Raw genomic sequence first — 57,671 nt, 5'->3', positions numbered from 1 at the left:
AGTCGAACAACCATTACGTGGGCATTATTTGACTGTCGGCTGTCCAATGAAGTTTTCATCGTTTACGCCTGAAATTAAAAGTGCGCCACTTTTGGGGGAACATAATAATGAAATACTTAAAGAGCTGGGTTATAGCGATCAACAAATAGCAAATATGAAAGATAAAAAAGTTATTTAATTATATTCGACATATTTCTAATTGCAGGTTTTTAGTTAAGGTAGGGAGCTGTATTCCGTTGTGCTCTCAGCCTACCTGCAACACGAATTATTATCGAGTATAAAGATTATTAAATAACCCAATCAGACACATCAATATCTTATCAATAATAATGATGAGCGGGTTTTGCTCATCCATTATTTGCCTATTTATATTAAGGGTTAATAATATGGACAATGTAATAATTAAAAAAAGCAGTAAAGTTGCCGCTGTTGATTTTGTCCCTGCTTGGGGAGATTTAGATGGCAATATTCGTCGCTTAGCTGAGGCGGCGGAAAAAGTTGCAGAGCAAGGGGTCGACTATGCGGTATTCCCTGAAACGGCAGTGAGCGGCTATTTATTTTCTGATTCTGCGGAATTGGCACCTTATCTCGACACCATACCCGGCAAAACAACGGCAGCGATCTTACCGATACTCGCACGTACGGGTATGTATATGAGCGTTGGTATTGCTGAACGCGATACGGATACTGGATTAGCCTATAACTCAGCGGTATTGATGGGTCCAGAAGGTATTATTGGTAAATATCGTAAAATAGGTTTGAACTCCCAAGACCAAAAAGTGTTTGCGCCGGGTAATACAGGAGTGAAAACGTTTAATACGCCAATTGGCCGTATTGCATTATTAATTTGTTACGATGATACCTATTGGCAATATGTACGTTTGGCAGCGTTAGAAGGCGCGCAAATCATTGGTTGGCACTCAGTTTCTGACCGTATGATGCCGAATGCGACGCCTGCTGAGATGCTAGGGGATCACTCCACGGTTGCTCATGTGCAGCATATGAGTGCATTTAATGGTGCATGGGTCGTTTGTGCAACACGCAGTGGTATTGAAACCAATCCAATTACTCATGGGCAACTGTACTATAACGGTGGTTCAAGTGTATGGGCGCCTTCGGGTCATAAAGTGGCACAATCGCCAGTTTTAAGCCCGCTTGAATTAGAGCCAGGCTTGAACGGTATTTTCTGTGCAACTATCTCTCTTGATGAGGCCGACAAACAGCGAGAAGCATTGCTGGCAAAACGTCGCCCTGAATTGTATTTCCCGACATTGGCTTTCCACCGCAGCCCAACGGATATCAATGCAACGACCACAAAAGTGCAAACAACATTGATTGCAGCCCAATGGGATAAATCAACATCTAGTCTTGATACTGCCACCGTGGGTGAAAATGAGCTGTTGGTACTGCCTGAATTATCTGCATTGCCATACACCAATGATCCAAACGTTTTACTGACACATGCAGAGAAACAAGGCGGAACGTTTGAACAAACTATTACCAAGATCGCCGCCGCTGGTAAGGGATATGTCGTGGGTAGCTACCCTGAGATCGACGTCGATAAGTTATATCATACCGTTGTATTGGCAGGGCCTGCGGGAGAAATTTTAGCAAGATATCGTGTAACACATCTTAATGAACGCGATAAAGGCTGGGCGAGTGCGGGTAATGCAGTTAGCGTGACATCAACACCAATTGGGCGCATTGCATTAGCTGCGGCCCATGAATTAGAAGTTCCAGAACTCGGTGGCTTATACAGCACGTTACGTGCCGATATCATTGCAGCTCCAGCAGGGCTACCGAGTGATTTACGTGTTGAAATCGAAAGCCATTTATTCTCTGTTGATAACCCACCGACTGGGCGTGCTGATTTTATACCCTATGCTATCGCGACGTTAAATCAGCTATGGGTGGTATGTGGCGGCCGACATGATCGTGATTTTACGTCAGCAGCAATTTATGGGCCAGAACCCGTAGTACTAACGCCAACCTTGACGGCTGAGCGTGATGCAGGGGATGTTAGGTTACAAGCACAAGTACCTGCCCCCTATACATGGATTAATCAAGAGCGCTTGATTAGTGGTCAGCAGGCGATTTGGTTTCCACCGTTAACAGCTTAATTTTAAAAATGATATTTGAAAAATACTCTCTGCCAATTCGCAGGGAGTATTTATTTTTTATATTCGTCATACTTCAAGTTGCAGGGGAGGTGACTACGCTACGCTCACTGACTACCTGTCACTTGAATTATTTAGAGATTTGCTTTTAGGTTAAATAATTATGACAACACCAACACCCAAAATCCCCTTTATGCAATTGCCAACAATTGCTTTTTTATTAGCCATTACATCAGGTATGTTAGATGGTTATGCTTTTTTCACCACTAAATCGTTTGCCACTTTCCAATCAGGCAACATCATTATGTTAGGCTATGAATTCGCCAAACATGGTTTAGCGGCAATTATTCCGTATATCATTACCATCTTTGCATTTGGTGCAGGGGCAATGCTATTGGCTTGGTTACGTTATAAATACAATACCAATGAAAAAACGTGGACATTCACGCTGTTATCATTAGAAATCATCCTAATTTTGTTGCTGATCGCTTATATTTATTTTTATAAAGTCGAGGCAAGCGGCTTCCATGCTGTGTGGGCCTTATCCTTTATTGCTGGTATGCAGGGTAATGCATTCCATAAAATTAACGGCATGCTATATGGTAATATTGCAGTGACTTTAAATGTGCAGTTAGGGTTTAGCTCATTAGCGGAATCTGTTGCTTTTAAAGGCCAAGAAAGAAGAGAAGCGCTGTATAAAAGCTATTGTTACTTTTTGACCCTATTTGGGTTTGCGGGTGGTGCTTTTATGATGGCTATGTTAGCAGATTACGCCAGAGAATATGCATTATTAGTAACGTTAATCCCATTATGCTTAATTTTTACCATGGGACGTCATTTCTCAAAAGAGAATAGCGGGTTATCTATCGATTCTAATTAAGTGAAATATAAAGAAGGTTATTAATTTATTTTTTATGATATTAACAGACTGGTGAGCCAGTCTGTTAATAAAATAAACAAGTGACTATATCGATGATAAGATTTACTTAACCATATCACTATTAATACTGTAGCTTGATGTATTTGCCATCAAATGACGCCTTGATATAGATTCATATTTCATTTGAATAAGTTGGTGTGGTATTGATTCATTATCTTTTATTGAGTCCGGGAATATATCTGAAATTTCAATCAATGAAACACCCGTAAGCTTAATCTCATAATATTTTTCAAGCTGCCCATGTCGGCTTGTGCGATAGAATATAAATATCGCCTCTAAAATCTCATTACTATCTAGTGAAACGGAAAGTAACGGAGAGGATTTATCGATTAATTTAGTAAACATGACAGGTTGATAAGCTGCATTTTGAACTCGAAATGAACCACTATTTAAGCTAATGACTTGAATTTCGTTTTCATGACCAATTTGATGACGGTTTCCGATTGAATCAATTGTTGAACATCCAGCAGATATCAAGCCTTGGTTTTTGCCCGTTAATGTTAAATAAATAGGTTCTGCCATAAAAATTCCTTTTCAATATAGAGTTATATACGGATTAATCATGAAATACTAATTGCATAAAGAGATTTCTTTTACATAAGTTGTCGGTGACATCCACGATATTTTATCACAGGTTTGGTATCCATCATTTTTAAGCACAACGTGGACAATCAAACCGATGGGCAGACCACTAACGATACCAGCAAATAATAAATACATTAAGTATTTAACTATTATTTTATTATATTTGGGGATCTTGTTGAATACCAGAGAAAATACACTACCACCGAGTACATAGAGTACGGATGGAAAACCTATCGCACACATAGCAATAGGCCCTGAAAATACAATAACATCTTTCATTTGAAATAATGATAAAGTATAACTGTATATCAATATGCTAATTAAAACACATATAATAAAAAGTAAACTACCCATTAATATCATCGCCCATTTAGGCATAATCACCCCTTAGGCCATATATGAAGCGCTTTATGTATATCAGCGGTAGGTTTAACTTCTCTCTTCCATTTTGTTTTTAATAGTTCAATCACTTTTTCACTAATTTGATATTTATTGTCTAAATATTCTAATCCAATAGCAACAGCAAACCCAACGACAAAAACAATTCCAGCAACTGCGATAATACTCCCTCCCAACAAAGCTGTACCAAGTAAGAAAGTACCTATCCCCCATGATGCTGCTGCTATTAAAGCCGTTTTTGCCATATCAACCGTGATATTGCCGAGAAAATCAGCAAAGGCATACTCATCTTTAAAAAACCATTCAAGTCCCCGATAAATAGCAGAAAAAACAAGACAAAAACGAATGCCATTAGCAATGCTCGCTTCTAATCCTTGTTGCCCGATCCCCATCGTTAGCATAGTTGGATGAGCTGCACCATATCGAGTCCCTGTTACTATTCGTCTTACACCTGCATAGCCTGATATGCGAATATATCGATTTCCATTAGGACCAACATACTCAGTTGCTGTAATTCCTAAGCGCCCAAATTCACGAATTAAAACATATAAATCAGGAGCGTCACGAAGGGTACCCGCATAAGGTGAAAAGGGATCAGTCACATTAAAGATTTTCATAAACGGGTTATTTCTTCGTTCTCGTTCTTTCAGTTTAGCTTCTCTATCATATGGATTTATAATTTCTGGGGGCTTAATATCATAGAGGATCCCAGTGGCTTCGTCTGTGGTAATCAAGGCATCATACTGGATATTACCATTTAAGGCTTCCGTAACACCAATTACATCAAAATACTCATGTTGTGGTTTTAATCGGTTAACACCAACATTACCTTTAAGGTAATCTCCCATGTACCCACTCCATGTTGGGTCGTATTTTTTCACCACAATTATTTTCCTTAAGCATAATTAAATTTAACTTAAGGTTAATTTAATTATGTTAATAGATCAAAAAGTTTCGTTAGAGCAGGATAATTAACTTAAAAAAAGAGTAGATGACGTTAATTTTTCTCAGAAAATGAATAATTAGAGCAGTATAGTTGAGATTTATGAAATAGATCTATATTGCATAATCTATGTTAGGGAGTGACTTCATTAGCGTTATCTTACTTTACTCTTTTCCATCAGTATAAAAACAGAAACGGTTCGTCACCAAGGCAACAAAGTAGCTACTCAGCCACTTTTGTTTTATCCTGAGTAGTAGATAACAGCAATTTTTGCTGATATACCCGAAACTCTTCAAGTTGCAGTGTTGTTGACTACGTTCAGCTAGCCGAGTCATAGAGTTTATCTATGCTCCCCCGTCTATCTTCACTTGTCACCTAACTGCAACTCGAATTATTTGGGGTATAAGCATAAAATACGCACAATAAATCCGAGGAAGTGGTTACCATGGCCTCGGACAAGTCGTTTAAAAAATTTAAAAGAGAGCAATGCGATGGGTATTCGTATCGTCCCTAAAGAAGATTTAGGACAAGAAAGATTAAAAGAAAAAGGGATTGGTTTTATCCCTCCTGTTCTATTCCCAAATTTAAAAAGTCTCTATCAACGACGCGCTGAACGATTAAAAGAACTGGCCGCGGGAGAGCATCCTTTTGCAGATTATCTTAAGTTTGCAGCGGAAGTGGCAATGGCACAACATAATGCGCAGCATGATCATCCCCTTGAGATTGATATGAGCGCAGTGTTAACACGTTCAATGGCAAGCAACAATCCACCATTAGATGCTAAAACCTTCCCTCGTACCAACCATTGGCATAGCATTTTACATGCCATCATTGCTGAATTATTGCCAGTCGTACCTGATTCAGCACGCCCTGCGTTAGAAAATCTCGACAAAGCGTCAGAGAGTGAACTGGAAGAAATGGCCACCGCGTTGTTAAGTGAGCAATTTGAAAAGGTGCCTTCCGATAAATCTATATTTGTTTGGGCGGCATTATCGGTTTATTGGGCGCAAATGGCAGCACAAATACCCGGTAAAGCACGTGCGGAACATGGCGATCATCGTCACTACTGCCCTGTTTGTAATAGCATGCCTGTATCGAGTGTTGTACAAATTGGTACATCACAAGGCTTGCGTTATTTGCACTGTAATTTATGTGAAACTGAGTGGCATATGGTGCGCGTAAAATGCAGCAACTGCGAACAAACTCGTGATCTTAATTATTGGTCGCTTGATGATGAAAATGCCGCAGTAAAAGCTGAAAGCTGTGGTGATTGCGGTAGTTATTTAAAAATTCTGTATCAAGAGAAAGAAGCGAAAGTCGAAGCCGTTGCTGATGATTTAGCCTCTATCATCCTAGATGCGCGCATGGAAGAAGAAGGTTTTGCTCGTAGTAGTATTAATCCATTTTTATTTCCTGGCGAAAAATAGTCACTAATAAGAGAGTAATCACGATGGCCGACGACTCTATTGCCGCCTTATATCGCCAGCTTCCCGCTATCGACAAACTACTTCAGCTTGATGAGGTACAAAACCTTGTTGTTGAGTCTGGGCACCACTGGGTGACTGAACAGTTACGTGATATGCAACAGCAAGCACGTGAATTTATCCAACAACATGAGCAATTACCTCAGTGGCATAATGATTGGGTGGCAGAATTAGTTAGGCGGCATGGGTTATTGCAAGAAAGCGCATTAAAACCAGTATTTAACTTAACAGGGACCGTGTTGCACACTAATCTCGGGCGTGCGGTAATGGCAGAGCCTGCGATTATGGCAGTGAATCAGGTGATGAGCTCTCCAATCACATTGGAGTATTCTCTTGATGGTGCAACGCGAGGGCATCGTGATCGCGCATTGGCAGATTTACTCTGTCAGCTCACCGGTGCGGAAGATGCTTGTATTGTGAATAACAATGCTGCTGCGGTGCTACTGTTATTAGCAACGGTAGCAAAAGGCCAGCAAGTCATTGTTTCTCGTGGTGAATTAGTGGAAATTGGCGGGGCATTCCGTGTTCCGGATGTGATGGCACAAGCAGGATGCCAATTAGTCGAAGTCGGCACAACTAATCGTACTCATCTACGTGACTATGCAAATGCTATCAATGATCAAACTGCATTATTGATGAAGGTGCATACCAGCAATTACAGTATTGAGGGCTTTACTGCTGAAGTGGAAGGTGAACAGCTGGCGGAGCTAGGTAGGCAACATCAGTTACCAACAGCCATTGATTTGGGTAGTGGTTCGATGGTGGATATGACTGCTTACGGTTTGCCCGCCGAACCTATGCCGCAAACTTATCTCGCACAAGGTGTCGATCTTGTTTCAATATCGGGAGATAAGTTACTGGGTGGCCCGCAAGCAGGGATCATACTCGGTAAGAAAAAGTGGATTGACGCAATTCAAAAACATCCTCTAAAACGTGCGTTACGTGCGGATAAAATGACGTTAGCAGCCTTAGAGGCTACATTAAAGCTCTATCTCACACCTGAAAAGTTGGTTACTGAACTGCCAACATTGCGTTGGTTGACACGCAGTGCCGATGAAATCAAGGTACGAGCAGAACGACTGATTGTTTCATTGCAAGCTTTTTATGGCGATAAATTTGTGGTTGAAATGGAACCCTGTCTCTCTCAAATAGGCAGTGGCTCATTGCCTGTAGATAGACTACCTAGCTATGCTGTGACTTTCACGCCATTTGATGGACGTGGAAACTCATTAGCCTTACTCGCTACACGTTGGCGTCAGTCTTCAAAACCAGTGATTGGGCGAATTAAAGACGGCAAATTATGGCTTGATCTACGGTGTTTAGACGATGAGCATGGATTGTTACAGGTGTTATTGTCATGATTTTTGCCACCGCAGGCCATGTCGATCATGGTAAAACTACATTAATTAAAGCTATTACAGGGGTGAATACTGCTCACTTACCTGAAGAAAAAAAACGTGGCATGACCATTGATTTAGGCTATGCCTATTGGCCTCAGCCCGATGGTAGCTCTATTGGTTTTATTGATGTTCCCGGCCACGAAAAATTTTTAGGTAATATGTTAGCTGGCGTGGGGGGGATTAATCATGCATTGCTTGTCGTTGCCTGTGATGATGGCGTTATGGCGCAAACGCGAGAGCATTTAGCGATTTTGCGTTTAGCGGGTTGCCAATGTGTGACGGCTGTTTTAACCAAAGCGGATCGCGTTGATGAACAGCGAGTAACAGAGGTCGCGCTTGATGTAGAAGCTGAACTACATCGCCAAGGCTGGTTCGATACCCCTTTATTTATTACTGCTGCAAATGAAGGCCGTAGCATCCCTGAATTACAGACGTATTTACAACAACTGCATCAGAAAACTGCCGATCATCAAAATCAACAGCAACGTTTTCGTCTCGCTATTGACCGTGTCTTTCATGTGAAAGGTGTGGGGATCGTGGTGACGGGCACCGCTTTAGCGGGCAAAGTTGCATTGAATGAACCGTTATGGCTAACGGGAGCCGATTCTGTAGTGCGTGTGAGAGGAATTCACCGGCAAAATCAACAATCTGAGTTCGCGCAAGCAGGCGATCGTGTTGCATTAAATCTTGCAGGGGATATTGATAAAACAAATATCACCCGAGGTGATTGGTTGTTGTCTGAGAAGCCTTTTGCTGCGGCGACAAGGGTGATTGTTGAATTAACGTGTGACTCGGTGATTAAACATTGGCAACCCGTGCACCTTTATCATGGCGCGAGTCATATTACAGGACGCGTTTCGTTGCTAACGGAGCAAGGAAAGGCGCCATTATTAGCCGAGCTGATCCTTGATACACCTTTGTGGCTGGTAGATGACGATAGGCTGATTCTTCGTGATATTAGCGCTCGTGAAACCCTTGCTTCGGCGCGAGTGATCCGCTTAGTTTCCCCTCGTCGAGGTAAAAGACAACCTGAATTTATTGAATGGTTACGCAGTCTGTGTGCAGCGAAAGATGAGCTGAGCCATTTAAAATTGCAGTTGCCCAATGGTGAATTAGATCTCAATGGTTATGGATGGTCTCGTCAATTAACGTCCTATGCTCTCGAAAATTTACTATCACAGGTTGAATTAGTTCGTGTAGGAAATTTGGCATTATCAGCATTTAAAGCGCAGGTTGCGAAAGAACGATTAGTGCAGATACTGGAAGACTTTCATGAAGTACACAGCGATCAAATTGGCGTCAGTAAAGCGCGTTTAAAAAGAATGGCGCTACCAACAATGAGTGAATCATTAGTATTTAAATTGATTAATGAACTGCTTATTGATGAACGTATTAAGCAAACTCGTGGCTGGTTACATATGCCACAGCATGGGTTAGTGTTTGACCGTGAGCAACAGCAAATTTGGCAGCAAGTTTCAGGGTTGTTTCCTCGGGCGGATTCATGGTGGGTACGTGATTTGGCCGCAGAAACTAAGCATGATGAGGGAGTCCTGCGTAGTGTAATGAAAAAAGCAGCGCAAATGGGACTGGTGACTGCGATTGTACGTGATCGCTATTATAGCCGTGAACAAATCGAGCAATTTGCTGAGCTGATTTTACATTATTGTATTGAGAAAGGTGCGATCACTGCTGCTGATTTTCGTAATGAACTGGGTGTTGGCCGTAAGCTTGCGATTCAAATACTGGAGTTTTTTGATAAGAGTGGTTTTACGCGGCGTAAAGGGGATGAGCACTTTTTGCGTGATAAAGATATTTTTATCGAATAGATTCAGTGCATAAATTAGTTTTGTAAAGGCATCTTTGCCGAATATATTTACCACATAAATTAGTTACAATGGTCGTTTGTGCGACCTTATTGGTTAAGGCCGTTGTGACTTATCTATCTTGTGGTAAACCCGATGAAGAAAAGAATTTTTTCCGCTGTTTATCTGATGCTGATTTTTATTGCTTCACTTTTTTTGGTATTCGAGAAAAGCGGCGTAATCTACCCAGCGCTAGTTTCAATAAGTGTCTACGCGGTAATATTTGGTGTACTTTACCTTATTACAGCGAGATGGTTATTCTCTGCTATCGTCACCAGTACATTATTCATCATTGTTAAATTTCTTAACCAACTCAAAGTTCATTATTATAAAGAGCAACTTTTCTACTCGGATATCAATATTATGACGGATACCTCCAATATGGGTACGTTAAGTCATTATTGGTTAGCGGGAGTTGCATTAATAGGCTTGTTAATTTTATTGGTGATTAATGGGATCTTGAGCTGGCGCTTAGTACGTCCTGCTAAATCTTTTTCTTGGCGTTTACTTGGAATACTTCTCGGTATTGGCGGTTATTTTGGCGCAAGTTTGGCTGCATCACATTATTATAATGAGTGGACAGAAACATTACCGAAAGGTCGCGGTACTGTCACTAATTTAGTGATGTCAGCGAAAAATTCAGTGTATCAATCCCCACAAATTAAAGGCTCATCAGATTATTTCCTGCAACAGGCCGCCTCAGTCACCCTACCTAACAGTGATATTACAGAAAAGCCTGATATCTTATTATTGCTTCAAGAATCAACCGTAAATCCTAATATCTATAAATTACCTGAAGGAACAGAACTACCCGATTTATTTATGTTCCAACAAGATAATCAATTGACTGCTCATAGTGCGATGCGAGTGCAAACTTTTGGTGGTGGGACGTGGTTATCTGAATTTGCTGCATTGACAGGGCTGAATAGCGATGACTTTGGCTCTCAGAAGAGTGGGGTATTCTATTTTATTGTCGATCACCTTAATAATAGCCTATTTAAAGAGATGAAAGCCAATGGCTATTACACGGTGGTTTTAACTCCTTTTAACCGTGGTGCTTATCATTCAGGACATGCCTATCAAATGCTAGGCGTCGACCGTATTATTCAACCACAAGAATTAGGCCATCCAGGCAAATTACAAGATAATCTATGGACTATCAGCACTGATGATATGCTGAAGTATGCCAAAGAAATCTTAGCCAAAGAAACCGATAAACCGGTATTTATTTTCTCATTAACCATGTATGAACATGGGCCCTATAAAGAAAGCCATAGTGATGATTATGGCTTAAAAGGCAAAGTGAAACATGCTGATTCAGCTGGTGAGTTTAGCCATTATATGGAAAAAATCGTTGCTTCAGATAAGGCGATGCGTGATTTCGTTGATTTTATGGCAAAGCGTGAACGTCCATTGATGTTCCTGTATTTTGGAGACCATCAGCCGGGGATCAGTTTGAATCAATACCAATCTGAGTTTGTTAATCCGGCATTTATAACCCAATTTACGCTGCGAGATAATTTAAAATCAGGTAATAGTATTAAAACAGGTTCACTCACTGACATCACTTTCCTTGGCGGTATGTTATTAGAGCGGGCTAATCTCAAAGTATCACCATTCTATGAAGCTAACATTAAAATGCGTCATTTGTGTAATGGTAAATTGGATGACTGTGAAGATAAACGCTTGTTAGAGAGCTATCGTCATTATATTTATCAAACATTGAAAGTAGCAGATAAGAAAATTGACTAAATAAAATGATAAAAAATAGCGGGAATATCCCGCTATTTTTTTATTTAAATTTATTTGGGGTCATTATTAATTGAGCATTATCGGGGAAAAAATATCCCGCGGAGCTTGTAGACCACCGGTTAGGTAGGTTTCAAGGTGGTTTTGTAAAGTTAAATAAAAATCGAGGTTCTGCTATACATTCAGAGAAAACAGCTAAAAATGATTTGGTTATGGTAAAACTGAGGGCTATTCGATTATTTTTAAGTTGATTACTGGGTTAAGGTGCGGGGCCTAGAGCCTCTCTAGAACATGGGTTGTATAGTATTGTTTTTTAAAGTAAAAAAGATAGTCTAAAAATGATATTTAACTTAAGATGTACAAACATTAGTTTTCTTAGTAAATTAAATAAAAAGACTAATAACATATAGCTCCCTTTCAAATCTAAATGGGGGATTAACTCACAAATACTAACTAAGATTGGTTGATGAATTTAGGGATAATGTTATATGAGACATGAGCATGCTTTAACGCTTGATGCTATACGTATTATGGATTTCATTGAAAAGCATGGTAGTTTTGCTGCCGCTGCAAATGAGTTGGGAAAAGTACCCTCATCCCTTAGTTACTCAATGCAAAAATTGGAAGATGACCTTAACGTGATTTTATTTGATCGTTCAGGGCACAGAGTAAAATTTACGAAGGCTGGTCGATTATTATTAGAAAAAGGTCGATTATTATTAAACGAAGCAGAAAAAATACGACTAGATGTTAAGGCATTAGCTAATGGGTGGGAGTCTCATCTTACTATAGTCTGTGAAATATCTATTCCCTCTAAAATACTATTTCCTTTAATTAATAAGTTAGATGCTATATCAGGAACTCAAGTTTCAATATTGACAGGTGTGTTATCCGGTTCATGGGAATTATTAGATACAGGGAAAGCAGATATAGTGATATCTTCAGATAGAGGATTTAAAAAATCATCAGAGTTTAATTGCAAACGGTTAAGTAAGATGCGACATATATATGTTGCTGCACCTGAGCATTCTATCCATAAAGATGAAAAACCCAATCCTATTAATTATAGTGGTATTGTGATTGCGGATACTACATCTACAAATACTGCATTATCTGTACATATATTAGATAAGCAAAAACGTTTAACTGTTTCTAATCTTGAAGATAAGAGAATGGCGCTATTAGATGGATTAGGTGTAGCGACGATGCCATATTGGAAAGTTAAAGATGATATTGAAAATGGTAAGCTTAAAATAGTTAATAATGGTTTTAATCACTACTCTAACATTGTAGTTGGTTGGCATAGAGGTACTATGGGGAAAGCAAAGACATGGTGTATTAAAGAAGTGTCTAAACTATTTAATAGCGTTGAATGCTAATATTAAATTTATATTAGTTACACGCATACGTCTTTTTTCTTTAATATAAAAATATTGAATTATGAATGCTGTTAATAACCGCCAATTAATTGTAATGAAATACTGTATATAGAGTGTATCCCCTATATACAGTATTTATTATTATATTATGCTACACCCTGTAGAGGATTAGTGTTGAATGTATATAAAATAATTTTCCATTCACCATTTTCTTTATGCAAGATAAATACCTCACGATTTAAATCAAGAATTGTTTTCTGTTCTTTAGTATCTGTTACTACCGAACCATTATGATGATGAGTTCTTACAAAAGCGGTATTTCCATCAACCCATATAGTATCAATAGCAAAGTCAGTGTTGAATTTCTCTTTACTAAACAAGTTATTGTATTGATCTTCTTTCTTTTCTTTTGAATCAGCGGTGAGTAAGTTATTCCATTGAGAATAACTTTCATTGGCATATAATGAAATAATTTCTTTGGTATTACCTGCATTTAATGCTTTTTGATATTTCATAATCACATCTAAAACTTCTTTTTGTGCGTTTGATTTTTCAACATTTTTATAGACTGTGTATGATGGTGGTGTGCTAGAAAAAGATGTTATAGGTGTTATTAGCATTGAAGATAGTATTCCAATAGGTAGAATTATATTCTTAATGATTTTCATAGTAATATCCTTATGGTTAAAAATTAGTTTTTTCTATTTGAAATACATATATTAAATAAACTGGGGTAAAACTATTTATTTTCTATTTTCAGTTAACTTAGCAGTAACATAAGAATAATTACCCATTCTTGATGTTGTTATTTCATAGCTAGAGTTCTTCTCCTTGGCTATATTCGCTATTTTAGCTTCTGCTTCTGATACAGTGCCTCCCCATGCGGAAATAGTTTCTGCCATACTCATAGAAGATATAATAGAGAATACAAAAAAGCTTATTAATTTAATTTTTTTCATTAATTAAATCCTTAAAATGAAGTTGTTATTTACGAATGTGCTGAGCATATCAAATATATTAAAGATATATAGTGATTTTAATTTAGCGTCATCGTCAATAATTTTGGTTATGTTTATATGCAATGTTCTAATAAAATTGTAGCAACTTATAGTTTGTTATTAAGTAAATCTTATCGATATGAATATGGTTATGAAAATTAAAATTTATTTTTATTCCAAAGAAAAATGAGAATATACAAAACTTATGGTTGGAAAGGAGGGGATACCTAAATTGAAACAATATCAGGAGTGGTTCATTCATTGTCGTGTGATGGAAATGTTTAATACCCGTGAAACAGTACTGAGTGATACTCCAGCTTCAGTTGCGATATCTTTTAGCGTCGCCATCTTATCCCTATTTATTCATCACCATGTTTTAAAATAGTATCATATTACTTAATGTTGGCGCGCGATACGATGGTGACAAAACCACACGCCAACGAGAGCGCGTAGTTTGGTGAGATAGAATGGATTATTTACGTGTGGCTAGGATCACACTTGAGGCTTTAACCAGTGCGGTAATATCAACACCTTTAGTTAACGCCATGTCTTGGAAGCTTTCATTGGTGATAATGGCTGTCAGTTCAATGCCTTTGTCAGTAACAAGGTGAACGGTACTGTTGACCGCGCCTTCGACAATATTGCTAATCTTACCATTGAATTGATTACGTGCCGAAAATTGCAAGCCACAATCGGGTTTTGCCAGTACCACCCAAGGGGCTTTAATAATCGCAATGGCTTCTTTACCGACCACTAAGCCTAATGTTTTGCAGCTTTCGCGTGTAATTACGGTGGTGAGTTCTTCTCCATTACCTAAAGATAACACCACTTCATTATTTACCGCACCTTCTTTGATCGCGCTAACAGTACCTGTTAATTGGTTACGAGCGGAAATTTGCATAATTGACCTCATTTCTGAAAGTAATAAAACTGTCCACTCATAGAATAAAACGTTATAGGTTACTAATCCAAAATAGGGGCTTGGTTCGTGGATAAGATCACATTACGCTTAAGGTGAATTAAATTCTAATTCATAGATATCACCACGACAGATGATTTCGCTATATTCGATAATTACCCCAGATTTACTGGTACTCGTTTGCCGTACAAATAATAGTGGTGCACCCACAGTTGAATTTAACCAGTTGGCTTGTTCTTCATTGCAGCTGATTGCTTTAACCTTATGTTGTACTTGGCTAAAGGTGATACCCTGACTCTCCCATAAGGCATACAGTGAATCAGTCAATTTTGCAGGTTCAGGCAAATACTGAGATGGAATATAGTTATTTTCAAAAGAGACGGGTTGGCCATTAGCGATACGGATACGCCTTAATTGTGCAATTTGCGCCCCCACAGCTAAGCCGAGTTTTGCTGCAATGTCTGCGGGTGCTTCTGTCAGTGTGCGTAATAGCCACTGAGTAGTGACGGTTCCGCCAGCTTTGATCACTTGCGATGTAAAACCGCTTTCATGTGATAATGAATAACCTAAATATTTAGCGATTTGTGTTCCGACGCCTTGTTGGCGGATCACAACTCCTTTCTTTTCTAGTGCCTGCATGGCTTTACTAATAGTCACACGCGACAAATTGAGTTGCTGTGCAAGATGGCGCTCCGCAGGTAAAAAGTCCCCTGCATCCACTATTTGATGCTCAATAGCAGATTCAATCGCTTGTTGTAACTGGCGATAAAGGGGCATCGTGGAATTGAGATCTAACTGCGATTTTATCCATTTAAGAAAGCGTGCTTGCATTGTATTTTTCCATAAATCTTTCAACAAATTAAGTTTATAACAGAGTTGATAATATACATAATAACATCGAATGGACTTACATTGGCATTGTTTTTTGATTTATTGGACTGGTATTGGACTTAATTGCTGCTAATATAATTAATGTTGTTAAGGAAAGTAGTAGTGGGAGTAAAAATGGGGCTGAAACCCGACATTAAAAACGCGATACTTGGATGCTTATATGGTCAGGCAACAGGGGATGCCATGGGTATGCCCTCTGAACTGTGGCGTCAAGACCAGGTTCAACAGTTTTTCGGCTGGATAGATAACTTTTTGCCAGGGCCAGACGAAAATATCGCAGCCATCGGGTTTCGTGCCGGTGAAGTGACAGATGACACTCATCAAGCAATAGCATTAATGGATGCGATTATCTCGTGTAACGGTAGGGTAGAGCCGAAGGTGATTGCACAAAATATTTTGGCATGGGCAAACTGCATTAACGCCTTTGAGAAAAATATTTTTGGGCCAACTTCAAAACAGTCTCTATTAGCTATCCAAGCTGGAGAACCCATTAGTGAAATTGTGTCGAATGGAGTGACTAATGGTGCAGCAATGCGGATCGCGCCTGTGGGCTGTGTTGCTTCAACTGCGGATCGCAATCAATTTATAAAAACCGTTGAAGCGGCTTGTATTCCGACACATAAGTCGGATATTGCGATTGCAGGCGCCACTGTTATTGCTTGGGCAATTAGCCGAGCTATCGAGCAAACATCGTGGTCCCAAATTAAAAAAGAACTCCCTATACTCGCTGATGAGGTGCAATTGTTGTACGCCTCAACATTTAGCCCTTCTTTAGGTCAAAGAATTACCTTGGCTTTTCAGAAGGTAAGTGAGTTGAAATCATACTCTCCTAAGGCAACGCTCAAAGAGCTGTACGATTTTATCGGTGCTGGTATGGATACGATAGAGTCGATTCCCTGCGCTCTAGCCATAGTTGACCTTACAAATGGTGATCCTGTCATGTGTGCGAAGTATTGTGCCAACCTGGGGGGGGACACGGACACCATTGGGGCTATGGCTGGAGCGATTTCGGGAGCTTTGTCAGGTATTCAATCTTTTCCTAAAGAATGGATTGCATTGATTAATAATTCTAATAATATAGATTTCCATCCTTACGCAGAGATACTCGCCACCTTACGTCAATAAGGAGAGTTGAATGAGTGCACTACCTGACAATGCACAAACCAATGAAGCTTGGAAAATCGAAAATACGGGTATAGATATTGTCCCTGAACATGAACGTACCGCAACACCGCTTGAGCTATTTTGGATTTGGTCCGCAGCCAATATAGGTATACTTGGTATTGTTTATGGCGCAATTATTGTTTCCTTTCGTCTCTCCTTTTTTCAATCATTACTCGCCACAATAATTGGTATTGCTAGCTTTGCATTAGTTGGCTATATCAGCCTATCAGGGCAAAAAGGTCGTACCTCGACGCTGACGCTTTCGCGTACCATTTTTGGTAAAACAGGAAATATTGCTCCCACGTTTTTTAGTTGGATCACACTGATGGGCTGGGAAGCCATCAATATGATCACGGGAACATTAACCCTTAAAGCCCTATTTCAAGTACTTGGCTTTAGTGATTCGATTGCCTTAACCGTTGTCTGTATGGTGCTATTCGGTGGATTGGCCATCACGATTAGCTTGTTAGGCCAAGCAACAGTGGTGGTAATGCAAAGTTGGATCACCCGTATTTTTGGTACCATGACCTTAATTGCTGCACTGTATATTATTTGGCAAACCGATTGGAGTGCTGTTTTATCAATGCCTTCGGGGGATTGGTTAACGAGCTTCTTACCTGCGGTGTCGATTATCGCAGCAGGAACAGGGATTGGCTGGGGAATTGCAGGAGCTGATTATAGCCGTTATCAAAGCGACCGTTCATCAAAATCGGCCATTTTTAATGCCGTAACATTCGGTGCGACATTACCATTATTTATTTTACTCTTTACAGGTATTCTGTTGTCAGCGCGTTTGCCTGAACTAGCCTCCGCAGAAAATCCAATCGCATTAATTGGTACCGAGTTACCAAGTTGGATGTCAGTTCCTTATCTGCTAACTGCAACGGCGGGGATCATCACAATTGCAGTACTGAGCCTCTATTCTGCTAGCCTTAATTTACTGACTATTGGCGTGAAAATTCGCCAAGTCTATGCTGTTGCATTGGATGCCGTGTTAGTCATGGGTGTTGCTATCTATATATTGTTTATCTCAGGGGAGTTTATTAATTCCTTTATCGCCTTCCTGCTGTTTTGTGGCGTGTTTTTAGCTGCATGGGAAGCCGTGTTTATGTTGGATTATGCGGTGTTGCGTAGTCATAAAGGTTATGAGTTTGAACAATTATTTGGACAGTCGAATGCCGGTATTCGTTGGGTGCCGCTATTATGTTGGTTACTGGGTGCACTAGCAGGACTGTTAGTTAGTGATAATGAATTTATTAAAGGGCCTTGGGCGACAGGTATTTTTGAAGGCTCCAGTTTGTCTATTTTATTATCGTTTGTATTAAGTTTTGTATTGTACGGCTTATATCTGATGTTTAGTCGTCCGGTGGAGAAGCATTAATGCGTACTGCGGTAGTGATAGGTGCGGCGGCGGGCGATCGTGTTCTGAGTGTTGCAAAAATGCCCCGCAGTGGCGAGGACATTATCGCCCGTGATCATGGCTGGCAAATTGGTGGCTGTGCCTTTAACGTACTACGTGCTTTAGCTCGCCTACAGATCCCTGTCATTAATGGTATCCGAGTGGGGAATGGTCAATGGGGGCAACGTGTCTGCCAAGCACTCACCGAGCTTGGCATTCCTCCTAGGTTAACCAGCGAAACACAAGATAATGGCTGGTGTTTTGCATTAGCCGAAGCGAGTGGTGAAAGAACATTTATTTCAATACCCGGTTGTGAAGAGCAGTGGGATCGCACTGAATTACAATCATTTGCTCTTCCCCCTAATAGCATTATCTATGCGAGTGGTTATGAGTTAGGGTGCCAGCAAGGGGAGGCTATCCAACAGTGGTTACTCAATGATTGTTTAACACAAACATTGGTTTTAGATCTTGGGCCTCGCTTGGCCACTCTCCCACATAATTTTTTGCGTCAGTTGCCAACCGATAGAACGATTTTAACCGTTAATCGTGATGAGGCACGCTTTCTTTGTGGTGAAGGGGAACTGGTGCAACTCTCTGCGGATTATGCAAGTAGCACGGGTATTACTTTAATTTTACGCCTAGATAGCCAAGGTGCTTGGTTGTGTCAGCCCGATAGCTCACCTATTTTTGTTCCTGCCTATCAAGTTTCTGTTGTCGATACGATTGGTGCTGGAGATGCACATACTGCGGGACTGATTGCAGGATTATCTCAAGGTTTGCCATTGAAGGATTGTGTCGACCTTGGTAATCATGTGGCCGCGATCGTTGTTAGCAAGCAAGGCGCTGCTGGTGCCCCAACATTAAAAGAAATTAATCAATCGATGTTAACGCCAGTTACCCCACTGATATGTTAACTTTCCGACAATCACATTTTTTATTTCTCTGTGAGTAAAACCATTGCTACATTTATAGGTCTGAGACTCTATATGTACTCTAAATAATTTGAGGTGCAGCTTGTTGTGAGCTTGCACCAATCGCTCAACGCTAGAAGACAATTAACATGAAATACTTAGTTACTGGCAGTGCAGGGTTTATTGGTTTTAGGCTATGTCAGCGTTTATTGGAGAGTGGGCATGAAGTTGTTGGGATCGACAACATGAATGCTTATTACGATCAGGGGCTTAAACAATCTCGTTTACATCTCCTTGAGCAATACCCGCATTTTCGCTTTATTCCTCTCGATATTACTGAGCGTGAAAAAGTGGTGGTACTGTGTACTCAAGAAGGGTTTGATAGAGTGATCCATCTTGCTGCTCAGGCAGGCGTTCGTTACTCACTGCAAAACCCGTTTGCCTATGCAGACAGTAATCTTAATGGCCATCTTGCTATCTTAGAAGGCTGCCGACAAGCGAAAATCAAGCACTTAGTTTATGCGTCTTCCAGCTCAGTCTATGGGATCACTGACCAAACGCCATTTAGTACGGATATGCCTACTGACCATCCCGTTTCATTGTATGCGGCAACGAAGAAAGCCAATGAATTGATGGCGCATTCCTATTCACATTTGTATCAGCTCCCGACGACCGGTTTGCGCTTCTTCACGGTGTATGGCCCGTGGGGTCGTCCAGATATGGCACTATTCAAATTTACCAAAGCTATTTTAGCCGGTGAGCCAATCGATGTTTATAATAACGGCAATCTCAGCCGTGATTTCACTTTTATTGATGATATCGTGGAAGGGATCATCCGTATTTCCGATATAATCCCACAAACAGACCCAGAAAACTGTTCGCTTTCACCTGCACAAAGCAGTGCGCCATACCGTTTATATAATATTGGGAATGGGCAGCCCGTCAAATTGACGGACTTTATTGCTGCACTTGAAAAATCATTAGGGAAAAAAGCGATTAAAAACTTTTTACCGATGCAGGCTGGGGATGTGTATACCACTTGGGCGGACACTGAAGACCTATTTAAGGTCACCGGTTATCGCCCACAAGTTTCTATTGAGCAGGGCGTACAGGCATTTGTCGATTGGTATCAATCCTACTACCGCCTGTAAAATATCATCAATTTCCCTGTAATGTCCTAAGATGGATTTGAGAGGTCAGTTTTGAAAATAGCAATTGCCGGTACAGGCTATGTGGGTCTGTCTAACGCCATGTTACTGTCACAAAACCACGAAGTGGTGGCCGTCGACATCGTGCCTGAAAAAGTGGCGATGCTGAACAATAAGCAATCGCCGATTATCGATACCGAAATTGAACAGTTTTTGCGTGAAAAAACACTCAATTTCCGTGCCACCCAAGATATTGTTGAAGCCTATACGGGCGCACAGTATGTAATTGTTGCCACACCGACTGACTATGACCCGAAAAGCAACTACTTCAATACCAAGTCAGTTGAATCAGTCATTCATGATGTGCAGAAAATTAACCCAGCAGCCACCATTATTGTTAAATCCACCATCCCTGTTGGCTTTACTGAGCGCCTGCGTGAAGAGTTTGGCTACACCAATGTGATTTTCTCCCCTGAATTTTTACGTGAAGGCCGCGCGCTGTGGGATAACTTGTACCCATCACGCATTGTGGTGGGTGAACGCTCTGAGCGAGCGGAAATCTTTGCGGATTTGCTGCTTGAAGGCGCTATCAAAAAAGATGTCCCCGTGCTGTTTACCGATGGCACTGAAGCGGAAGCGATTAAATTATTTGCCAATACTTACTTAGCGATGCGTGTGGCCTATTTCAATGAATTAGATACCTATGCAGAGAGCCGTGGCTTGAACGCACGTCAAATCATCGAAGGGGTGTCTTTAGACCCACGTATTGGCAGCCATTATAACAACCCTTCATTTGGTTACGGCGGTTATTGCTTGCCGAAAGACACCAAGCAGCTACTGGCTAACTATGACGATGTACCGAATAACCTCATTAATGCGATTGTGGAATCTAACCGTACCCGTAAAGACTTTATTTCGGATGCGATTATTGCCAAAGCGCCACGTAAAGTCGGGGTATATCGTTTAGTGATGAAAGCGGGGTCAGATAACTTCCGCGCCTCGGCGGTACAAGGTGTGATGAAACGCATCAAAGCGAAAGGCATTGAAGTGATTGTGTATGAGCCGGTGCTTAAAGAGGACGAATTCTTCCGCTCCAAAGTGTATCGTGATCTTGAAGCATTCAAAGCCGATAGCGATATTATTTTAGCCAACCGGATGGTGCCTGAACTCGAAGATGTCGCAGAGAAAGTGTATACACGTGATCTGTTTGGCAATGATTAACTGACGATAAACCAGTCAATACCGTCAATATATTGAGGCGATAAATGTCGCCTCAATCCTCTAAATTTTAAATAAGCTATCCTTTTCACATTATTTAACTTGGTAGTCATCAAATAAAACTGAGTTATTAATTAATTATAAAATTATTTAAATTCGGTAACTCAATGTGTATTTCACTACGCATGAATTACTACTGTTTATTGTCTGTAACTAGCATCGTAATCATATACTATGAATATAACTTATTGATATTTAATTTTTTATAGTTAGAGTTAATGTGTTTTTTAAAATTATCGCTAAATATCCCGAAGAGATTATTATTTGAAAAATAATGCTATTTTTATCAAAAATAGTGATTTGCAAGTAATAGCTAATAAAACATAGTAGATAGTTGTTAGTATTGCTTAGAATGACTTCAATAATGGGTTTCTTAAATAATGCAAAAAATTATAACAACAAAAAGAAATGGATATTTTGTATATCAAAAGCAAATTGATATCGATTTTGCACAGATTATTGATGATTATATTCAAGGTAAAATAACGGGACAAATCCTCAATAGCGGTAATGTTGAGCGCAGTGTGGCACGCATCACGGTGAATGATAAACACTATATTATCAAGTGCGAAAAGGAACGAGATAGACGGTTAGAAAAGCGTATTATGCGTGTAATTTCAGGCCCTTACTTTTCACGCTTATTTCATCGATTGGTACGCGCACAGGATCAAGGTTGCCAGATCACTAATGATATCTATTTCGTTGCAGAAAAAATACGCTTCCGTGAGGCACTAGAAACATGGATTATCGCTGAGTATGTTGAGGGAACGGTACTCTCTGAGATAAATGATATTAAACCTTATTATACGGAAATAGCAAAATTAATTAACAAGTTGCATTCATATGGCCTTGCATCAAATGATATTCATGCAGGTAATTTTGTACTGACAGAAAGCGGCCTTAAAATTATAGATTTGTCAGACTTTGGTAACTTCGCTATATGCAAAGCAAATGATTTAGTGGCTTTAAAACGTTTTTATGGGATCGAACCCGAGAAAAAAAGTGTTGTGTACCGATTTATCTCCCTACGTAACCAGATCCGTCACTGGTCACGAAAAATGCGTGGAAAGAAAACGCGTCTATAACTGCCGCCAATCATAAATTAGAGTAAGAAAGTGCATCAAGGAACTCAGGAATAAAACTCCCTGTTCCTCGGCAATTTTGTTTGGCCTGCTCACCTGCTCGCTTCATCAGCGCACATGCACTGGCAATATTGTATAATTGATCTCCTGATAACGCACAACTCGCTGTGACGACAGCAGATAGCCCACAGCCAGTTCCAACGACTCGCGTCATTATTGGATGGCCCCCAGTGACTGCAATAGTTTTATTGCCATCAGTGATATAATCAACTTCACCACTAATTACAACTATGGTTCGTGCGCTATTAGCGAGTGATTGTGCGGCGGGTAAAGCATCGTTGGTGGTATCTAATGAATCAACACCCCGCCCACCTGAGCTGAGGCCTGCTAACGCCATGATTTCTGATGCATTACCACGAATAGCAGTGGGTGATAAAGCCAATAATTCATGACAGAAACGAGTACGGAAAGACAATGCACCTGCGGCTACCGGATCTAAAACCCAAGGTTTTTGAGCTTTGATAGCACTGTGTACGGCTAAACGCATGGCAATCTGACGTTCAGCCGTTAAGGTACCAACATTAATCAGTAAACCATTAGCGATGGCAGCAAACTGTTCGGCTTCTTCGGGTTCAATAACCATTGCTGGCGAGCAGCCTATCGCTAATAAAATATTTGCGGTGAAAGATTGCACTACGTCGTTGGTCATGCAGTGGATCAGCGGAGAGTGTTCGATAAGCTTTTGTTTAAATGCTAAAATTTTTTCTACGGGGATTGTTTCAAATTGCATTTATTACTCCTACTTATACAAACAATTTAATTATACTTGTAATTCGTCAAATTGCAGGGTTGTTGACTCGTGTTAATCACTTAATTAAGTTTTGATTTTACTAGATTGCAGATATTGCTAATCCGCTAAGTAATTCTCTAAAACCATCCCCCCCGCGCCTTGTGCCACCACTTCATAGGAGTCGTTCGCGGCAAAAATATGCGTTTGGATATGCGGGAAGGCTGACATTTTTTCTTCTATCGCTTTTTTTGTCATCGCAAAAAAATGATTTTTGGGAGTCAGTGTTCCTCCACAAACAACAACGTCAGGCTGTAAGGTTAAAATGGCATTTGCGATGGCAATACCATAATAGTGAGCTGCCTCGGCTAATACGTCCAAACATAATTGATCTTCCTGTGCTAAGGCTTGGAATATGGTGTGGTAATTGATTTCTGACTCATTGTTAGTGAGTTGATTAATTAGAGAAGGCTTACCTAAACGCAGTTGTTGGATCACTCGAGATTTAATTGCGGATAGAGAACTGTATTGCTTTAAGCAGCCATAGGAGCCACATTCACATCGTTGTCCTTTAATATCAATCGTTGTGTGACCAAATGCTTGAGCTGTACTAATTGGTGCAGGCGCAAAGGTGTTATTGATGATCGTGCAGCTGCGTATATCGGTATCACAGGTCGTAAATAAAAAACGTTGGCTTTCTGAATTATATCTCAGCCGATATTCTGCAAGGGCGGCGAATGTAATACCACTGCCCAAAGTAACAAAACAAGGAACTTTACTATCAATATAGTTGAATAAACTGACTATTCTGGCGTTATATTGGCTAAAGGCGACTTTATCTCGCTCTAAAATATGATCGATGGCAATACCAATACCTAAGATTTTTGCTGTCGTTAATTGATGTTCGGTAAGAAGTTGATCAAGTTTTATTAACAGATTGTCGAGCATGCTTTCCGCGCTTTCTAAATGCTCATTTTTTATTTTTATCATTCCTAAAATATCTAATTTTAGGTTGAGCAACATGATCGTTGAGTAGAGGTCGCTCATTTCAATACCAACCACATAACCATCATCTGAGTTGATACTGTATAGTATTGGTTTACGCCCACCGGTTGATTCACCGAGTTCAGAGGTCGAAATCAATTGGCTCTTACTTAACTCATCAAGAAGTCTAGCGCAGGTTGCTGGTTTCATACTGGCAAGTGAGGCTAATGCTTCGGCTCGGATTGGTCCATGATTGAGGATCAGCCGATAAAGCATTTTTAATTTGCGGGTTTTTGAATTTTTCGAAGTACGAAATTCATTTAATAGTGTCAGTAACAAACCATCACCTTTCTTTTATCAACACATGCAGCGTCAAAGATTAGCATATTTATTCTCACCATACTTCAAGTTGCAATGCCTTGCGTTAAGGTACGGTGATGTCGCTCACTGTTGCTGAGCAACATTTCTAATTTTTAGAGTATAGGTAAAAAGAGCCGCTTCTAGGTAGCTATCATACCCAAATACTTTTTCTTAAAATGAGATTAAGATCGCTGTTCGATTTTTAAATTACTTTATTATCCCCTTATTACCTTTTTATATTTTAAATAATTCGAGTTGCAGGTTGGCGGCAAATGAAGGTAGGCAAAGTGCATAGATAAACGATGTGACTTGGTGAGCACGACATCGCCACCACACTTTGACGGCAAGCGCTGCAATTTGAAGTATGACGAATCTCTATATATTCAATCATTCGAGTAGTTTTGGGGACGATTATGCACAACACGAACGATATTTTAGAAAGCCTGCGTTTTATTGAAACGCGTACTGATATTAAACCAACTGTGGGTATTATTTTAGGCTCTGGCCTTGGCCCATTTGCAGATACTTTAGAAAATGCGGTTCATATTCCGTATAGCGAGATCCCTCATTTCGCTAAATCGGAAGCGGTTGGCCATGCTAATGAGCTGGTGATTGGTACTATCGCAGGTAAAAATGTTGTGGCAATGAAAGGGCGTTTCCACTACTACGAAGGGTTTTCTCTCGAACAAGTGACATTCCCTGTGCGCTTAATGAAGGCATTAGGCGTCGAAAAATTGATTATCACTAATGCCTGCGGTGCGGTTAATACCGATTTCAACCCTGGCGACTTGATGGTTATCACCGATCATATCAATTTAACGGCAAACAACCCATTAATGGGACCAAATAATCCCGAATTAGGCGTTCGTTTCTTAGATGTGAGTGAGGTTTATAACAAAGAACTTCGCCAAACTATTCTTGATGTCGCTAAAGAGCAGGGCGTTGCATTACGCCAAGGCGTGTATGCATGGTGGACGGGTCCTACATACGAAACACCAGCAGAAATTCGCATGATCAGAACACTAGGTGCTGATGCTGTTGGTATGTCAACAGTGCCTGAGGCATTAGTGGCTCATCACTCACAGATCAAAACAGTAGGTATTTCCTGCCTGACTAACATGGCATGTGGCATTTTAGAACAACCACTAAGCCATGATGAGGTTATTGAAACCGCTGAAAAAGTAAAAGCGACTTTCCTGAAATTAGTCACCGGTGTGATCGCACGCTTCTAACTTTTTCTCAAACTAATATAAAGAATGCCGTAGGCAGTATGTAGGTGGGTATTAAAATGAAATTAAAGGGGTTAATTTTAGTTTCGCTGGGCGCTTGCAGCTATGGCATTTTATCAACATTGGTGGTTTTGGCGTATCAAGCTGGGTTTTCTTTAAATGATGTTATCGGCAGCCAAACAGTTTTAGGGGCTGTTTTGTTATGGTTATTTGTTGTCGCTGGAGCCGTAGCTAGAAAGAAAAAACTGAGCTGGCCGACGCGTAAGCAATCAATGTTGATGTTACTAACAGGAACCACAACGGGGTTAACTGGCTTACTGTATTATGCATCACTACAGTATTTGTCACCCGCACTAGGAGTCGTGCTGTTTTTACAGTTCACTTGGATGGGGGTAGCGATTAATGCTGTTGTGACAAGGCAGTTTCCTGTATTAATGACGATTGTTTCTGTGTTATTGATTTTAATCGGAACTCTGTTTGCAACTGGGCTGCTGAATACATCAGGTATTCAATTTCATTGGTTGGGGATTGCTTTAGGGCTATGTGCTGCGTTATCGAATGCAGTACGCGTTTATGTGAGTGGAGCACTTGCTGTTAACACTGATCCTATGATGCGTTCAGCCATTATGGTCACTGGTGGTGCTATTTTAACCTCTATCGTTGTTCCTCCAACCTTCTTGTTAGATTTGACTACATTTAATGCACTGTTTTTCTCTTATGGTCTACCTCTTGCTTTTTTCGGATCCTTCTTTGGCATGTGGATGTTTGCTAAGGGGACTCCTCTGATAGGAACCAGCTTGGCGACCATTTTAAGTTCAATGCAGTTGCCCGTAACCATATTATTATCTGTAACCGTATTACATCTACCCCTTGAATTCATTCAGTTTATTGGTGTTGCCATTATTCTATTTGGCGTCGCTATTGCTGAAGTGAAAATAAAAACAAATAAAGTAAGAACTCTAAATAATTCGATCTGCAGTTAATTTATTACTCTAAATAATTCGAGTTGCAGATAGGCGACAAGTGAAGATAGACCGGGAGCATAGATGAACTATGTGACTCGGCTGGCTGGGGGCAGTCAACAACCCTGCATCTTGAAGTATGACGAGTATAGTGAGATTGCAACTTGAAGTATAAGGGCTATCACTCCCAATGGAGCTTCGTATGAATATTAAAACCCGCTTAAAAGTTATGTTATTTTTACAGTATTTTGTCTGGGGAAGCTGGTTAGTCACACTCGGCGCCTACATGATCAAAACACTAAATTTTTCTGGTGCTGAAGTTGGACTGGTTTACAGCTCTAAAGGCGTTGCCGCTATTCTGATGCCCGGTATTATCGGAATTATTGCAGATAAATACATTCCGGCAAATCGATTATATATGATTTGTCATGTTATCTGTGCGGGTTCGTTATTCTATGCGGCAACGGTGACGGATTCGACACTGATGTTTTGGATAATGCTGATAAATGCGATGGCATTTATGCCAACTATTGCATTATCCAACTCGATTAGCTACTCCTCACTCAGCCAATATCAATTAGATTCTGTTGCAAACTTTCCACCTATACGAGTATTTGGAACGGTTGGCTTTATCATTGCAATGTGGAGCATCAGTTTATTAAAATTTGAATTAAGTAGTATGCAACTCTATATTGCGGGAAGTTGCTCATTATTGTTAGCGTTGTATTCTTTGACACTGCCACACATTGCTGTGAATAAAAAAGCCATCTCAACGAGTTGGGTGAGTAAATTAGGCCTTGATGCGTTAGTCCTATTTAAAAAACCGATCATGGCGGTATTCTTTTTATTTGCCATGCTATTAGGCGCGGTTTTACAAATTACCAATACATTTGGTAGCCCATTCCTGCACGATTTTGCTCGTGATCCTCTCTATCAGGATAGCCTAATTGTTCAATATCCTTCGATTTTATTATCAGTTTCACAAATGGCTGAAGTTGGTTTTATTTTGGCGATCCCCTTCTTTTTAAAACGTTATGGCATCAAAACCGTCATGTTACTGAGTATGTTAGCTTGGACATTAAGGTTTGGGTTCTTTGCTTTTGGTGATCCATCTGCAATCGGCCTGATGTTTTTGATTATGTCGATGATTGTTTATGGTTGTGCTTTTGATTTCTTTAATATTTCTGGATCTATTTTTATTGAAAAAGAAGTCGATAACCGCATGAGGGCCAGCGCCCAAGGGCTGTTTATGACTATGGTTAATGGGGTAGGAGCTTACTTTGGTGCGATAGTCAGTGGATTAGTGGTTGATTACTTCAGTGTAGATGGCGTGAAAGATTGGCAGACTATTTGGTTAGTATTCGCTTCTTATACTGTGGTGCTGGCTGTTATTTTCTATTTCACCTTCCATTATCATCATAATAGAGAAGGTGAACTGACAGTAGCTAAAGCATAAAGTGAGTACTGGCTCTCATATACTCGCCATACTTCAAGTTGCAGGGCTTTTTGTTGAGATATAAGTGACTGCGCGACGCTCACCGAGTCACATAGTTTAATCTATGTGACTCGTCTATCAGCATCTAGAATTATTTAGAGTATATATGAGAGCCTGTGAATAATGGCTAATGTTTTGCTTGAGATCCCCAAATAGCATCAGCGACAGGAATTGTCGTAAATGTGGTAATAATTTGATTATAGGTATCTTCAGGCTTAAGAGTGGTAAATTGCTCTGGGTAAATAAATTTTGCTAGGTATTCGATGCCAACAATATTGTATGGGTGATTATAAAAATTATGATACACACCATATAATCGGCCATTTTTCACGGCGCTGATTTGGTTAAATCCGATCCTATTTTCTAATCTTTCAAAACCACTTTGATTTTCTTTCTCCGTTACGCCATAACCAAATGGTGCAGCAATACTGTTTTTATTAATCCAACGAGAGCCCGTCACAATATAAACATCTGGTTTGGAGGTTAACACTTGCTCTAAAGATACAGTGCCTGAAGCTCCTGGTAAAAATTGGCTACCAATATTCTTAGCGCCAGTTGCTTGGACCATTCCACCCCAGCCTGCATTGTTATGGGTAAAGCAGCAGCTATCACTGCCATTGGCACCCGCTTTGGCTTCAATAAACACTTGAGGCTGTTGTTTAATTTTTGCTGTTGTTTGTTGAACGGCAGTCAAATGGCTTTGGTAAAAATCAGTATAGGCTTTAGCTTCTGTTTCTTTATTTAGCGCTTGACCAAGAATATCGATACTTGCAGTGGTGTTTTTTACAGGCTGTAAAAAAGTATCAATATATAGGATAGGAATATTGGCTTCTTTTAGGCGGCTAACTACCCCCGAACCTTCTAAAGCGGGTTTGGCACGTAGCTGAGCAATAAGTACATCAGGCTTTTGAGCAATAACCAGTTCAGTATTGACTTCACCTTTATCGTTAAATCCCATATCAGGGATTTTTTGCATATCAGATTGCCATTTTTGGCCTAGTAACTCGACCGTTTTTGGATCTGTTTTTTTTAGGTTATTGTTCCAAGCGACAACACGATTAAATGGATTATCTCTGTCAAGTAATGCAAGAGTTAAAATATCCCTACCATCTTGTAGGACAACCCGTTTAGGTTCTTGCTGTAAGGTAATTTTCTGGCCATCAATATCAGTGAGTGTCACTGGGTATGTTGTTGCTAACCCAGAGAAGGAAACAAAAGTAATGATTATTGTGGAGAGCAGGTGATTTACGATTTTCATATTTAGACCCCTTTTGAACTTGACATAACGATAACAATTATCATTATCAAAAGTAAAGTGCGGAGGGCTAATCAATGGAAAAATTTAAGTATGTATAATGTATGAGTAGAGAAGCCAGTAATATTTACCGGCTCTACTAGACACAAAAAAGCAATTGCTTATTCAATATTTTGAATCTGCTCTCTCATTTGTTCAATCAACACTTTCAGCTCAACAGCCGAATTGGTAACTTCACTATTAATTGATTTTGAGGCTAGCGTATTAGATTCACGGTTGAACTCTTGCATCATAAAATCAAGGCGTCGGCCATTAGCATCTTTCTTTTTAAGGATATTACGCGTTTCTTTTACATGAGCTTCGAGCCTATCAAGTTCTTCAGCGACATCAACGCGTTGCGCTAATAGGATCAGTTCTTGCTCTAAACGGTTACTATCGACTTGAATATCAGCTTCTTCTAACTTAGTTTTCAAGCGCTCGCGTTGCCATTGCAAAATTTCAGGCATATGTTGACGAACTTTAGCGACTTCAACGAGAACACCATCAAGACGTTGCTCAATTAAAGTATGTAGTGCAGCACCTTCAGCTTCTCGGCTTTGTATAAAGGCATCAAGTGTTTCATCAAGCCCTAATAAAAGTTGTTCACTAATCGCATCTAAATCTTGTTCGCCAGCGGACATTACACCGGGCCAACGCAAAATTTCTAATGGGTTAATTTCACCTTCGTGACTATAATTTTTCACCCAATTAGCGGCACTAATAATTTGACGTGCAAGTTCTTCGTTAAGGATCAACTCACCACGATTTGCACCATCTAACTCAAAGCGCAGATTACATTCGACTTTACCTCGAGTGAGACGAGAGCGGATCCTTTCACGGATAACTGGCTCTAGGCTTCGGAATTGTTCAGGGAGACGAATGTAGGTTTCTAGGTAACGTTGATTAACGGAACGCAGCTCCCAGGCCGCACTCCCCCATTCCCCCTTGATATCACGGCGGGCAAAAGCGGTCATACTACGGATCATAATTCGTTCCTATAAAAATGGATATGACAAGATTATAGCGCTATGCATGATGTCATGATAGGCATTATCGTTTTAAGCACGTATAATGCGCGACAATTAAGTTGAAAATGGAGATAACACCATGCGTCCAGAAGGCAGAATGGCAGACCAAATGCGTCCAATTAAGATTTCACGCAACTATACTAAGCATGCGGAAGGCTCTGTTCTTATTGAGTTTGGCGACACGAAGGTGTTATGTAATGCAACAGTAGAAGAAGGTGTACCTCGCTTTTTAAAAGGCCAAGGTCAAGGTTGGGTCACCGCAGAATATGGTATGTTACCTCGTGCGACTAATTCACGTAACCAACGTGAAGCAGCCAAAGGAAAGCAAACAGGGCGTACCATGGAAATTCAACGTTTAATAGCTCGTTCTTTACGCGCAGCTGTTGATCTTAAAAAGTTAGGTGAATATACCATTACATTAGATTGTGATGTGATCCAAGCTGATGGTGGAACGCGTACCGCTGCAATTTCAGGCGCTTGTGTCGCTTTGGTTGATGCATTAAATAAAATGGTTGAACAAGGTAAATTGGTAAAAAGCCCATTGAAATCGATGGTTGCAGCTGTTTCTGTCGGGATCGTGAATAACGAAGCGTTGTGTGACCTTGAGTATGTCGAAGATTCTGCGGCTGAAACCGATATGAATGTTGTGATGATGGACGATGGTCGTATGATTGAAGTTCAAGGAACGGCTGAAGGAGAGCCGTTTAGTCATGAAGAGCTACTATCATTATTAGCGCTTGCTAAAACGGGACTAGATTCCATTTTCGAAGCTCAGCGAGAAGCGTTGAAGTAAAGTTATTTTTAATAGGCGGCTGAAATAGTCGCCTTTTTTATGTCTGATTGTTTGCGATTAGCAATCAGTGATGTGTGATTTATCGTTTTAAACATATTGACGTTAATTATTGAGGAATTGACCCATGAAAGCTTATCAGCGCGAATTTATAGAACTTGCCATGAAAAAAGAAGTACTTAAATTTGGTGAGTTTACGCTGAAATCAGGCCGCAAAAGTCCTTACTTTTTTAATGCAGGATTATTTAACACAGGGCGTGACCTAGCTCTCGTTGGTCGTTTTTATGCGCAGGCTCTCAAGGAAAGTGCGATTGAATGTGATGTCCTGTTTGGGCCGGCGTATAAAGGTATTCCTATTGCGACAACAACTGCGGTCGCATTAGCTGAACATCATGATATTGATATGCCATACTGCTTTAACCGTAAAGAAGCGAAAGATCATGGCGAAGGCGGTACGTTAGTCGGAAGCCCATTAAAAGGAAAAGTCGTGGTGGTTGATGATGTCATTACCGCGGGAACTGCAATTCGAGAGTCAATGGAAATTATTAAGCAGCAAAATGCAACACTTAATGGTGTGCTTTTGTGCCTTGACCGCCAAGAAAAAGGGAAGGGTGAAATCTCGGCGGTGCAAGAGGTCGAGCGTGATTATCACTGCAAAGTCTATTCAATTATTACAATGAGTGACTTAATCGTCTATCTCACGGAGCGCGCAGATATGCAGCAGCATTTAAGTGCGATGATGGTATATCGCGAACAATATGGTATTTAACTTGTTAAATTACAGCCCAGATCACTGGGGATCACAGCAAGATAGAAACTGAATTAGCGGTAAGAAAAAAGCCCTCGCCCAAATATGGGCGGGGTGAGTAGTCGTTCAAACCACTATTGTAGCTGAGCTAAAATTAAAGGCCAGCGAGCTTCAAATTCAGTTGTTGGGCGATAACGGAATTCTGAACGCACGAAACGAGATAGCATCCCTTCACAAAATGCCAGTAATTGGCTTGCGAGAAGTGATTCATCATGGGTAAAGCCGTGACCGTCGCGTATTTTCTTTTCTTTTAATACTTGGCGTAATTGTGACTCAATTCTTTCAAATAATTGGTTAATACGACCTTGAAGCCTATCTTGCTCAAACATCAGAGCATGACCTGTCATGATCCTGGTCAGGCCTGGATTTTTCTCTGAAAAGCCTAAGATAAGCACTAAAATAAGTTTAATTCTAAGGATCGTATCTTTTTCATCATTTAAGATGAGATTAATACGTGAAACGAGCGAATCCTCAATAAACTCAATTAAGCTATCGAACATTTTCGTTTTACTTGGAAAATGACGATATAACGCAGCTTCGGATACGCCAACATTTGCTGCAAGTTTTGCAGTGGTAATTCGCTGACTACCATCACTACTTTCGAGCATTAATGCAAGTGATTGTAATATCTCTTCACGCCTGTTGCGTTTTTTTGTTATCGCTTTTTCTGCCATGTCTTATGAGACCCCTGCTAAAACAGCACAACAAATTATCTAAAATTTTACCCTAAGTAAATATAATCGAGGGTAAGTATAAGATAAAGCAGGGTGATAGTTGTGAAAGGGGTGTAAATCGTATACATAAATCGTTTAGTACATTAAGCAGTAAAAATCGATGCATTTGGCAGAATGAGTAATAAAGATACTCGGTATTAATACTTGGTAAGCTCTACCTTGTAAATTCCAATTACTGCCAAACAACATTCAATTTTGACCATTAAACATACTGTTTCTATATATATACACTCATAATACTTCAAGTTGCAGCACATTTTGTTAAGTGATAATGACGACGTTTATTTGTACCAGTTACATGTTTTTTATGTTCCTAGTAGCTAATTGACTCGTCACTTAGCTGCATCAAGAGTCATTCTAGAGTATAGATTTACTCCTTCAAGAGGGATAAAACCCTAATACCACAACCACACCATCCACATTTTTAGTTAAATTTACTGGTAGATTTATTTTTATTTCAACATCAATAATGGTTGAATATTACCAGTAATATCAATTTGTTATTGGCGACCTGAGTGGCCAAATCCACCGGTACCACGTTCTGTTGCATCAAAGTCATCAACAATATTAAATTGTGCTTGTACAACAGGGACGAAAACCATTTGTGCTAAACGCTCTCCTGGCTCAATTGTAAATGTTTGATTTCCTCTATTCCAAACGGAAACCATTAACTGGCCTTGGTAGTCTGAATCAATGAGACCCACTAAGTTACCAAGTACCACGCCATGTTTATGACCTAAACCTGAACGAGGAAGAATAACTGCCGCAAGTTGTTCATCAGCAATATGAATAGCGAGTCCTGTAGGTATAAGCTCAGTTTGGCCTGGTGCTAAATCAATTGGAGCATCAAGGCAAGCACGTAGGTCTAATCCAGCAGAACCTGATGTTGCATATGTTGGTAAAGGAAACTCGTTACCGATACGGGGATCAAGGATTTTCAGATCAATTTTTTTCATAACGTTGAAGTATCTCGTCAAGTAAGTAATGGCTTAATGTCAGCTTGTTATTGTGGGGAAGCAGTACATCGCCAGAAGCGTCGAATATATGTAGCGCATTGTTATCACTATTAAAACCATTATCTGCAAGGGAAACATCATTCGCACATATTAGGTCTAATTTCTTTTGCAGGCGTTTTTGGCGTGCATATTCTTCCACATTTTGAGTTTCCGCAGCAAACCCAACAACATAGGGGCGGTGTTCGGTTAAATAGCCGACGCTGGCAACAATATCAGGGTTTTTAACGAGAGTAATGATGACCTCATCACCTTGTTTTTTAATTTTATTTTCAGCAATTGTTTTTGAACGATAATCAGCGACGGCAGCACAACCAATAAAAATATCTTGTTCAGTGATTGTTTTATGTACTTGCTCATACATATCAAGTGCACTAATAACATCAATACGAGTTACGCCTTTAGGTGTAGGTAAATTCACGGGGCCAGCGATTAAAGTCACTTGTGCACCACGTTGGCTTGCCGCTTCGGCAATGGCAAAGCCCATTTTTCCAGAACTATGATTACTAATAAAACGAACAGGATCTAAATCTTCACGAGTTGGCCCTGCTGTAATCATAATTTTTAAATTCGTTAGATCAGATTTAGCATTAAAATATTCACGGGTAAAACGCACAATGTCTAATGGGTCGATCATTCTTCCGGGGCCAATATCGCCACAGGCTTGGCTACCCTCATCAGGACCCCAGATCATATACTGGCGTTGTTTCAATCTGATTAAATTTTCTTGAGTGGCAGCAGCACAATACATTTGTTGGTTCATTGCTGGAACAACCGCGATAGGTGCAGAAGATGCTAGACAAATTGTCGTCAGCAAATCATTAGCCATTCCTGCTCCAACACGTGCGATTAAGTCCGCAGTTGCCGGTGCTAAAATAATAATATCAGCCCATTTCGCTAATTCAATGTGGCCCATGGCAGCTTCAGCGCCTGGATCAAGCAAGTCATCAGCGACAGGGTGGCCGGACACTGCTTGTAGGGTTAAAGGTGTAATAAATGCTTTTGCTCCTTCAGTCATCACTACACGAACAATAGCCCCTTCATCACGTAGGCGGCGGGTTAGCTCAGGAATTTTATAAGCAGCAATACCGCCACTCATACCAAGAACTATTTTTTTACCTAATAGCTGCGTCATTGTTCTGTCCATCCGATCATCGTGAAGAGCATATTATCATATCAGAAATATTGTTGAGAGCACTGTATATATCATCACCCTTTTATTTTTGCGAAGCGCTACGCAAATCAGTAAAGGATACATTGTTGTGATTATTTTCTACATATAAAAGTGTGTGAAAATAACTCAGCAAGGGTTTGCTTATGGAATATGAAGAACACTTAAAGCCAAGGGAAAAGCTACTAGCCTATGGGGCACCAGTATTGACGGATGTGGAATTATTAGCAATTTTTCTTCGTACAGGCAGCTTCGGAGAGCCTGTTTTACAACTCGCCGAACGTTTATTGCATGAGTTTGGTTCATTACATTTACTCCTGCAAGCGGATTATTCGAGGATTACGCAATGCAAGGGGGTAGGGATTTGCAAATATTCGCAATTTCAGGCAATCAGTGAGCTAGCTCGCCGTTGTTTTTCTAAGCAGTTTTTATATGAAGATGTGATATCCGAGCCAAACTTTCTAAAAAAAAGGCTGCTGGAACTATTTGCAGGTCAGGAACGAGAGGTTTTTGTGGTACTGCTATTGAATAATCAACACCAGATAATTTGTCATGACGAATTATTCAAAGGAACGATTAATCGTGTTGAAGTACACCCTCGTGAAATTATTCGTTATGCAATGAAAATGAATGCAAGTGCAGTGATATTGGCACATAATCATCCTTCAGGGAATGCGGAACCCAGTGAAGCTGATAGGCAAGTCACTTTCCGTATTAAAGATGCTTGTGCTTTAATGGGGCTGACTCTGTTAGACCATTTTGTCGTTGGTCATAAACATTGTGTTTCGTTTCTTGAACGAGGGTGGCTGTAAAATCATTTTTTTGACTAAAAAATGACAACTTTTGCCGCATTGGGCTTGAGTGAAAATGAATGAAAGCGTATACTACGCCACCTTTGAGGATCTTGGGTTTGGCGAGAAGAGCCTATCTCAGTAAATTTTTTACTAAGATGATAACAATCTTTTCAGTCATAAAGTTTGCTGAGATGGGCTCCTAAGCCTGACGAGGCGGCCATACCCAGAACAAAAAAAGCTCGAGCTGATTAGATTTTTGGAGAATAGACATGTCACGAGTCTGCCAAGTTACTGGCAAGCGTCCAATGAGCGGTAACAACCGTTCACACGCATTAAACGCGACCAAGCGTCGTTTTTTGCCAAACCTGCACTCTCACCGTTTCTGGGTTGAGTCTGAGAAACGTTTCGTAACACTGCGTGTATCTGCTAAAGGTATGCGTGTTATCGATAAAAAGGGTATTGATGCTGTTCTTGCTGAACTGCGTACCCGTGGTGAGAAGTACTAAGGAGCTAAAAAATGGCTAAAGGTATTCGCGAGAAAATCAAGCTAGTCTCTTCTGAAGGTACAGGTCATTTCTATACCACTACGAAGAACAAGCGCACAATGCCAGAAAAACTGGAAATGAAAAAATTCGATCCAGTTGTTCGTAAGCATGTGATCTACAAAGAAGCAAAAATTAAATAATTGCTGCTTTCTTGTGAAAAACCCAGCCTCGGCTGGGTTTTTTTATGTAAGAAATCAGTAAGATATATAGATAGGCATTCAACGCTATATCGATTCTTCCTAAAGTAGTAACATATTCACTATGAATTGAATTAATAGTGTTAGTTTTTGTCAAAGAACTATGTCATTTTGCGTATAGATATAATTAAGAGTGTCTGGTGAAAAAACAGTTTAAAAAAATTCTTGTTATCAAGATGCGGTTTCATGGGGATATGTTACTGACGACGCCGGTTATCAGCACATTAAAACAAAACTATCCTGATGCCGAGATTGACGTGTTACTTTATCAAGATACGATCCCTATTTTATCAGAAAATAGGGAAATCCATGCTTTGTATGGCATGAAAGGCAAAAAAACGAATGGGTTGAGTAAAGCCTGTAATTTTTTAAGTTTACTGAGAAAATTGCGCCGAAATAAGTACGACCTTATCGTGAATTTAGCCGATCAATGGATGGTATCGGTACTTGTTCGAGCGATCCCCGCACCAGTTAAAATCTCACATGACTTCGCTCATCGCGACTCAAAATTTTGGCGAAATAGTTTTACTCACTTAGTCGTTCCTCATGGCGAACATGTTGTTCTTAATAATCTCTCTGTTCTTGAGCCGTTAGAGATAACTCAATCAAAAACACATCTAACAATGTCATATTCAGAGCAGGATTGGAAAAATATTGATCAACGGTTATTAGATTTAGGGGTGCATAGCAGTTATGTTGTTATTCAACCGACAGCTCGGCAAATTTTTAAATGTTGGGATGACGAAAAATTTTCTGAGGTGATTGATGCATTGCAAGCTCGTGGTTATCAAGTTGTCTTGACATCGGGCCCAGCAAAAGAAGACCTTGATTGTATAGAAAATATCGCTTCTCATTGCCAATCTAAGCCTATCATTGAATTAGCTGGAAAAACCACTTTCCCTGAGCTCGGTGCATTGATTGCTCATGCAGCGTTATTTATTGGTGTTGATTCTGCGCCTATGCATATTGCTGCTGCGGTGAATACACCAATAGTGTGTTTATTCGGTGCAACAAATAATGTGTTTTGGCGACCATGGAGCGATAATGTTGTGCAATTTTGGGCTGGGGACTATGAGCCTATGCCGCCAAGAGAGCAACTTGATAGAAATAAAAAATACCTTTCTATCATCCCTGCTTCTGATGTTATTAAAGCGACAGAGGATATGTTGCCAATGAATATTCGTTCAATGATGGCAAGGTTTTAATATGATTTTGGCCTTTTGTCTGTATAAATATTTTCCTTTTGGTGGCTTACAGCGTGATTTCTTGCGTATCGCTTTAGCGTGTCAAAACCGAGGCCATGATATTCGAGTTTACACGCAATCTTGGAGTGGTGATGCTCCCGCAGGGTTTGAAATTATCATTGTTCCAGTGACATCAAAAACGAATCATGGACGCAACGCACAGTATTGTCAGTGGGTGCAAGAGCATCTTAAATCGCATCCTGTAGATCGTATTATTGGCTTTAATAAAATGCCTGGCCTAGACGTTTATTATGCTGCTGATGTGTGTTATGCGGAGAAAGTTGCTAATGAAAAAGGTTTTTTTTACAAATTAACGCCGCGTTATAAACATTACGCATTATTTGAGAAAGCCGTGTTTCAAGTTGGGAAATCGACCAAACTTTTAATGTTGACACCGCACCAAATTGAACATTTTAAAAAACACTATGCAACAGAAACATCGCGTTTTTATATGTTGCCTCCAGGTATTGCGCAAGATAGGAAATATGATCAGCAAATTTCAAATGCTAAGCATATTTACCGAGAAAAAAATCAAATATCACAATCAGCTTATTTTTTGTTGCAAGTAGGCTCTGATTTTAAGCGAAAGGGTGTTGATCGCACAATAAAAGCAATGGCAGCATTACCTGATACCGTTAAGAAAAATACGGTACTCATGGTTGTTGGTCAGGATAAACCCACGAAATATCGACAACTAGCAGAGCAATTAGGTATAGGTGACCAAGTATCATTTTTTAGTGGACGTGATGATGTTGCTGAATTAATGGCTGCTGCCGATATATTGATGCATCCTGCATATCAAGAAGCGGCGGGCATTGTGCTACTTGAAGCGATTACGGCTGGTTTACCCATCATTGTGACACAAGTGTGTGGCTACGCACCTTTCATTACTAAAGCGCGGTGTGGTGTTGTTATCAATGAGCCCTTCGAGCAGAAAAAATTAAATTCGGCTCTATCGGAAAGTCTGCAAAATACGTCCCAGCTAAACAACTGGGCGGAAAACGCTCGTTATTTTGCTGATACGGAAGACCTATATAGCCTGCCTGAAAAAGCAGCGGATATTATTTTAGGAGCTCTAGATGATTGAGCTTAAAACGCCTTTTAGTGAGTTATGGAAAAACAAAGATCCATTTATTGAAACAGAGCACTTACAGGGTGAAGTTTTTCGTCAACTAGAAAGCCGTAAAACATTGCGTTTTGAGCTAGAAGGGCAGAGTTACTTTATTAAAATCCATTATGGTACGGCGCTAAAAGAAGTAATAAAAAACCTATTTTCACTGCGTTTGCCTGTACTTGGAGCTGACAGAGAATGGAATGCAATCCATCGTTTAGCGAATGCAGGTGTAGATACCATGGATGGCCGTGCCTATGGGCAAAAAGGTTGCAATCCATTACGGCGCCACTCATTTATTATTACTCGAGACTTAACGCCAACAATTAGTTTGGAAGATTACTGTGCTAATTGGTTAAATACTCCCCCTGATTTTAAGACGAAACAAATGATTATCCACCGCGTTGCTGATATGGTGAAAAAGATGCATGCGATTGGCATTAATCATAGGGATTGCTATATTTGTCATTTCTTACTTCATTTACCTTTTACGGGAAGTGAATCAGATTTGAAAATTTCAGTTATCGATTTGCACCGTGCACAGTTAAGAAATAAGGTACCAATTCGTTGGCGAGATAAAGATCTGATTGGTTTATATTTTTCTTCTTTGAATATAGGATTAACTTCGCGTGATCTCTTCCGTTTTATGAAAACCTATTTTGGTTTATCATTAAGAGAGATTATTCGTACAGAGCAAGCATTGATGGCGAAAGCATCAGTTAAAGCAGAAAAAATCCAAGAACGCACAATTAGAAAATCTTTATAACTCCATTCCAAAAAAGAGTAGAAAGAGTATGTTTTTTGACAAACAAAATGCAGTGGTAAAACGGATAGATTTGTCATCATCAGATGTTTTAAGGTCTAGTGATAGCTTGCATATTTCATATGGAATTGATCGCAACTTTCTGTATGGGTGTGGCATATCAATTGCGTCTATATTAAAGAATAACACTGATATAAATTTTGTTTTTCATATTTTTACAGACTACTTTGATGATGAATGGGAGCGTTTGTTCAAAGCTCTTGCATATCAATACAATACTAGCTTAGTTATTTATGTAGTTGATTGTGAACAACTAAAATCATTGCCAAGTACTAAAAATTGGTCATATGCAACTTACTTTCGGTTTATCATTGCTGATTATTTCTCTAATCAATTGGATAAAATGATTTATATGGATGCTGATATTATGTGTCAGGGTTCATTAAATGAGTTATTGCACGTTACATTTAACGGTGATGAAGTTGCAGCTGTTGTTCCTGAGAGAGATAGCGTTTGGTGGGCTAAACGAGCAGACGCATTAGGCATTCCAAGTATTGAAAAAGGTTATTTTAATGCAGGTTTTTTACTCATCAACTTGGAAAATTGGTCTCGTTTAAATATTTCAACTAAAGCGATGGAACTTTTATCACAGGAAGAGGTTAAAACCAAATTATCATTCCTAGATCAAGACATCTTAAACATGTTGTTAACAGGAAAGGTGATTTATTTGGATAAAAAATACAATACTCAATATAGTTTAAATTATGAACTGCAAAAGGATAAAAAAGAAAATCCAATCACAAGTAGTACAATCTTAGTTCATTATATTGGGCCGACAAAACCTTGGCATGAATGGGCAAATTATGAAACTGCGAAGCCTTTTTTGGATGCTAGAGCAGCGTCGCCTTGGAGAAAAGTTCCATTATTAAAAGCTAAGAATAGCAACCACTTACGTTATTGTGCGAAGCATTTTTACCATCAAAAATCATACCCATTATTTTTAAAAATGTATTTAAAATATTTTTATCAAAAACTATTTTAAATCTGGAGATAATATGGATAGTATCATTAAAGAGAAAATAGTTATTGGTGAATTAGATAAGAATATAAATTATCTTAATGTAGCATATGGGGTTGATGAAAATTTCTTGTTTGGTGCCGGTATTTCTATCTGTTCATTATTATTAAATAATAATAATTTTTTCAAATTCCATCTAGTAACTGATTATATTGATAATCAATTTATGGAATGTTTAAAAAAAATAAATGAGAAATATAAGTCGCAAATAATTGTGTATCTTTTAGAACCTAATGAATTAAAAAAATTACCTACATCTGCTGTTTGGTCTTATGCTACATATTTTCGTTTTTTTATTTTTGATTTTCTATGTGAACAAGAAAAAAGTGTTTTGTATCTTGATGCAGATATTGTATGTAAAGGAAGTTTACTTAATTTATTAAAAATTAAGTTTGAAAATGAATATGCTGCTGTAATTCTAGATGTTGATGAGATGCAGAAAAATTGCGAGTCTAGGCTTAATATATATGGTTATAAAGGTAAATATTTTAATGCTGGAGTAATTTTTTTAAATTTACAGATGTGGAAAAAAGAAATTTTTACTAAAAAAGCATTTGAAATGATACAAGAGAGAAAACTAAAATATCTAGATCAAGATGCATTAAATATTTTATTTGATAGAAATAATATATATTTAGATAGAGATTATAATTGCATCTATACATTAAAAAATGAATTGAAAAAAATAAATTATCAGGATTATATCAAAAAATCAACAATATTAATTCATTATACCGGTGCCACAAAGCCATGGCACTATTGGGGCATTGATTATCCTGCAAGCAAGCCATTTAAAGATGCTTTTGAGAATTCACCATGGAAGGAGTTACCTTTAAAAGGGGCTCAAAAAAAGGTGGAATATCAAGAACGTTATAAGCATGAGCTTAGGCAAAAGAAAATAATTAAAGGATTGATCAGTTTAGTAAAGTATAAATATTTTAAATAAACATTCTCAATCAATAAACTATGTGGAATTTGTGTACATTTTTATTGATTGCTCTGAAAATGATCTGTTATCTATTATTTAGTTGAATCAATAGTGATATTTTTTGTCAAAAAGTTATATAATTTAGGATAGTAGATTAGAGTAATGCTTGATAGATGATGTGATGTAAAGAAATGTCATCTTTAAAAGACTAGCTCTTAAAATAAAGGCCTTATACTTCTTAGAGGTGTTTTGGTCATTGAAGGATGAAAAATGTTGACCCATGAAATTATCAAATCACTGGTAAAAATTAATGATGCTATAACGAGTGATAAAGAATACTTTCATATCGCCTATGGGGTAGACGATAAATTTCTCTATGGGGTTGGTACGTCGATCGCTTCAATCATTCTTAATAATAAAGAGACGCATTTTCATTTCCATATTCTTGTCGATAGTATCACGAAGCAAAGTCTTTTTGATGAGTTAGTGGCTAACACTCAACATAAAATCACAATCTATCTGATTGATAACAAAGAATTTAAGAGATTGCCTTTGCCATCCAAAGCTTGGAGTCACGCCATTTATTTTAGATTGGTAATTATCGATTATCTTTCACAAACAATTGATAAATTACTTTATTTGGATGCAGATATTATCTGTAAAGGTGATCTTTCATATTTAAAAACGTTAGAATTTAATGAAGATACTTATCTGTATGCAGTAAAAGATAAATTCCGTAGTGAAAAGAAATCTCTGCCTATGGATATGCATAAATACTTTAATTCTGGTTTTTTATATATGTCAGTTCAACGCATGGTTAGGGATGATATACCTAACAGAGTAATTGAGCTGGTGAAAAATAACGAATTTACGCACCCAGATCAGGATGCATTAAATATATTACTTAATGATAAGTTAATTAACATTAGTGAAAATTTTAATTTTATGTTTTCTTTAGATTGGTATATTACGAGTAAAAGAGATATTAGTAATATATCAGATGATGTTATTTTTATTCATTTTGTCGGCCTAACTAAACCTTTTCATGAGTGGGCTAAATTTTATAAAGAATATCAGTTTTTTGAAGCTGCAAGGCAAGAGTCGCCGTGGAAAAATATTCCTTTACTTAAAGCGGATAGCTATAAGCAGTTATCGCGGAAAAAATCTCACCTAAGAAGAAACTGGAAGATTTTATCTTTTCTCACTGCAACGGCAGAATACTTAATAAAGAAAATGTCTCACTGATATATTTAACAGTTTAGTGATACTAAGCTGTTATTTTGATAATTTTTTATTTATCAATAGAGCCACTAATACATTGTATAAAAAGAAGATATCTAGGAAGATAAATTCAAAAAGGCAATAAACCAAAAAATAGCCAATTGATGATATAAAAATGCCTACGTTAAGTATGCTTTTTTGCATTCTTATGCTTCGATAGAGATCTTTTTGATTTATAAAGAATGCTATACAAAATAAAACTAATCCACCTAGGCCAACATTATAAATAATGTTTAAAAAGAATGGGTCATCATTATTGTGTACATACTCATTTTTACGCTTAGAAAATCCTCCGCCCCCGGAGAATCTTTCAGCATTATTATCATTTAAATATTGGTTGTATGATACCGAGCCGTAGCCAGCACCAAAAATAAAAATTTCTTTATTATTCATGAAAATAGGTAATCGAGTTGAGATAATCTTATCGCGGCTTGAGGTAATATTTTTCGAATATAAAGTCTGATCAATTTTTCTTTTAACTTGAGGGATTTCATTATATGCGGCCGTAGTTATTACCAAGCAACTGATAGCGAAAATAGCAATACTTAAGATAAATGATTTTATGGTATTAGAAAAAATAAATAAAATTAAAACAGACTCTACAAATAAGGCAAGAACCCCACCTCGGCTACCCGTATATAATAAAAACACAAATGCCAATATTGACAGTAAAAACATTGCTAACTTGATTAGTACGTTTCTAAATATAAATACAGCACTAAAGGTAAATGGGAAAAGCAAAGTCATATAATGTGCAAAGCCGTACCTTAATTGTATAAATAAGGGGAGGCTGCTATCTTTAAACTGTTTAAGTATGGGGGTAATAAAAATGGTAAAGACTAATGTTGCTATCAGGGCATAGCTTATAGTTTTAATATTTTTTGAGCTATCATTCTTAAATACGAATAAAAATAATGAAAGAATTATCACATATCGCCAGTCATTAAAAAACTCTTTAAATGCCTCTATAGTGAAACTTGAATAAGTAAATAAGGCTATACAGAGTAAACACCAACCACTAAATAAGAAAAAAACCTTTCTAGATTTTATTAGATTTACAATATCACTTTTAATATTTATTTTTTCTTTTATAGCAATACCAATTGTTATGATGAAGAGTAATACAGCGGAAATATTGAGAACACCTTGAGTATCATTAGTGAACATACCCAAAATAACCAGTGATACTAATAGAAAAGGGATTTGGCTAATAATGTTTTTTTTAATATCCACAAATTTTCCTATTTTTATCGTTAATAATTTTTTTTTTAGAAATCATAAGATACCAGTAGTATCTTTATCATGCTAAACATAACATCTTATATTGCTTATATCAGGATTGTATTTATCATATGGAAAGATGTCCAGCGACCTAGCGGAAAAAGCGATATTTTAGTTTAAGATTTGTTAATTTATACTCGTCATACTTCAAGTTGCAGCGCTTCTCGTTAACCTATGGTGATCAGGTTCATTCATGCAACTTGCGGTGTTTTCTATGTTCCTAGCGATTTGTTGATTTGTTGGATCTAGAATTATTTAGCGTATGTAAAATTAATTGTTACTGAGGGATCTACTCATGCCAGAACTACCTGAGGTCGAAACCAGTCGTAGAGGAATAGAACCTCATCTTGTTGGAAACTCAATTCAATATGCGATTGTACGCAATAGCCGTTTGCGTTGGCCTGTTTCTGAACAAATAAAACGTTTATCTGATGGAAAGATCCTCAGTGTACAGCGTCGTGCTAAATATCTGCTGCTTGAATTGGAAAAAGGTTGGATCATCATTCATTTAGGTATGTCTGGTAGCTTGCGTATTTTGCTAGAAGAACTGCCCGAAGAAAAACACGACCACGTCGATCTTGTTTTGAAAGATGGTAAAGTTTTGAGGTATACCGACCCGAGGCGTTTTGGAGCTTGGTTATGGTGTGAAGATCTTGAAACAAGCTCAGTTCTTGCTCATTTAGGGCCAGAACCACTCTCGGATGAATTTAATGCCCAATATTTATTTGAACAAGCAGCAAAACGAAAAATTGCGATAAAGCCTTGGCTAATGGATAACAAAGTGGTGGTTGGTGTTGGTAATATTTATGCGAATGAAGCTTTATTTGCGACAGGAATTTCGCCAGAGAAGATCACCAACACTCTGACACTGGAACAATCGATTGAGCTAGTCGCTCAAATCAAAAAAGTCCTACAGCGTTCGATTGAGCAGGGTGGTACGACATTAAAAGATTTTCTGCAATCAGATGGTAAACCGGGATACTTTGCACAAGAATTATTTGTTTATGGCAAAAAAGGTGAGCCTTGCTTAATGTGTGGCACATTAATCTTAAGTATTAAACAAGGCCAGCGCAGTACATTTTATTGCCCAAATTGCCAAAGATAGCGTTTTAAAGCTTGTTGAGTTTTTTTAACATCGCCCGTTCAACAATGGGGGGTAAAAATGAGGAAACATCACCGTCATGAAGCGCAACATCTTTTATCAATGATGACGAAATAAAAGATAGGTTTTGTGAAGGAAGCAAAAATACAGTTTCCAATTTGGGTACTAAGTGGCGATTCATATTAGCGAGTTGCCACTCATACTCAAAATCTGCGACCGAGCGAACTCCCCGAATAAGAATATTGGCATCGTGCTTTTGTGCGAAATTTGCCATCAACTCTGAAAAACCAACGACTTCAACGTTACTTAAATGTGCTGTTACCTGTTGGGCAAGGTCAACGCGTTCTTCAAGGGTAAACATAGGGCTTTTGCGCTGGCTATTGGCAATTGCCAGCAATACATGATCGAACATGGCTGCTGCACGTGAAACAATATCAATATGTCCTGATGTGATGGGGTCAAAGGTGCCAGGGTAGATAGCTTTATGTTGCATAATGTTGGTATCTCAACGTTTGTAAGTACTTAATGTAAACCGTTTGGATTAAGTAACATATGAATGGACTCAACATTATCGACAATTGGGCGTTGTTGCAACTGACGAATGGCTTTGTTCGCCATACTTTAGGCTGCGGCGCTTTTGTTTACAGTATCGTGACTATACCAATTCTCTCATCATATACTTTTAGCGACTCATTCATGTACTACTTAGCCACAACTTGAATTATTTAGAGTAGACTATCTAATTTTAAGGCTATTTTTAGGTGTATATTCTACACACCTTCACGAAAGGTTTGTGTTAAGATAGCGCCAATTTTGGTAAGTGAATCAGATCGAATGTTATTGCGTTTATATCAGGTACTCCTTTATCTCATTCAGCCTCTTATTTGGGTTCGCCTATTAGTGCGAGGCCGCAAAGCACCCGCGTATCGCAAACGTTGGGGGGAACGCTATGGTTTCTGTGCAGGCAAAGTTGCGTCAGGTGGGATATTGCTGCACTCTGTTTCGGTCGGAGAAACACTTGCCGCAGTGCCTTTAGTTCGTGCACTACGCCATCATTACCCCTCATTGCCAATTACAGTAACAACGATGACACCTACGGGTTCAGAACGTGTTGTGTCAGCTTTTGGTGATGATGTTTATCATGTCTATCTTCCCTATGATCTTCCCGGCTCTATGCGTCGTTTCCTTAATCAAGTTGATCCAAAGTTGGTGATTATTATGGAAACTGAACTATGGCCGAATATGATAAATCAGCTTCACCGCCGTAAAATACCTTTGGTGATTGCTAATGCCCGCTTATCTGAACGCTCGGCCGCTGGTTATCAAAAATTAGGTAGTTTTGTGAAGCGAATGCTGCGTAATGTCACAATGGTTGCGGCGCAGCATCAAGAAGATGGTGAACGTTTTATTCAGTTAGGGTTACGACGAGTTCAATTGAATGTGACTGGTAGCTTAAAATTTGATATTTCAGTGACACCTGAGCTTGCGGTGAGAGCCGTTACCTTGCGTCGACAATGGGCTGCACATCGGCCGGTTTGGATAGCAACAAGTACCCATGAAGGTGAGGAAGCCATTGTTTTAGATGCACATCAGCAATTGTTAAAACGTTTCCCTGATTTATTGCTCATTTTAGTTCCCCGCCATCCTGAACGTTTTGCGAAAGCTGAAGAGTTAACGACTAAGGCTGGGCTAAAATCTATTCGCCGTAGCCAAGGTATCGTTCCTACTTCAGATGTTCAGGTGGTGATCGGTGATACTATGGGTGAACTGATGCTACTGTATGGCATTGCCGATTTAGCTTTTGTTGGTGGCAGCCTTGTAGAAACGGGGGGGCATAATCCGTTAGAAGCCGCAGCGCACGCTTTACCTGTGTTGATGGGACCGCATACGTTTAATTTCAAAGATATTTGTGGAAAATTAAAGCAAGCTGATGGGATGATCACGGTTACTGATAGTGACACAATGGCGCAAGCTGTCACTAGTCTGCTCTCTGATGAAGACTATCGCCTATATTATGGTCGCCATGCCGCAGAAGTATTGCATGAAAATCAAGGGGCATTGCAGCGTTTGCTCAAGTTATTACAGCCATACTTACCGCCGAAAGAACAATAACACGGTCAAATTTTTGAGTCTGTGACAGAAAACTTGAATAAAACGACAATAGATGATGACTATTTGTCTCCCTTCCTTATTATTCACTCTAAACTATAGTAGAATTCGCCGTTCTATTTCCATTTGCACTATTAGGCGCATATTCATGGGTGTTATACATGCACCTAATAGATAATGGGTACCTTTACTTGAATATTTAAAATAGTATGCCAGCAATCAATCAATCGATATCGAACAAATATGTTTATTTGTGGGTCATTGGCTATGCCATTGCATGGATTTTGGCCAGTTTTTATTTAGATCCAACAGTACCTTACGATACAGTTGAAGCCGTTAACTGGGGTATGAATGGAGAATGGGGCTCACCAAAAAACCCTTGGTTTGTGGGAATGGTGATGTGGCCTGCTATACATCTAGGTATTTCTTATAGTTTTTATTGGTACTTTATTCATTTTATTGGTATCGCATTTGGATTGTTAGGTGTCTGGAAGCTGGCATATCGCTTAACAGGACGTCGTGATCTTGCATGGTTTGCGATGTTGATGTTGAATTTATCTGGTGTAATTAATTTCGATATCATTCCTTATAATGACAACTATATTTTAGTCACCTTCTGGGCGTGGATCCTATATTTCTTTTTGCGTGCAGTTTATGACAATCCAGCATGGTGGCTGTTATTTGCTTTGTGTGCAGGCCTTGCCACAATGGGTAAATACTCAACTCTCGCTTTAGTTGGCTCCGTATTTTTATTAACGCTATTTGTTAAGCAAGTTCGTCAAAGCTATCGACACCCTGTTTTCTATTTAGCGATAGCGCTCTGGTTTGCGATTGTTTTACCTAACTTCTTTTGGTTGATGGCGAGTGACTTCTCGGCCTTCAAATGGGTAGATTCACAGATTGATCCTGGATTTAACTTACATACCACTCAAGCAGCGTTAAGTGTTTTTTATCCATTAATTATCGCAGCCATTATTGTATACAGTTGCGGTGGTAAACTCGGTTGGCCAAAGCCATTGGCTAATCGCATGGTTAATTTTATTATCCTGTTCCCTTTAGTGGTTATTTATGGTTGGTTTTCTTTCCATGATGGCGGTCGGATCACTGAGTGGTTACAACCTTTTATGGCAGTGTGCGCGCCTCTATTTATTGGTTCAATTACTGTCATGCCGAAAAAGCCACTTCGAAAACCATTAATTGGCTTAGCTTTCTTTGGCGTGTTGGTGCTGATGGGTTACTCTATCGTACAAAGCGCGAATATTCGTGGTGCTGGACAAAAGTTTATTGGTGTCAAAACCTTGATTGCAGAAGGTGAACAACGTTGGCATCAACGTTATGGCACACCTCTAAAATATGTTGGTGGTGAAGATAATTTACACCAATGGTTTATTATTTATGCAAAAGACAGACCGCATGTGATCCAACCATGGACCCTAGAACACCATATGCCACCTAATGTGTATAACCGCGATATTACAGAAGCAGAGATCCGTCAGAATGGGGCAATATTATTAGGTCGTAAATATGATGATTGTGCTCACGAGAACTTTGATAAAGTGCGTAAATATTGGCCACAATTTACGATTGAAAAAGAAGATGTGATTTACCGTTCTGAGCCTGATGCTAAGCCAGAAACCATGTGTTTTGGGTTTATTGCGCCAGAGAAATAATGTACAAGATAGAGTGTCTCAGTGCATCAAGGCACTCTATAAACTAAATACTAACTTATTTGATTAACCGCAACAAAATACCTAAACGAACAAACCTGTTTGATTTTGAACCGTCATGGAATAGTCGAAATACTCTAAACCATCTCATATGACCTAAATAATTTAATTGAAAAACGGATGGGTATTTACTTGCGCATGTTAAAGATATGCCCTGATCATCATCTATGATACCTGATGAAAGAAAGTCTTTTTGTGTTTTGAAAACTATTTTGTAGAATTCAGGCCATTTTTCTTTACCTGCAACTAATACTCCCCCAATGATGTGAGGATCATTATTTAGAACTTTTTCTAATACTGCCTTCTCATCCGTTAGATCCAACGTATTTTTAATGGAAAAAAAATGAATTTTATTTTGATCAAACGGGTGATACCACTCAGTGATACCATAAAGAGTTTTATTATTTCGGACATAACCAAAATCAACCCATGCAGCTAATTCACTCTCAACTAAATTTAAGTCAATGGCTTTTTTAACAAAAAAAGGTTTTAAATTATTAATCAAAACATATTCAGATGACCAATATTCAGGGTGGCGTAATAATTTAGGGTCAATTAAATTTTTAAATGTATCACTATTTTGAATTGTTGCTATTTTTTCAAGGATAAATTTAAATTTTTTCTTGAGATCAATAGTAATTACGTGGGTTGGTTTACCTTTTCTTATATCTAAGATTTTGTCCTTAAAATTAGATGTTGTATAGATAATAATTTTATTGTCTAGTTTTGCTAATTTTTTAAAATAATTCAAATAGGTATCATTAGAGCGTTCCAAAGAATTAGAACGCCCATGTTCTCTATTCCAATTACCTCTGCCTATATCAAAAAAGGCTGTGACTATCGTTATTGATTTATTCATAATAAATAATAATATCTGTTAGTTTAAGGGCAGAATTAGGTATAATATATAGGTTAACATATCGTCAAACTTACAAAGAATTTTTCAACTGTTTAAAGACAAGATCGGGTTCAATCGACTTCATTGTCTTATCTACTGACTTAATCTCATGTTGGCCTAAACCATAGCCGCCGATTAACCCAGGGTCTGTTGGGCCGAATAGGGTAAAATTCGTCTTATCCAGCGCTGCGGTTAAGTGACTAAGACCAGTATCAACAGAGACAACAGCCTTTGCATTGGCAATTTGAAGTGCCACTTCGGCCAAGGTGAGTTTGGGTAAAACGTCGACAAAGTCAAATCCTTCAGCAAGACGTAGTGCCCTTTGATACTCATGTTCGGCACCCCAAGGTAATTTTATTTTGACACCACTTTCAGCCATAAGAGCGATTAAGCTACGCCAATGTTCTTCTGGCCAATGTTTATCATCACGCGTTGTCGAGTGCAAGAAAACGACATACTCACCTTGTAACTCTGTGGGTGCATGTAAAAAGTGCTGGGCGATGGCGTAGTCACCTTGTGTTTTTGGGCAATCATAGCCAAGGCTTGCGGCAAACAATTGGCGAATGCGCTCTACAGCATGCTGTTGCTTACTGATTTGATGTTTGTAGTCATAAAAAAAACTGGCAATCGGTTCGCGTATGCTGTGGCGATCATAACCATGTTTTGCACCATGGGCGAGGCGCGTCACTAAAAATGCGCTCTTAAGTAGCCCTTGCGCATCAATAACGGCATCATAGTGAGTTGCAGTAAGTTGTTGACGAAATGCCGCTCGTTCAGCACGGATCGGTGCTGAAAACCAATTTTTACGCCAACGTCTTATTGCAACGGGGATCACTTGGTTAACCGCACTGTGCCAAGTTGGAATTTGTGCAAATCCTTCCTCGACGGCCCAATCAAACTGGATCTCAGGAAAAACGTGCTGAGCATCGGTTAATGCAGGTAGGGAATGTAAGACATCCCCCATGGATGATGTTTTGACTAAAAGCACACGCATTAATCGAAACCTATTTGTAAGCGAGCGAGAGCTTCGATGACTAATTTAGGCTGGATATCGATTAAACTTTGATGATAACCACTTTCGCCATCGCCTTTGCGTACTTTATGGTATCCGCTGATTAGGCGGATCACTTCCGCTTTATTTGATAACGGCGGCGTAAAATCAGGGCTGCTAGGGCCATATAAAGCAACGAGTGGTTTATCTAGTGCTGCTGCAACGTGCATTAAACCTGAATCGTTAGTAATAACGGCTTGGCAGCTAGCTATTAAGTTAACGGCTTGTTCTAACGATGTCTTACCTGCGAGGTTAATACAATGCTCGCGAGCCGTATCCGTTAGGCTCTGTTTGATGTCTTCGCCTGCCTCATGGTCTTTTTGTGAACCAAATAACAGCACTTGATAACCTTTTTCACTGATTAGCTGCTCTGCTAAAGTTGCGTAATGATAGTGAGGCCAACGTTTCGCTGGACCAAATTCGGCACCGGCGCAGAAACCAATAATCGGGCGTGAAGTATCGATATTAAATGTGTTAGCGGCATCAATAACTTCTTGCTGTTTAACGGCTAGTTTTGGCCACAGGATAGGCTCAGGAATATCGGTTGCGTTATGGATAGTGTGCTTATCATAAGCAAGTGCTACATAACGCTGTACCATAAGAGGAAATGCGGTTTTATCTAAAGTTCGGATATCATTAAGCAAACCGTAACGCATTTCACCACGCCAGCCAGTACGTTTGGCGATTTTTGCAAAAAACGGTATTAAGGCAGACTTAAATGAGTTAGGTAACACGATCGCTTGGTCATAGTTATGGTTACGCAGGCTAATACCGAGTTGCCGGCGCTCACCAATAGCGAGAGCGCCGTGACCGAGTGGCATAGGGATCGCTGCATTGACCTCTGGCATTTTTGCTAAAAGAGGACGACACCATTGTGGCGCCATCACATCGATTTGTGCGTGAGGATATTGCGCCTTTAATGTACGATAAAGGCTTTGTGACATCATCATATCCCCTACCCAAGAGGGGCCGATCACCAATATTTTCATAGATTATTTATTAGTCTGCTTGATTCAGCCACTGCATGTACTCAGCGACACCTTCGGCCACCGTTTTAAATGGTGCCTGATAGCCTGCTGCGCGTAATTTAGTCATGTCCGCTTGGGTAAAGCTTTGATAGCGACCTTTGAGTTTCTCAGGGAACTCAATGTATTCAACAGAAACGTTTTTATCATTGTGGAACTGCGTGACTGCATCAGCAACAGCTTGGAAAGATTCTGCACGGCCCGTACCGCAGTTAAAAATCCCTGACACATTATTCTGCCAGAACCATAAATTGACGGCAGCAACATCACCAACGTAAATGAAATCGCGACGGAAAGTTTCGCTACCTTCAAAGAGCTTTGGATTTTGCCCTTCGTTAATTTGCTTATTTAAATGATAAGCCACACTGGCCATACTGCCTTTATGGTTTTCACGTGGTCCATAAACGTTGAAATAACGGAAGCCGCACACTTGTGATTGCGCTTCAGGCAAAATATTACGTACATATTGGTCGAACTGGAATTTGGAGTAACCGTAAACGTTTAATGGCTTTTCGAATTGGCGTTCTTCAATGAAGTTATCACTACGGCCACCATAGGTTGCAGCTGAAGATGCGTAGAGAAAAGGTATTTCACGATCTAAGCAGAAATGCAGGAGCTCTTTGGAAAACTGATAGTTGTTATCCATCATGTATTTTCCATCCCACTCGGTGGTTGATGAGCAAGCTCCTTCATGGAATATCGCATCAATATCACCAAAGTCATCACCCGCCATCACACTGACAATGAACTCTTCTTTATCCATGTAATCAGCGATATCGAGATCAACAAGGTTAGCGAATTTCGTACCATCTTTCAGGTTATCGACAACTAAAATATCGGTGCGGCCAGCATCATTTAATGCCTTCACAATGTTACTACCAATAAAACCAGCTCCGCCAGTGACTATGATCATCGGGTGTACCTCAGTGGGTTAATGATATACTCGTCATACTTCAAGTTGCAGCGCTTTTTGTTGAAGTCGAAGTGACTACGCTCACTCGCATCAGCCACATCGTTTTCTATGCTCCTAGCGACTCATTCACTTGCCGCCTAGCTGCCCCTCGAATGATTTAGAGTCTATACAGAATATGAATCTTTCCATAATAACATTTATATAGGGTGACAACAGCTTTAACTGATAGGTAAACATTCTACTCGCGATATTTTTATAAGCTAATGATCGTGATCTTGGCTACAAACTTAACTTATTTATGCTGCGTAAGTCGATAGTTCTGGTGTCTATTATTAAACTCTAGAAATGGTTAAGTTATGGGAGAACATCATGTCGCAGCAATTTTATCAGCAAATCAAACAACAACTCAATGAAACTGAGGCCGCAGGTTTATTCAAAAACGAGCGCATTATTACCTCATCGCAAGATGCTGATATTGAAATTGCTGGAGGTCAGCATGTGGTTAATTTTTGTGCTAATAATTACCTCGGTTTAGCTAATCATCCTGATCTTATTGAAGCCGCCAAGCAAGGTATGGATAGCCATGGTTTTGGTATGGCTTCAGTGCGTTTTATCTGTGGTACACAAGACGCCCATAAACAATTAGAAAAAAAACTGGCGGATTTTTTAGGTATGGAAGATAGCATCCTCTATTCCTCCTGTTTTGACGCGAATGGTGGCTTATTCGAAACTCTGTTAGGGCCTGAAGATGTAGTGATTTCGGATGCACTTAACCATGCATCGATTATTGATGGTGTACGTTTGTGTAAGGCTAAGCGCTATCGTTATCCAAATAATGATATGGCTGAATTAAGGGCATGCCTTGAAGATGCTAAAGCTGCGGGAGCTCGACATATTTTGATCGCAACGGATGGGGTATTTTCAATGGATGGTGTGATAGCTAACCTGAAAGCCATTTGTGATCTTGCTGATGAATTCCAAGCACTGGTGATGGTGGATGACTCTCATGCGGTTGGTTTTGTTGGTAAAAATGGTCGCGGCACCCATGAATATTGCGATGTTATGGGGCGTGTTGACATTATTACTGGCACATTGGGTAAAGCTCTCGGTGGGGCTTCAGGAGGTTATACGGCAGCGAAAAAAGAGGTGGTAGAGTGGTTACGCCAACGTTCCCGTCCTTATTTATTTTCTAACTCCTTAGCCCCAGCAATTGTTGCCGCTTCAATTAAAGTTATCGATATGATGAGTGAGGGGGGCGAGCGACGCGCACGTTTATGGCGCAACGCGGCCTTGTTCCGCGAAAAAATGTCTGCTGCGGGCTTCACCTTAGCGGGAGCGGATCATGCCATCATCCCAGTTATGTTAGGCGATGCTGCACTAGCACAGGTTTTCGCCAATGAATTACTTGGAGAAGGGATCTATGTTACCGGTTTCTTCTACCCTGTTGTTCCTCAAGGGCAGGCGCGTATTCGCACGCAAATGTCTGCTGCTCATAGTGAAGAGGATATCCTACGTGTTGTTGACGCATTCACCCGCATTGGCAAAAAATTAGGTGTCATTGCTTAATGATCATTAAATAAGGCCACTCTATGAAAGCATTGTCCAAATTAAAAGCAGAACCAGGTATATGGATGACAGATGTGCCGAAACCGGAACTTGGGCACAATGATGTGATGATTAAGATCCGTAAAACCGCAATTTGTGGTACGGATGTGCATATCTATAACTGGGATGAATGGTCGCAAAAAACTATCCCTGTTCCGATGGTTGTAGGTCATGAGTATATTGGCGAAATTGTTGAAATAGGACAGGAAGTTAAAGGTTTTAAAATAGGCGATAGGGTGTCAGGTGAAGGGCACATTACCTGCGGACACTGTCGGAACTGTCGAGGTGGCCGTACACATTTATGTCGAAATACGGTTGGTGTTGGGGTAAATCGCCCAGGGTGCTTTGCACAATACCTTGTGCTACCTGCCTTTAATGCATTCAAGATCCCCGATAATATTCCAGATGAAATTGCGGCTATTTTCGATCCGTTTGGTAATGCTGTTCATACTGCGCTGTCATTTGATTTAGTAGGGGAAGATGTTTTAGTTTCAGGGGCGGGGCCGATTGGAATTATGGCTGCCGCAGTGTGTCGGCACGTTGGCGCACGCCATGTTGTGATCACTGATGTTAATGATTATCGACTCGAACTTGCTAAAAAAATGGGCGTCACTCGCGCCGTGAATGTCAGTCGTGAAAATCTTAAAGATGTAATGAAAGAATTAGGTATGCAAGAAGGTTTTGATGTGGCGTTGGAAGTGTCTGGCTCCCCAGCAGCATTTCATTCTATGCTAGAAACCATGAATCACGGCGGGCGTATTGCTCTGTTGGGGATCCCTTCCTCGGAAATGGCGATCGATTGGGGGCAGGTGATTTTCAAAGGGCTATTTATTAAAGGTATTTATGGTCGTGAGATGTTTGAAACTTGGTATAAAATGGCGACGCTTATTCAATCAGGTCTCGACCTCTCACCTATTATTACCCATCAATTTTCTATCGATGACTTCCAAAAAGGCTTCGACATTATGCGTTCAGGCCAATCAGGTAAAGTGATTTTAAATTGGGATGAATGATCCAAATACGGATTGCTGTTTAATGGCAGCAATCCGTTAGGCGGTCTATGGTTTTTGTTGAGAAAACAGGGGTTTTTTACTGTTTAATAATAATGGCTGTAACGTTTTGTCTTGATAAAGAGATTCAACCACTGACATTAAAAACTGAATACCACTTAATTTAACCGTTTGATTTTCTGACAGTTCAAATTCACAAGTCCCCACATGGATCAACTGAGGATGCTTATCTTTTGGCATTACAGGGGGGTCATTAGGCAATGGTTTTGGCTGTTCAGGCTGCATTTTCAGCGGTTTGTCTTGTTTTGGCATTTCATGACCATTCAGTAATGCACTAACCGCGACTAATTCAATATCTGCTGGCAGTTGTGGTAAATATTTTTGTAATGCACGTACTGTCGATGGGTGTGGGTGGCCAATTGCAATGGCACTACCATTTTTACGTGCATAGGCAACGGCCTTATTAAGTTGAATGCGAGTTTCTTCTTCTGATTGATGATTATCAAGAAAGATGTTTCGACGAACAACAGGGACACCAAACTCTTTTGCTGCATTCGCGGCTTGAGTATTACCGATGGTGACGCTATCTAAAAAGAAGAAATTAGACTGAGAAAGTGAGCCCATTACATTGCGCATGCCTGAAAGACTCGATGTCATTTCACTGCCCATATGATTATTCATACCGGTTGCATAAGGCACTTGGCCAATGGCGCGTTTAATGATGCGATCAACTTCTTCTGCGCTCATTGAAGGCGCTAGGGTATTTTTCTCTAACGGCTGTTTGCTCAATGGTTTCATTGGCATGTGAATAATAATTTCTCGACCCTGCTGGTGTGCTTTTGTGGCAACCTGTTTACCATGAGGGGAGTCAGGAAGAATGGCAATAGTAATAGGCGTTGGTAGTGCTAATATTTGGTTATCTTCCTTAGTGCGATAGCCAAAATCATCAATGACTATCGCTAATTTTGCCGCACTAGCCTGAAGAGTCACCATTAACAACGATAAACCAATGAGTAACTTAGAAGGCTGGTGTTTCAACATATTTATTTTCCTAACAATTTTTTCGGCTATTTTGTTGTCTATCGACCTAGCCAAGGGCGAGGGTTAACTGTTTTACCCTGCCGGCGAATTTCGAAGTACAGTGCAGGGCGTTCCTGACCACCACTACTTCCCACTAATGCAATAGGCTGACCCGCGCGCACTTCTTGGCCTACATTAACCAGTGCGCTTTGGTTATAGCCATATAAACTCATGTCACCCTTACCATGCTCAACCACCACAACCAGACCATAACCTTGCAGCCAGTCAGCCAGTAAAACACGACCATCGGCGATCGCTTTCACTTGGGTACCTTCATTGGCACCAATAACCATGCCTTTCCAGCGCAGCTCGCCTGAAATTGCCTCGCCATAATTATGCAGCGTTTGCCCTCGAACTGGCCACAAAGCTTGCCCCGCTGGGCGACCAAGTCCCCCAGTTCGCGACATGAGTGAACGCTCACTTTCGGATGGTTTATAAGAAGTACCAGTTTGCTTCGCTTTACGTTCTTTTTCGGCAACTTCTGCACGAATACGCGCCGCTTCACGTGCTTCACGTTCCGCTCTCGCTTTGGCTTCACGCTCTGCTCGAGCTATTTTATCACGCAGTCGGGACTCGTTTTGTTTCATCACAGCGAGATTTTTTTGATCTTCTTTTAACGTACTTTC

The 57,671-nt window shown here is 39.6% G+C and carries 55 protein-coding genes and 1 pseudogene (2 of these 56 running past the window's edge); 33 read left to right on the top strand and 23 right to left on the bottom strand.

Features of this window, described 5'->3' with window-relative positions; translation table 11 throughout:
- The 3 genes from frc to JI723_RS19780 all read left to right on the top strand — a co-directional run.
- A protein-coding gene (frc, locus tag JI723_RS19790) for a formyl-CoA transferase (protein ID WP_070929854.1) crosses the window boundary here: on the top strand, positions 1-178 show its end. Its footprint begins 1,079 nt before the window's first position; the window shows 178 of its 1,257 coding nt (coding positions 1,080-1,257); the start codon falls outside the window, past its left edge; it ends in the stop codon at positions 176-178.
- A 208-nt stretch (positions 179-386) separates the two neighbouring features.
- On the top strand, positions 387-2,120 hold the full coding sequence (locus JI723_RS19785) for a nitrilase-related carbon-nitrogen hydrolase (protein ID WP_337979682.1): 1,734 nt from the start codon (positions 387-389) through the stop codon (positions 2,118-2,120).
- Between the two features lie 160 nt (positions 2,121-2,280).
- Positions 2,281-2,997 carry a YoaK family protein gene (locus JI723_RS19780; RefSeq protein WP_070929856.1) on the top strand — a complete coding sequence of 239 codons (717 nt, stop codon included), beginning with the start codon at positions 2,281-2,283 and terminating at the stop codon, positions 2,995-2,997.
- 102 nt (positions 2,998-3,099) lie between these two features.
- On the opposite strand, the gene JI723_RS19775 is transcribed toward JI723_RS19780, so the two are convergent.
- Genes JI723_RS19775 through JI723_RS19765 form a run of 3 tightly spaced genes read right to left on the bottom strand, consistent with a single transcriptional unit; the run spans position 3,100 to position 4,925 of the window.
- A complete protein-coding gene (locus JI723_RS19775) occupies positions 3,100-3,579 on the bottom strand; it encodes an Hcp family type VI secretion system effector (RefSeq protein WP_319068075.1) in 480 nt (159 codons plus the stop codon).
- 48 nt (positions 3,580-3,627) lie between these two features.
- Complete coding sequence (locus JI723_RS19770) at positions 3,628-4,020, bottom strand: DUF1240 domain-containing protein (RefSeq protein WP_070929858.1); 393 nt, start codon at positions 4,018-4,020, stop codon at positions 3,628-3,630.
- 2 nt (positions 4,021-4,022) lie between these two features.
- Positions 4,023-4,925, bottom strand: a complete 903-nt coding sequence (locus tag JI723_RS19765) for a hypothetical protein (protein WP_337979681.1) — start codon at positions 4,923-4,925, stop codon at positions 4,023-4,025.
- Between the two features lie 550 nt (positions 4,926-5,475).
- Between JI723_RS19765 and fdhE the strand changes: the two genes are divergently transcribed.
- The 5 genes from fdhE (at position 5,476) to JI723_RS19740 (ending at position 12,858) form a co-directional block, all read left to right on the top strand.
- Entirely contained in the window at positions 5,476-6,411 is a 936-nt protein-coding gene (gene fdhE, locus JI723_RS19760; RefSeq protein WP_070929860.1) for a formate dehydrogenase accessory protein FdhE, read from the top strand.
- A 23-nt stretch (positions 6,412-6,434) separates the two neighbouring features.
- Positions 6,435-7,829, top strand: coding sequence for an L-seryl-tRNA(Sec) selenium transferase (gene selA, locus JI723_RS19755; protein ID WP_070929861.1), 1,395 nt, complete (start codon positions 6,435-6,437; stop codon positions 7,827-7,829).
- Complete coding sequence (selB, locus tag JI723_RS19750; protein ID WP_337979680.1) at positions 7,826-9,694, top strand: selenocysteine-specific translation elongation factor; 1,869 nt, start codon at positions 7,826-7,828, stop codon at positions 9,692-9,694. The genes selA and selB overlap by 4 nt, the downstream gene beginning before the upstream one ends.
- 132 nt (positions 9,695-9,826) lie before the next feature.
- Complete coding sequence (locus JI723_RS19745; protein ID WP_337979679.1) at positions 9,827-11,482, top strand: LTA synthase family protein; 1,656 nt, start codon at positions 9,827-9,829, stop codon at positions 11,480-11,482.
- Between the two features lie 485 nt (positions 11,483-11,967).
- A complete protein-coding gene (locus JI723_RS19740; protein WP_272580814.1) occupies positions 11,968-12,858 on the top strand; it encodes a LysR family transcriptional regulator in 891 nt (296 codons plus the stop codon).
- Positions 12,859-13,004: 146 nt separating this feature from the next.
- Here the strand turns inward: JI723_RS19740 and JI723_RS19735 are convergent, their stop codons facing one another.
- The 5 genes and pseudogenes from JI723_RS19735 to JI723_RS19715 form a co-directional block, all read right to left on the bottom strand.
- Entirely contained in the window at positions 13,005-13,526 is a 522-nt protein-coding gene (locus JI723_RS19735; protein WP_272580813.1) for a YybH family protein, read from the bottom strand.
- A gap of 75 nt (positions 13,527-13,601) precedes the next feature.
- Entirely contained in the window at positions 13,602-13,817 is a 216-nt protein-coding gene (locus JI723_RS19730) for a DUF1471 domain-containing protein (RefSeq protein ID WP_337979678.1), read from the bottom strand.
- Between the two features lie 318 nt (positions 13,818-14,135).
- Positions 14,136-14,204 (bottom strand): annotated as a pseudogene (locus tag JI723_RS19725) (LacI family DNA-binding transcriptional regulator); the annotation flags it as partial.
- A gap of 124 nt (positions 14,205-14,328) precedes the next feature.
- On the bottom strand, positions 14,329-14,757 hold the full coding sequence (locus JI723_RS19720; protein ID WP_272580812.1) for a TOBE domain-containing protein: 429 nt from the start codon (positions 14,755-14,757) through the stop codon (positions 14,329-14,331).
- Positions 14,758-14,865: 108 nt separating this feature from the next.
- Positions 14,866-15,606, bottom strand: a complete 741-nt coding sequence (locus tag JI723_RS19715; protein WP_070929871.1) for a GntR family transcriptional regulator — start codon at positions 15,604-15,606, stop codon at positions 14,866-14,868.
- A gap of 174 nt (positions 15,607-15,780) precedes the next feature.
- Here JI723_RS19715 and JI723_RS19710 point away from each other — a divergent pair, with 174 nt between their 5' ends.
- The 6 genes from JI723_RS19710 (at position 15,781) to JI723_RS19685 (ending at position 22,651) form a co-directional block, all read left to right on the top strand.
- Positions 15,781-16,791 carry an ADP-ribosylglycohydrolase family protein gene (locus tag JI723_RS19710; RefSeq protein ID WP_272580811.1) on the top strand — a complete coding sequence of 337 codons (1,011 nt, stop codon included), beginning with the start codon at positions 15,781-15,783 and terminating at the stop codon, positions 16,789-16,791.
- Positions 16,792-16,801: 10 nt separating this feature from the next.
- Complete coding sequence (locus JI723_RS19705) at positions 16,802-18,211, top strand: purine-cytosine permease family protein (RefSeq protein ID WP_272580810.1); 1,410 nt, start codon at positions 16,802-16,804, stop codon at positions 18,209-18,211.
- The gene (locus JI723_RS19700; protein ID WP_272580809.1) at positions 18,211-19,143 is read left to right on the top strand and encodes a PfkB family carbohydrate kinase; all 933 of its coding nucleotides are present in this window, start codon (positions 18,211-18,213) and stop codon (positions 19,141-19,143) included. Before JI723_RS19705 ends, JI723_RS19700 begins: the two co-directional genes overlap by 1 nt.
- Before the next feature lie 146 nt (positions 19,144-19,289).
- A complete protein-coding gene (locus JI723_RS19695; RefSeq protein ID WP_272580808.1) occupies positions 19,290-20,291 on the top strand; it encodes an NAD-dependent epimerase in 1,002 nt (333 codons plus the stop codon).
- Positions 20,292-20,342: 51 nt separating this feature from the next.
- Positions 20,343-21,509, top strand: coding sequence for a nucleotide sugar dehydrogenase (locus JI723_RS19690; protein WP_140179879.1), 1,167 nt, complete (start codon positions 20,343-20,345; stop codon positions 21,507-21,509).
- Between the two features lie 437 nt (positions 21,510-21,946).
- Positions 21,947-22,651: a lipopolysaccharide core heptose(II) kinase RfaY gene (locus JI723_RS19685; protein ID WP_140179877.1), complete on the top strand. Its 705-nt coding sequence runs from the start codon at positions 21,947-21,949 to the stop codon at positions 22,649-22,651.
- Positions 22,652-22,661: 10 nt separating this feature from the next.
- Here JI723_RS19685 and thiM read toward each other — a convergent pair whose 3' ends face one another.
- Together thiM and JI723_RS19675 are read right to left on the bottom strand one after the other, a co-directional pair.
- Entirely contained in the window at positions 22,662-23,438 is a 777-nt protein-coding gene (gene thiM, locus JI723_RS19680; protein WP_272580807.1) for a hydroxyethylthiazole kinase, read from the bottom strand.
- Positions 23,439-23,555: 117 nt separating this feature from the next.
- Positions 23,556-24,758, bottom strand: coding sequence for an ROK family protein (locus JI723_RS19675; protein WP_070929878.1), 1,203 nt, complete (start codon positions 24,756-24,758; stop codon positions 23,556-23,558).
- 434 nt (positions 24,759-25,192) lie between these two features.
- Here JI723_RS19675 and JI723_RS19670 point away from each other — a divergent pair, with 434 nt between their 5' ends.
- The 3 genes from JI723_RS19670 (at position 25,193) to JI723_RS19660 (ending at position 28,426) form a co-directional block, all read left to right on the top strand.
- Entirely contained in the window at positions 25,193-26,011 is an 819-nt protein-coding gene (locus JI723_RS19670; protein ID WP_140179874.1) for a purine-nucleoside phosphorylase, read from the top strand.
- Between the two features lie 56 nt (positions 26,012-26,067).
- Positions 26,068-26,991, top strand: coding sequence for an EamA family transporter (locus tag JI723_RS19665; protein ID WP_337979677.1), 924 nt, complete (start codon positions 26,068-26,070; stop codon positions 26,989-26,991).
- A 181-nt stretch (positions 26,992-27,172) separates the two neighbouring features.
- On the top strand, positions 27,173-28,426 hold the full coding sequence (locus tag JI723_RS19660; protein ID WP_319068059.1) for a nucleoside permease: 1,254 nt from the start codon (positions 27,173-27,175) through the stop codon (positions 28,424-28,426).
- A gap of 166 nt (positions 28,427-28,592) precedes the next feature.
- On the opposite strand, the gene JI723_RS19655 is transcribed toward JI723_RS19660, so the two are convergent.
- Together JI723_RS19655 and JI723_RS19650 are read right to left on the bottom strand one after the other, a co-directional pair.
- Entirely contained in the window at positions 28,593-29,723 is a 1,131-nt protein-coding gene (locus tag JI723_RS19655) for an ABC transporter substrate-binding protein (protein WP_272580803.1), read from the bottom strand.
- Positions 29,724-29,881: 158 nt separating this feature from the next.
- Entirely contained in the window at positions 29,882-30,745 is an 864-nt protein-coding gene (locus tag JI723_RS19650; protein WP_319068057.1) for a YicC/YloC family endoribonuclease, read from the bottom strand.
- Between the two features lie 121 nt (positions 30,746-30,866).
- On the opposite strand from JI723_RS19650, the gene rph reads away from it, so the two are divergent.
- Positions 30,867-31,580, top strand: coding sequence for a ribonuclease PH (rph, locus tag JI723_RS19645; protein ID WP_070929883.1), 714 nt, complete (start codon positions 30,867-30,869; stop codon positions 31,578-31,580).
- Between the two features lie 124 nt (positions 31,581-31,704).
- On the top strand, positions 31,705-32,346 hold the full coding sequence (gene pyrE, locus JI723_RS19640) for an orotate phosphoribosyltransferase (RefSeq protein WP_318709090.1): 642 nt from the start codon (positions 31,705-31,707) through the stop codon (positions 32,344-32,346).
- A 113-nt stretch (positions 32,347-32,459) separates the two neighbouring features.
- On the opposite strand, the gene slmA is transcribed toward pyrE, so the two are convergent.
- The 3 genes from slmA to coaBC form a co-directional block, all read right to left on the bottom strand.
- Positions 32,460-33,059, bottom strand: coding sequence for a nucleoid occlusion factor SlmA (gene slmA / locus JI723_RS19635; RefSeq protein ID WP_070929885.1), 600 nt, complete (start codon positions 33,057-33,059; stop codon positions 32,460-32,462).
- 560 nt (positions 33,060-33,619) lie between these two features.
- Complete coding sequence (dut, locus tag JI723_RS19630; protein ID WP_070929886.1) at positions 33,620-34,075, bottom strand: dUTP diphosphatase; 456 nt, start codon at positions 34,073-34,075, stop codon at positions 33,620-33,622.
- Positions 34,062-35,267 carry a bifunctional phosphopantothenoylcysteine decarboxylase/phosphopantothenate--cysteine ligase CoaBC gene (coaBC, locus tag JI723_RS19625; RefSeq protein ID WP_337979676.1) on the bottom strand — a complete coding sequence of 402 codons (1,206 nt, stop codon included), beginning with the start codon at positions 35,265-35,267 and terminating at the stop codon, positions 34,062-34,064. Before coaBC ends, dut begins: the two co-directional genes overlap by 14 nt.
- 182 nt (positions 35,268-35,449) lie before the next feature.
- Here coaBC and radC point away from each other — a divergent pair, with 182 nt between their 5' ends.
- The 9 genes from radC to JI723_RS19580 all read left to right on the top strand — a co-directional run bounded on the left by radC (position 35,450) and on the right by JI723_RS19580 (position 43,208).
- On the top strand, positions 35,450-36,115 hold the full coding sequence (gene radC, locus JI723_RS19620; RefSeq protein WP_272580797.1) for a RadC family protein: 666 nt from the start codon (positions 35,450-35,452) through the stop codon (positions 36,113-36,115).
- A gap of 251 nt (positions 36,116-36,366) precedes the next feature.
- Positions 36,367-36,603, top strand: a complete 237-nt coding sequence (gene rpmB / locus JI723_RS19615; RefSeq protein WP_004265123.1) for a 50S ribosomal protein L28 — start codon at positions 36,367-36,369, stop codon at positions 36,601-36,603.
- Between the two features lie 11 nt (positions 36,604-36,614).
- Complete coding sequence (gene rpmG / locus JI723_RS19610) at positions 36,615-36,782, top strand: 50S ribosomal protein L33 (protein WP_004924244.1); 168 nt, start codon at positions 36,615-36,617, stop codon at positions 36,780-36,782.
- Between the two features lie 197 nt (positions 36,783-36,979).
- Positions 36,980-38,044: a lipopolysaccharide core heptosyltransferase RfaQ gene (rfaQ, locus tag JI723_RS19605; protein WP_070929889.1), complete on the top strand. Its 1,065-nt coding sequence runs from the start codon at positions 36,980-36,982 to the stop codon at positions 38,042-38,044.
- Position 38,045: 1 nt separating this feature from the next.
- Positions 38,046-39,170 carry a glycosyltransferase family 4 protein gene (locus tag JI723_RS19600; RefSeq protein WP_337979675.1) on the top strand — a complete coding sequence of 375 codons (1,125 nt, stop codon included), beginning with the start codon at positions 38,046-38,048 and terminating at the stop codon, positions 39,168-39,170.
- Entirely contained in the window at positions 39,163-39,960 is a 798-nt protein-coding gene (gene rfaP, locus JI723_RS19595) for a lipopolysaccharide core heptose(I) kinase RfaP (RefSeq protein WP_272580795.1), read from the top strand. Before JI723_RS19600 ends, rfaP begins: the two co-directional genes overlap by 8 nt.
- A gap of 28 nt (positions 39,961-39,988) precedes the next feature.
- On the top strand, positions 39,989-40,999 hold the full coding sequence (gene waaO, locus JI723_RS19590; protein ID WP_337979674.1) for a lipopolysaccharide 3-alpha-galactosyltransferase: 1,011 nt from the start codon (positions 39,989-39,991) through the stop codon (positions 40,997-40,999).
- A gap of 13 nt (positions 41,000-41,012) precedes the next feature.
- The gene (locus JI723_RS19585; protein WP_337979673.1) at positions 41,013-41,981 is read left to right on the top strand and encodes a glycosyltransferase family 8 protein; all 969 of its coding nucleotides are present in this window, start codon (positions 41,013-41,015) and stop codon (positions 41,979-41,981) included.
- Between the two features lie 252 nt (positions 41,982-42,233).
- The gene (locus JI723_RS19580) at positions 42,234-43,208 is read left to right on the top strand and encodes a glycosyltransferase (protein WP_337979672.1); all 975 of its coding nucleotides are present in this window, start codon (positions 42,234-42,236) and stop codon (positions 43,206-43,208) included.
- Positions 43,209-43,238: 30 nt separating this feature from the next.
- Here JI723_RS19580 and JI723_RS19575 read toward each other — a convergent pair whose 3' ends face one another.
- A complete protein-coding gene (locus JI723_RS19575) occupies positions 43,239-44,477 on the bottom strand; it encodes an O-antigen ligase family protein (protein ID WP_337979671.1) in 1,239 nt (412 codons plus the stop codon).
- Positions 44,478-44,820: 343 nt separating this feature from the next.
- On the opposite strand from JI723_RS19575, the gene mutM reads away from it, so the two are divergent.
- On the top strand, positions 44,821-45,630 hold the full coding sequence (gene mutM, locus JI723_RS19570; RefSeq protein WP_337979670.1) for a bifunctional DNA-formamidopyrimidine glycosylase/DNA-(apurinic or apyrimidinic site) lyase: 810 nt from the start codon (positions 44,821-44,823) through the stop codon (positions 45,628-45,630).
- A 4-nt stretch (positions 45,631-45,634) separates the two neighbouring features.
- On the opposite strand, the gene coaD is transcribed toward mutM, so the two are convergent.
- Positions 45,635-46,120: a pantetheine-phosphate adenylyltransferase gene (coaD, locus tag JI723_RS19565; RefSeq protein ID WP_070929897.1), complete on the bottom strand. Its 486-nt coding sequence runs from the start codon at positions 46,118-46,120 to the stop codon at positions 45,635-45,637.
- Positions 46,121-46,461: 341 nt separating this feature from the next.
- Here coaD and waaA point away from each other — a divergent pair, with 341 nt between their 5' ends.
- Together waaA and JI723_RS19555 are read left to right on the top strand one after the other, a co-directional pair.
- Positions 46,462-47,739, top strand: coding sequence for a lipid IV(A) 3-deoxy-D-manno-octulosonic acid transferase (gene waaA, locus JI723_RS19560; RefSeq protein ID WP_070929899.1), 1,278 nt, complete (start codon positions 46,462-46,464; stop codon positions 47,737-47,739).
- A gap of 206 nt (positions 47,740-47,945) precedes the next feature.
- Positions 47,946-49,406 carry an ArnT family glycosyltransferase gene (locus JI723_RS19555; protein ID WP_337979669.1) on the top strand — a complete coding sequence of 487 codons (1,461 nt, stop codon included), beginning with the start codon at positions 47,946-47,948 and terminating at the stop codon, positions 49,404-49,406.
- Between the two features lie 55 nt (positions 49,407-49,461).
- Here JI723_RS19555 and yibB read toward each other — a convergent pair whose 3' ends face one another.
- From yibB to rfaD, 4 genes are all read right to left on the bottom strand, one after another.
- A complete protein-coding gene (gene yibB / locus JI723_RS19550) occupies positions 49,462-50,322 on the bottom strand; it encodes a protein YibB (protein ID WP_337979668.1) in 861 nt (286 codons plus the stop codon).
- A gap of 70 nt (positions 50,323-50,392) precedes the next feature.
- Entirely contained in the window at positions 50,393-51,355 is a 963-nt protein-coding gene (gene rfaC, locus JI723_RS19545; protein ID WP_337979667.1) for a lipopolysaccharide heptosyltransferase RfaC, read from the bottom strand.
- Positions 51,355-52,401, bottom strand: a complete 1,047-nt coding sequence (gene rfaF, locus JI723_RS19540; protein WP_337979666.1) for an ADP-heptose--LPS heptosyltransferase RfaF — start codon at positions 52,399-52,401, stop codon at positions 51,355-51,357. Before rfaF ends, rfaC begins: the two co-directional genes overlap by 1 nt.
- Before the next feature lie 10 nt (positions 52,402-52,411).
- Positions 52,412-53,350, bottom strand: coding sequence for an ADP-glyceromanno-heptose 6-epimerase (gene rfaD, locus JI723_RS19535; protein WP_070929903.1), 939 nt, complete (start codon positions 53,348-53,350; stop codon positions 52,412-52,414).
- A gap of 369 nt (positions 53,351-53,719) precedes the next feature.
- Between rfaD and JI723_RS19530 the strand changes: the two genes are divergently transcribed.
- Positions 53,720-54,916 carry a glycine C-acetyltransferase gene (locus JI723_RS19530; protein ID WP_337979665.1) on the top strand — a complete coding sequence of 399 codons (1,197 nt, stop codon included), beginning with the start codon at positions 53,720-53,722 and terminating at the stop codon, positions 54,914-54,916.
- A gap of 23 nt (positions 54,917-54,939) precedes the next feature.
- Positions 54,940-55,968: an L-threonine 3-dehydrogenase gene (gene tdh / locus JI723_RS19525; RefSeq protein WP_335674198.1), complete on the top strand. Its 1,029-nt coding sequence runs from the start codon at positions 54,940-54,942 to the stop codon at positions 55,966-55,968.
- 45 nt (positions 55,969-56,013) lie between these two features.
- Here the strand turns inward: tdh and JI723_RS19520 are convergent, their stop codons facing one another.
- Positions 56,014-57,006, bottom strand: a complete 993-nt coding sequence (locus JI723_RS19520; RefSeq protein WP_319068035.1) for a divergent polysaccharide deacetylase family protein — start codon at positions 57,004-57,006, stop codon at positions 56,014-56,016.
- A gap of 38 nt (positions 57,007-57,044) precedes the next feature.
- Positions 57,045-57,671: the 3' portion of a murein hydrolase activator EnvC gene (gene envC, locus JI723_RS19515; protein WP_070929909.1), read on the bottom strand. Its footprint extends 666 nt past the window's final position; the window shows 627 of its 1,293 coding nt (coding positions 667-1,293); its start codon lies beyond the right edge, outside the window; the stop codon is at positions 57,045-57,047.

It is taken from the genome of Providencia manganoxydans (genome assembly GCF_016618195.1).
In the GTDB taxonomy this organism is placed as follows: Bacteria; Pseudomonadota; Gammaproteobacteria; order Enterobacterales; family Enterobacteriaceae; genus Providencia; species Providencia manganoxydans.
Note: the sequence above shows the minus strand (reverse complement) of the source record. Positions and strands in the feature narration are given on the sequence as shown.

Coding starts and splice junctions, on each gene's coding strand:
- JI723_RS19785 (WP_337979682.1), top strand. CDS start 387: ATGGACAATGTAATAATTAAAAAAAGCAGTAAAGTTGCCGCTGTTGAT.
- JI723_RS19780 (WP_070929856.1), top strand. CDS start 2,281: ATGACAACACCAACACCCAAAATCCCCTTTATGCAATTGCCAACAATT.
- JI723_RS19775 (WP_319068075.1), bottom strand. CDS start 3,579: ATGGCAGAACCTATTTATTTAACATTAACGGGCAAAAACCAAGGCTTG.
- JI723_RS19770 (WP_070929858.1), bottom strand. CDS start 4,020: ATGCCTAAATGGGCGATGATATTAATGGGTAGTTTACTTTTTATTATA.
- fdhE (WP_070929860.1), top strand. CDS start 5,476: ATGGGTATTCGTATCGTCCCTAAAGAAGATTTAGGACAAGAAAGATTA.
- selA (WP_070929861.1), top strand. CDS start 6,435: ATGGCCGACGACTCTATTGCCGCCTTATATCGCCAGCTTCCCGCTATC.
- selB (WP_337979680.1), top strand. CDS start 7,826: ATGATTTTTGCCACCGCAGGCCATGTCGATCATGGTAAAACTACATTA.
- JI723_RS19745 (WP_337979679.1), top strand. CDS start 9,827: ATGAAGAAAAGAATTTTTTCCGCTGTTTATCTGATGCTGATTTTTATT.
- JI723_RS19740 (WP_272580814.1), top strand. CDS start 11,968: ATGAGACATGAGCATGCTTTAACGCTTGATGCTATACGTATTATGGAT.
- JI723_RS19735 (WP_272580813.1), bottom strand. CDS start 13,526: ATGAAAATCATTAAGAATATAATTCTACCTATTGGAATACTATCTTCA.
- JI723_RS19730 (WP_337979678.1), bottom strand. CDS start 13,817: ATGAAAAAAATTAAATTAATAAGCTTTTTTGTATTCTCTATTATATCT.
- JI723_RS19720 (WP_272580812.1), bottom strand. CDS start 14,757: ATGCAAATTTCCGCTCGTAACCAATTAACAGGTACTGTTAGCGCGATC.
- JI723_RS19715 (WP_070929871.1), bottom strand. CDS start 15,606: ATGCAAGCACGCTTTCTTAAATGGATAAAATCGCAGTTAGATCTCAAT.
- JI723_RS19710 (WP_272580811.1), top strand. CDS start 15,781: ATGGGGCTGAAACCCGACATTAAAAACGCGATACTTGGATGCTTATAT.
- JI723_RS19705 (WP_272580810.1), top strand. CDS start 16,802: ATGAGTGCACTACCTGACAATGCACAAACCAATGAAGCTTGGAAAATC.
- JI723_RS19700 (WP_272580809.1), top strand. CDS start 18,211: ATGCGTACTGCGGTAGTGATAGGTGCGGCGGCGGGCGATCGTGTTCTG.
- JI723_RS19695 (WP_272580808.1), top strand. CDS start 19,290: ATGAAATACTTAGTTACTGGCAGTGCAGGGTTTATTGGTTTTAGGCTA.
- JI723_RS19685 (WP_140179877.1), top strand. CDS start 21,947: ATGCAAAAAATTATAACAACAAAAAGAAATGGATATTTTGTATATCAA.
- thiM (WP_272580807.1), bottom strand. CDS start 23,438: ATGCAATTTGAAACAATCCCCGTAGAAAAAATTTTAGCATTTAAACAA.
- JI723_RS19670 (WP_140179874.1), top strand. CDS start 25,193: ATGCACAACACGAACGATATTTTAGAAAGCCTGCGTTTTATTGAAACG.
- JI723_RS19665 (WP_337979677.1), top strand. CDS start 26,068: ATGAAATTAAAGGGGTTAATTTTAGTTTCGCTGGGCGCTTGCAGCTAT.
- JI723_RS19660 (WP_319068059.1), top strand. CDS start 27,173: ATGAATATTAAAACCCGCTTAAAAGTTATGTTATTTTTACAGTATTTT.
- JI723_RS19655 (WP_272580803.1), bottom strand. CDS start 29,723: ATGAAAATCGTAAATCACCTGCTCTCCACAATAATCATTACTTTTGTT.
- JI723_RS19650 (WP_319068057.1), bottom strand. CDS start 30,745: ATGATCCGTAGTATGACCGCTTTTGCCCGCCGTGATATCAAGGGGGAA.
- rph (WP_070929883.1), top strand. CDS start 30,867: ATGCGTCCAGAAGGCAGAATGGCAGACCAAATGCGTCCAATTAAGATT.
- pyrE (WP_318709090.1), top strand. CDS start 31,705: ATGAAAGCTTATCAGCGCGAATTTATAGAACTTGCCATGAAAAAAGAA.
- slmA (WP_070929885.1), bottom strand. CDS start 33,059: ATGGCAGAAAAAGCGATAACAAAAAAACGCAACAGGCGTGAAGAGATA.
- dut (WP_070929886.1), bottom strand. CDS start 34,075: ATGAAAAAAATTGATCTGAAAATCCTTGATCCCCGTATCGGTAACGAG.
- coaBC (WP_337979676.1), bottom strand. CDS start 35,267: ATGACGCAGCTATTAGGTAAAAAAATAGTTCTTGGTATGAGTGGCGGT.
- radC (WP_272580797.1), top strand. CDS start 35,450: ATGGAATATGAAGAACACTTAAAGCCAAGGGAAAAGCTACTAGCCTAT.
- rpmB (WP_004265123.1), top strand. CDS start 36,367: ATGTCACGAGTCTGCCAAGTTACTGGCAAGCGTCCAATGAGCGGTAAC.
- rpmG (WP_004924244.1), top strand. CDS start 36,615: ATGGCTAAAGGTATTCGCGAGAAAATCAAGCTAGTCTCTTCTGAAGGT.
- JI723_RS19600 (WP_337979675.1), top strand. CDS start 38,046: ATGATTTTGGCCTTTTGTCTGTATAAATATTTTCCTTTTGGTGGCTTA.
- rfaP (WP_272580795.1), top strand. CDS start 39,163: ATGATTGAGCTTAAAACGCCTTTTAGTGAGTTATGGAAAAACAAAGAT.
- waaO (WP_337979674.1), top strand. CDS start 39,989: ATGTTTTTTGACAAACAAAATGCAGTGGTAAAACGGATAGATTTGTCA.
- JI723_RS19585 (WP_337979673.1), top strand. CDS start 41,013: ATGGATAGTATCATTAAAGAGAAAATAGTTATTGGTGAATTAGATAAG.
- JI723_RS19580 (WP_337979672.1), top strand. CDS start 42,234: ATGTTGACCCATGAAATTATCAAATCACTGGTAAAAATTAATGATGCT.
- mutM (WP_337979670.1), top strand. CDS start 44,821: ATGCCAGAACTACCTGAGGTCGAAACCAGTCGTAGAGGAATAGAACCT.
- coaD (WP_070929897.1), bottom strand. CDS start 46,120: ATGCAACATAAAGCTATCTACCCTGGCACCTTTGACCCCATCACATCA.
- waaA (WP_070929899.1), top strand. CDS start 46,462: ATGTTATTGCGTTTATATCAGGTACTCCTTTATCTCATTCAGCCTCTT.
- JI723_RS19555 (WP_337979669.1), top strand. CDS start 47,946: ATGCCAGCAATCAATCAATCGATATCGAACAAATATGTTTATTTGTGG.
- yibB (WP_337979668.1), bottom strand. CDS start 50,322: ATGAATAAATCAATAACGATAGTCACAGCCTTTTTTGATATAGGCAGA.
- rfaC (WP_337979667.1), bottom strand. CDS start 51,355: ATGCGTGTGCTTTTAGTCAAAACATCATCCATGGGGGATGTCTTACAT.
- rfaF (WP_337979666.1), bottom strand. CDS start 52,401: ATGAAAATATTGGTGATCGGCCCCTCTTGGGTAGGGGATATGATGATG.
- rfaD (WP_070929903.1), bottom strand. CDS start 53,350: ATGATCATAGTCACTGGCGGAGCTGGTTTTATTGGTAGTAACATTGTG.
- JI723_RS19530 (WP_337979665.1), top strand. CDS start 53,720: ATGTCGCAGCAATTTTATCAGCAAATCAAACAACAACTCAATGAAACT.
- tdh (WP_335674198.1), top strand. CDS start 54,940: ATGAAAGCATTGTCCAAATTAAAAGCAGAACCAGGTATATGGATGACA.
- JI723_RS19520 (WP_319068035.1), bottom strand. CDS start 57,006: ATGTTGAAACACCAGCCTTCTAAGTTACTCATTGGTTTATCGTTGTTA.